Raw genomic sequence first — 42,707 nt, 5'->3', positions numbered from 1 at the left:
AGACCAGTGATTTCACGTACAACTTTGATAACGCCGACTTTCTTGTCGCCTGCAGATGTCAATTCAACGTCGAATGAATCTTTAGCAGCACCAGCGTCAGCAGCACCAGCTGCAGCAACAGCTACAGGAGCAGCTGCAGTTACACCAAATTCTTCTTCGATAGCTTTTACAAGGTCGTTCAATTCAAGGATTGAAGCTTCTTTAATTTCAGCAATAATGTTTTCAATGTTCAATGCCATTGTTATTTCCTCCAAATAAGTTTTAAATTTTATAATATTTTTTTCGTAGCTAGGCTACGCTGCGTAGCTTAAGATTAAGCTGCGTCTTCTTTGTTGTCTGCAACCGCTTTGACTGCAAGAGCAACGTTGCGCACTGGCGCTTGAAGTACAGAAAGGAGCATAGAAAGAAGTCCTTCGCGGTTTGGAAGAGTTGCAAGAGCAAGGATCTCTTCTTTTGATGCGACAGCGCCTTCGATTGCACCACCTTTGATTTCAAGTGCGTCAGCGTTTTTAGCAAAGTCGTTCAAGATTTTCGCTGGTGCGATAACATCTTCGTTAGAAAATGCTACTGCAGATGGTCCAACAAAAACAGATGCAAGATCTTCAAGACCAGCTTTTTCAGCTGCACGACGTAAGATTGAGTTTTTAATAACTTTATACTCAACTTCGCTTCCACGAAGCTCACGACGAAGAACTGTATCTTGTTCTACTGTCAAACCACGAGCGTCAACAACGACGATTGATGCAGCAGCTTTCATTTTCTCAGCTACTACGTCAACTAGTTCCGCTTTCTTAGCAATAATTGCTTCACTCATTAGTGTGTTCACCTCCGTAATTATTTTGCTTGGGGAATTTTTCCAAAAGAAAAACGCGCCCAAACCTAGACACGAAAGTACAATACGCTTCTTTTACATGATACGTTTTGTCCTCGGTAGGATCTTTATGAGTCAAGCTCCCCTACTGTCTTAGGCAGTTTTTTCAAACCGTTATTTAGTGTATCACATAAAAAAAAAGAATGCAAGTATTTTTGCAAACTTTTTTTAAAAATTATTAATCTTTATAGATAGTCTTGGTACGATTGAGCCATGCATAGGCCAAGCCCATGATCATTCCTCCACCTACCCAGTTACCTACAAAAGTGACTGCATAATGACGAAGCACATTGAAGAACTCTAAGTGAGGCAAATCTTTCGAAATAGAGTTAAAAGTAGCTAATGAGAAAGAAGCAAAGTTTGCCGCGATGTGTTCATTCGTAAGGAAAACAAACATATAAATAGCTGACAAAGCCATCAGAACTTTAGCTGTTTCATCTTTAAAGAAGAGGTAGGACAAGATGGCTATATTAACAAAGATGTTGGCAACAACCCCTTCAAAGAAAACCAATTGATTAGAACGTTGCAACTTCATCTCTACAACCGAACCAAGGAAGCCTTTTGGATTCAAATGAGCAAAAGCACTTGTCTGACTGAAGAGAAATGCGAGGAACAAGGCACCAACCAGATTAAAGAACGTACAATATAGCAAAATTTCTAAAGCTTTCTTCCAATTAATTTTCTTTAAATAAACACCAGCTGTCAGGTACATCATATTGGAAGTCGTTAACTCACTATTTAAGAAGAGTAAATAAACCAATCCCCAAGCAAAAATAAAAGGGAACAAGAAACGACCAGAACCTGGCAAGAAAGTATTGAGAAGATCTGCACCCACAATCCCAACTGCTGTACTCATGGTAAGAAATGCACCCGCAAACATAGAGCGAACAGCATAACGAGCCTTAGAATCTGTATATAGTTCTTCCTTCTTTTGACATGCTGCCTCTACTTTAAGAACAAAATTTGATTCTCCCATCTGAATCTCCTTAAAAATTGAATTTGTGAACTTCTTCATTATATCATAGATAGAACCTCCTGAAAAGGTTTTCAGAAAAATAATATAAAAAATACTGTTTTCAATAAAAAATGATATAAAACGATTTAAAACGACTAAAAGAATAAACAGACCTTAATGGCCTGTTTATCATTCAATTTAATTCATATCTTACAAGAAACGATTTGCCCATGCGATATCCAAGTTCAAGATTTCTTGAGTTGTATATTGTTGGCGATACGGGTTGTAGACTGTACCTTCATAGCCACCATACACACTTGGCGAATCATACTGAGTAAGGTTGTAAGTTTCGATAATATGGTTCAATTTTGCATAGTAACTTGTATCAGTAGCATAGACACCCGTTAAAGCAGCTGTCGCATCCTGGTAGCTTGTTGTATTGCTCTTCCAAGCTCCTGCAAAATGACCTTGTTTCAAAACAGCAACATAGTCTTGCAATGATTCATAGTAGCTAGGGTATGAACGGAAAGCATCGTTGATGGTATAGGCATTTCCATTACCGTCATCTTCCCACGTCTGCATCAAAGCTGATTGACCAGAATAACTACCTTTAATACCAAAGAGGTTGTAGTGTGGATAAGATGACAAACCAGATTGACCAGCTCCGCTTTCTAAGATGGCTTGAGCAATCATAACAGAAGCATAAAGATCATTTTCTTGACCAAGCTGACGAGCAGATTCACCGATTTGTGAGATAAAAGTTTCTGTTGGATCTGCGTATTGAGTATAAGCACCATCATTAGCATCAACGTTACTTACATGCTCACTCATAGCTGCCGCTACTGTTCCTGCAGCTACTAGAGCCACTATAGATCCAATCAGTTTCGATTTATTTAGTATTTTTTTCAATGTGATAATCTCCTAATGTTTTAATGAAAACTCTTTAAGATGATTATAGCACAGAAAAGCATTAAATTGTTGAGCTCAATATTACATTTTAATTACAATATCGAGATAAATCAAATAAATAAATAACAGGTTAGAAATAATATGATTTATTCCGAAAAACTATAGTCAAAAATTGCGTCCCAAGCTTCTTCTACTCCCGTTTTATTAACGGATGAGAAAATGATAAAGGTATCTGTTTTATCAAAATCCAGCTTCTTCTTGATCATCGATTCATGCTTGTTCCATTTTCCTCTTGGAATTTTGTCGGCTTTGGTCGCAACCAAGATAACAGGGATCTCGTAATATTTCAAAAACTCGTACATCTGGACATCATCATCTGAGGGTTCATGACGAAGATCAACCAGGCTGACAACAGCTCTTAAATTCTCTCTCGATGTCAGATATTCTTCGATCATTTTGCCCCATTTCTCGCGTTCTTTTTTGGAGACACGAGCATATCCATAGCCAGGTACATCGACAAAACGAAGTTTGTCATCGATATTAAAAAAGTTCAATAATTGTGTTTTTCCTGGTTTTCCTGATGTACGGGCCAAGTTCTTGCGATTTAGCATGGTATTAATAAAAGAAGACTTGCCGACATTTGATCGACCGGCAAGTGCAACTTCTGGGATATCATCTTGAGGATAATGGCTTTTATTGGTAGCGCTCAAGAGAATATCCGCATTATGAGTATTTACTTTCATAGAATTTCTTTCTAGGCAGTTTCTAAAATTGGTTTTTCAGTTCCGTTAACTGCTTCTTTGGTGATCCGAACCAGTTTAACATCTTCTTGACTTGGAACTTCAAACATCACATCCAACATCGTTTCTTCGATGATGGAGCGTAGTCCGCGAGCACCAGTCTTACGTTCGATGGCTTTGCTTGCAATTTCTTCAAGTGCTTCGTCATCAAATTCCAATTCAACGTCGTCAAAGGATAAGAGAGCTTGGTATTGTTTCACCAAGGCATTTCTTGGTTCTTTCAAAATACGAACCAAGTCATCCACTGTCAATTGCTCTAATGCAGCAAGAACTGGAAGGCGACCGATTAACTCAGGGATAATACCGAATTTTTGGATATCTTCTGCAATGATTTCTTGCATATAAGAGCTTGATTCATCGATGGCTTTGTTGTTTTGACCAAATCCGATGATCTTCTCACCTAAACGTTGCTTCACGATTTCTTCGATCCCATCAAAGGCTCCACCGACGATGAAGAGGATGTTCTTGGTATCGACTTGGATCATTTCTTGTTGTGGGTGCTTGCGTCCGCCTTGAGGTGGCACGCTGGCTACAGTTCCTTCGATGATCTTCAAGAGAGCTTGTTGTACCCCTTCACCAGACACATCACGGGTGATAGAGACATTCTCACTCTTCTTAGCAATCTTATCGATTTCATCAACATAGATGATCCCACGCTCTGCACGTTCAATATTGAAGTCAGCAGCTTGCAAGAGCTTCAAAAGGATATTTTCAACGTCTTCTCCGACATAACCCGCTTCTGTCAAAGCTGTCGCATCCGCAATGGCAAATGGCACGTTCAAGCTCTTAGCGAGTGTTTGAGCCAAGAAGGTTTTTCCTGAACCTGTAGGCCCCACCATCAAAATGTTTGATTTTTGAAGATCCACATCATTGTCTTCTTCACGATTTTCGTGGAAGTTAATCCGTTTGTAGTGATTATATACCGCTACTGAGAGGGCTCGTTTAGCACGATCCTGGCCGATAACATAGTGGTTAAGGATATTGAGGAGTTCAATTGGTTTTGGAACCTCTGAGAGGTCTGCCAAGACTTCCTCAGCTAGTTCTTCACGAATGATTTCTTGAGCTAACTCAACACATTCATTACAGATAAAGGCGTTGTTCCCTGCGATAATCTTCTGTACTTCGTCTTGGTTCTTACCACAAAACGAACAATAAACCATCATATCATTTGATTGATTTGTAGGCATTTTCTTCTCCCGATTCTAAAGTCTGTTTGTAATTTATTTAAATAAAGTCATATAAAAGGCGTGAATCGAATTCACAAGATTGGTAAAGGCATTTAATAAGAAAAGGGTGGCTAAGCCATAGCGCTTCTTCCGAAGAGTCTGGGAAGCACATACTAGGCAAATCACGCATAAAACCGCTGTAAAAAAGCCAAAGATACTACGTTCCATGAACTAGTTTTCCTTTCTTTCAAAATGTCTAATGGTAAAGTCATAAGGGTTTTTTTCGTCTTTTTCGATCGTCCGCTCGTCCAGTAACTGGAACTGATCCCAATGGAAGTCTTCTGGGAAATACGTATCTCCTTCTAATTGGGCATCGATGACAGTCTGATAAAGCTCCTCTAGATAAGGCTCGAAAAGGCGAATCACCTTCTCCCCACCGATAATAAAGAGTGACTGATCCTGATCCTTATACCAGTCTAAAACATCTTCTACGGAAGTTTTTAACAAGACCTTTTCATTATCTACATCATACTTGTCATCTCTAGAGAGAATGATATTGGTCCGATTTGGAAGGACACGTTTGTTTAACCCTTCGTAGGTAACTCTCCCCATAAGGATCGCATGGCCCGTTGTCGTTTGTTTAAAGTGTTGCAATTCAGCTGGTAAATGCCAAGGCATGACCTGGTCCTTGCCGATAACTCCATTCTTTGTCTGAGCCCAAATACCAATTACTTTCTTACTCATTCTTACATCCTTTACACTGATACTTCTATTTTATCAAATTTTTTTAGAAAAGACTGTTTCCAACTATTGGTTCATTGACCAAAACTTTACAAGTTTTTCGTCAAAAAAACCGCGATTTATCGCGGTTTTGATCAGACAAATTCTAAGACTTAGTCTTCTTTTTTGCGTTTAGCAAGTCCGAATAATGAGAGACCTGCCAAGGCACTGAGAAGAGCAAGACCCGTTTTTGAACTTTCCTCTGTACCAGTTTCAGGAAGAACTGCTGTTTCATCTGATGGATTGATAAATGTAGCCTCCTTAGTCACTAAAACTGGTTTTTGATCTGGTGTTGGCACTGGAGTAATCTTAGGTGTGTAAGTCGTTTCAGCTGGTGTGCCGATGGCATCATTAACTTGAACTTTAACGGCAACCACATCACCTGTGTATGTCTTATCTGTTGGTGTGAAGATTACAACACCTGTTGTTGAATCAATTGATGAAGTACCAATTGGTGTTTTACCATCTTCTGCATATGCTTGAGTTATACCAATAACTTCATTTCCATCTTTATCCAAAAGCTTATAGCTGTTTTCTTTCAGTGGAATTTGTTTGTCTTGACCATTTACATTAACTGTAGCCCCCTCAAAAGTAGGTGTTCCAGTTTGTACAGTACCCTGAATATCATTAGATGTTGCAGAGGTTGCTGTTGGAGCGGCAGAAAGTACAGTTGGTGTGTATTTGGCATCTGCTGTAATTGTAGCTTTATTACCACGCTCATTTGTAATAGTCGCAGTTACTTGGAAAGGTTTCAAAAACTTCACTTTTACAGAGATAAAACAGGGATTCGCTACACGTCAGTAGGCGTGAGAAACCTTGATTTAACGCGATTCTTGAAATTATAAACTTCAATGTATTGCATTAAAAATCTACCGAATAACTACATTTTTTGAAATAAGAATATTGATTCGGACAATTAAAAGCGAGAGAAGCTTCAACATGTAGCTTTTCTTTTTTTAGGCTTATTCCGGTATCTATTTTTCTTAACCTTATTATTGGACTCTTACTATATATTCAACAAACTTCAGTAAGCAATATTTAATTTTAGTTTTAACACTATCTTGAAAATTGCTGAAGAATCTGACATTTGCAGAAATAAACAGATATCGATACCAAGGATAAAATATTACTTTTCAATAATTAATGAGTATTACAATATAAGTACAAATAAGAAAATATCTAAATCCGTAACCTCCTAAAGGTTGACTGATCTAGATATTTTTCTTTCTAATGTCGATGAAATATTGATCTGAAACCTAGTATCAAGACATTATTTCTGAGCGCTACCACTTTTTATTCTATATTAAAGTATTTGAATTAGAATTTTAGAAAATATTTTAATTCTAGTCTTCTTTTCTTTTGGCTACGTAAAGAGTAAGTAATATTCCACTTCCTAAAAGAACTGAAATAACTTCTGTTTGACTTCCAGTATTTGGCAATGCAGTGTTTCTTTGACTAGTGTGTTCAGAAAAATTAAAATCAGATACCTCTGTATTTGTTTCACTTGGTACGGGAACAGCTACTACGTTAACTGAAGTATCCTTACCTGGTTTGTCGTCTTTCTTCTCTTGTGGTTCGACTTCACGTGGTGGTTTTGGTATATTACCTTTTGGTTCTTGTGGTTCGTCTTTACGTGGTGGTTTTGGTATATTACCTTTTGGTTCTTGCGGTTTGTCTTCAAGCGGTGGTACTGGTTTATTAACACAAGTACAGTTACCATCTTTTCCGTCTTTACCATTCTTCACAACTATTTCTTGTCTTGTTCCATCTGGATTGGTGATAACAATAGTATGAGTTCCATCTTGATTTTCGTTTGTTACAATCGTTGGAGACTTACCATCAATTCCGTCACGTCCATTTGTTCCATTTTGTCCATCACGGCCTTGAAGACCTTGATCACCCTTGTCTCCTTTAGCTCCCTTGATGTTAGCTACTAGTTGCCACTCCCCATTTTTCTTAACAAATACGTCTCCTGTTGTTGTATTAATGAATGTATCGCCATCTTTTCCATCTTGGGCTGTTGGTGTGTTTGTTCCGTTTAGGATATCTTTTCCGTCTCGGCCGTTTTGTCCTGGTAAGCCTTGAGCTCCATCTTGACCACGTTCACCTTGAAGACCTTGATCACCCTTGTCTCCTTTTGGTCCTTTGATGTTAGCTGCTAGTTGCCACTCCCCATTTTTCTTAACAAATACGTCTCCTGTTGTTGTATTAATGAATGTATCGCCATCTTTTCCATCTTGGGCTGTTGGTGTGTTTGTTCCGTTTAGGATATCTTTTCCGTCTCGGCCGTTTTGTCCTGGTAAGCCTTGAGCTCCATCTTGACCACGTTCACCTTGAAGACCTTGATCACCCTTATCTCCTTTTGGTCCAGCTACTCCATCTTGGCCATCTTTGATTACAGATGTTCCTAAAACAGTATCTGTTCCTACATCGAACTGGTTATTCGCATTTTTGTCACTATAGAAGGTTAACGTAGTTTCTTTCTTAGTTTCATCTCGATCTACTTTGACATTTGGAGTTTCTCCATCTTTACCATTCTTGATAATTGTTTCAACAGGGTTAGCACCCGGTTGTGAAATCGTAATGGTATGAGTTCCGTCATTGTTTTCCTTCACTGTAATTGTCGGAGTTGACGGTGTTAAGTCTACAACATCTATCGTAATGTCTTTTGTAATTGACTTAGTTTTACCAGCATTTGTCACTGTTACTGGTATATCAAATGCTCCAGCTACTGTTGGTGTTCCTGAAATAGTCTTAGCGGATTCATCGTATGTTACACCATCTGGAAGTTTGGTCTTATCAACCGTTAATGTAGCACCTGCTGGTACTGCAAACGTAATTGGACGAAGACCATTTTTACCTAGCGCAATCATTTGACGATCATTTTTTATGTCTAATGTTACTGGATCATCTACTACTGTTACAGTGATAATCTCTTCTGCAATACCTTTACCTAATGTTTCAGAATCCAATGTTGCTTTTAAACGAACTTTATAAATACCAGGCTTGGTTGGAGTACCGCTAATTGTATGCGTTGCAGGATTATAATTTAAACCTGCAGTTGATTCAAGATACGAATCTAAGTCTGTTTCCGGTAAGTCTACGCTTAGATAACGAGCTACTAAACTTGAATGTTCACTGTGAGAAACCACCATATTTTTAATAGTTTCACCCAGACGAATCATTTGTTCTTTTTCAGTAACATTAATACTTACCGGAAGTGGGCGAACATTAATTTTAATATGTCCCCCATCAACTGGAGATTCTGCCATTTCTGGGAAAGTAGCTTTATATGGAATTAAGTACTCTCCAACTTTAGATGGTGTTCCAGAAATTGTTCTACTTACTGAATCATAAGTAACTCCTGGTGGTAATTGACTTGTATCTACCTCCAATCTCGCTTTATTGTCAGAAGGAGTCAGTACAACATTGTCTATCGCAGTTAGAACAGTCTTCTCTTGTTCCTTATTATCAACGGTTACAGTTAAATCTCGTGAAGTTACATTAATCGTTAACGTTGCACTTGCGGTTGAATTGCCACTAATTGTTGGATTCGTTGCTGTGAAAGTTGCTGTATAAGTTCCGACTTTTGTAGGAGTTCCTGAAACAGTTTTTGTCGTAGCATCATAGTTCACACCTGGAGGTAGTGAGCCTGAAGTTATTGATAACACCGCTCCATCTGCTTGTAGATTAATCGGTGGCAGTTCATCTAAAGCTTTTACTGTTTTTGTATTATCCGGAATAGAAAAGTTTAATGGCACACTGTTTACTGTGATATTTATATACCCATATGTCGATTGATTTGTGCCACCTGAAGTAGTTCTGTTAACATAGCCAAAGACTTGGAAAGTACCTACTTGAGTCGGAGTACCTGTGATTGTTTTTCTGTCCGAAGACCAGCTTAAACCTCTTGGTAAAGTACCTCCAACTGAACTTACAGTCGCATTTGCAGGAATTTTAAGTGTAATTGTAGGTATTTCATTACCTGCTGTAAACGTATAATTAGCTGTTGGAACAGTAAAGTTTCCTGGCGCTACTGTCAAATCGACTACTTTAGTAATTGAAACCCCATCTTTAGTAGCAGTAACCGGAATCACATAATGTCCTTCATATAGTCCAGTGCCTGATAATGTTTTGCTATTGCTATCATACATAACACCATCTGGCAGTGTTCCTACTGTGACTGTAGCACCTTCAGTTGCTGTTACAACCATATCTGCGAATTTAGTTCCTTCTGAAACTGTTTGCTTATCATTCGTTATAGATAAAGTTAAATCAGAAACTGGTAGCGGTGTAACTGTATAGGTAAAGCTTGTCTTAATCTGACGACTTTGACCTTCATTATTGGTATAAGTAGCAGTTACAATCGCTGTTTGTGGTGCATCTGTATGTTTTAAGGCATAACCTGTTAAACCTGTATTGTCAGCATTAGGACTTAGATAGAAATGTCCTCCATCAGACTCAACTGATATACTCGTAATCTTACTACCATTTGTCATTGAAACAGGAATAGTTGGGATAGCTTGCCCTTCTTGCCAGCTTTGATTAGAAATAGGATTTAGACCATCCATCACCTCGAAAGTAAATTCCCGTAGCGGAGCATCTTCTCCATAGTGTCCATCCTTAGCCTTTGCTGTAATCTTATGTACACCAATAGGTAAAATTACTCCATCTTTTTTGGTAATCACGTATTTAGTTGGATCTTCTGCACTTCTTGTAATGCTAACTCCCTCAGGAGCTTTTATATCTATCAACTCTGCATTTTCTTTATTCAATACCAACTCGCCTAATTTTTGAAGGGCAGTAGATTTAGGAACCGCAACTGGTGTTGGATTTTTTACTTGATAAAGCTTATCCGCATGAAGCAAAACATCTGCATGTGTTAAGTAATCATTTAATCTATTATCAGGCTTATTAGCAACTGAACGTTCCTCCGTTCTGACTGGAACTGTAAATATTTTTTCAGTTCCAAAACTATCCGTCGTTTTAAACTTAATTGTAAAGTTGGCTTGCTGTTTAGGAAGTTTAGTAAAACGTACTCGATAAGGAAGCTTATCGACATCTTGAGAATCAGCTTTCCAAGAATTTTCAGGTTCCAATTTAGAAACATCGACTAGTTCGTATGCTACATCTGCATTGGTATCTATACGTTCAAATTTATCAATCCTTACCTTATCTAGGGGAACAGAAGAATCGCTAAATCTTAATCCAAACTCTGTATAGTAATGAAGCGTATCTTTTTTGGCATCTTTAATTGTTCTTATAGTGTTTTTATTCTCTAAATTATTGTTTCCTCTACTAGAAGAACCATATAGGATATTTGGATTATAAGAACGGACAGTTTCACTATCATAACCTATAGCATAACCAAAAGTTGTTGTAGGAATAACCAAACCATCATCTGAACCGTTTGCAGCACTAGGATTAAAATATTGCAAAAGATATGGGTGTGTATTTATTTCATAGGTACTAGGATTTTTAATAATTAGTGATTGACTACTTCTATAAAAACCATCTTTAGAAACTAAACCAATATCATAAGTCCCCTCTTTAACCGTCTTGTCTAAGGTTATTTTCCCTGAAATCCTCTGATTAGTAGAATCGTAAGTCAAACCTAAATCTTTAGCTCCTTGAGTCAATTCCACTTCCGTTTTAGGATCTATACGGCTAGTTCCTGTTTTATAACTTAATGTTATGTCACTTCCATCTTTAGTAACAGTAGAATAGCCACTCTCATTTTCTACCGTAATATAGGGTAATTCATTAACCGATTTTATGATTAGACTTGTCGTATAATCTTGATTATTATATCTGAAGCCAACATTGTAAGTCCCAGGCTTTACCGTAACTGGAACATTTCCAGATAGGCCGAGAATAGTGTCCGAAGATCCCGATGCATTAGTAAAAGATTTTTCTCTGATACTTAACCCCAATTTTCGGGCATCTTCATTTAAGGTTAACCCATTTCTTACTGCTGAAAATCGAGAATAATCAGTATTACGAGAGGATGAAAGATCGGTAGAAATATCAAACTCGACATTAGGTGCCATAGTTGCTCCGTAGGAGTAGATCGTCGTTGCCCCCTTTGGAATGAGCACAGCTGGTTGACTCGTCGTCTCTGCTTCCAACATATAACTAATTTCACCTGAATGACCCATTTTTTTGAGTTGGTTCCAGACTGCTTCGATAGCTCCTGATAAGTTTGTGTAAGATGGATCAAAGGCTGTATTTGATCCTTCCATTAACTTGACTGAATTTTTGGTTTCTGTTAGAAGTTGATTATAACGACGAAGCGCTTCTCCAATGGCAGTTTTTTGAGTTGAGTCCGTCAGACTACTTAGGAATTTTTCAGCTTCTTTTTTTACTACCTCTGCTTCTAATATGGTCGTTTCCAATTGATCCTTGTCAGGATTTGTAACTTCCTCCTTTTCCTCCAGTTTCACCAGAGAAGCATCTACCAGTGGTTTTCTATCAGATTTTTTTTGAATAGCCTCTGCCACTTCTTTTGGCAGCATTTCTGGCTGAACTTTTGGATCCTTTTCTGTAGAAACTGCTTTTTCTGAATTAAAAATACTTGCTTCAATTGACGGTTGAGTTGCAACTGGTTTTTCTTCCAATTGATCTGACTCAGGTATAGGAACAACCTGGGTCAGATCAGTGTCTACAGTAGCTAGTTCTGACTTTGGTTGAGATTCCACAAAAGCTGGTACATTTTGCTTTTCCGATTGAGAACCAATCACTTCACTGGCGTGTACGATTGGAGCATTAGCTACAGCTCCTATAAAAAACTGCCCAATCAAAACAGAGGCCACACCGACACTGAACTTCCTGATGGCAAACTTTTGACGCTTTTCAAATTTCATGTATATACTCCTACTTTTTTTATAAATCCCCTATAATATTTATGTGGTTTGAAATAGTTTATAGAGTTAAAAAACTACATATATTTGGTATTATAATATTAATAATATCCAGTACTATTTTACTCCTTTTATGCCTTTAAAGCAAGCTGATTGTATAGTTACTGGAGCTTTTTATCAGGTGTTGCAATTGAAGGTCTTAATTTCTCTTGATATATAGAGCTTATGAAGGCTTCTTTGTTTTTTCCATTATGCTAATATGTTGATATTTGTATAAGTTTCTCTAAAAGATTGTGTACACAATTATTCTTAATGGGGTTCCCCCATTCCCCTCTTTCTTTACAAAACTTTTTTTCTTTTCCCTTTCTTCCTTCCTAATCCTCATCTCTATCTTAACAATTATCATTTTACTTCCATTATCAAGTTAATTTGCTGTTACAAATCTACCTTATTCTCCCTCCCCCTTATGAGTGCTATGGTTTTTTTATTTTTTCTAAACTTTATTCACTTTATTGTCCGACAATATAAAAAATCTCCTTGTAAATAAGAACAACAATCCATCTCATGAAACTAAACCGAGCAAGAGCCCATTCACTATTTTTGTCTAAAAGAAAGATAAAGAATTATGACAAAATAACAAAAGTCAAAATAACCTAAAATTAATAAGATCGCTATCCGAATAGAAAATGAAATCAAGGGAGCGATTGAACGTGGCGACTGGAAAAAAGTTGCCCAACTTCTATCAGTAGCACTCGAAAATGCCGAGAGGAAAGAGCGGTATTATGGAAAAATTCAAGGAATTTTATGAGGAGATGGGCGCTAATTTTAAAAAGCATGAATTGCTAAAATACCCGCTAATTTTTGTAACTATATATGGCAACTACATGTTCGATAGAAATGAACTTGCAGCCCTAAAAAACGTTAATCTGCTTTAGGACTACCAAAGACTATGACTTTCATCTGTTTCGTCATACACACGTCTAGGATGTTAAATGCTGGTATGAACTGAAAAAAACTACCAAATAGAATGGAGCACAAGTCTATCACAACAACCATGGATGCTTACGCTCAGTTGCCACCTACAAAGAAGTTCGAGGTAATGGATAATTTCTTATTTAGGATAGAAGAACTAGCAAGCGGATTTTATCACTACCTTTAAACTTCAAAGCGCTACAATCCTTGATAATATAGGGGATATAGGTCAATTATTTAACCCTTGCAGCGACTAAATAACCAGTCATGATTTCCTTTTTTTATAGATTAAACCAACCTGGAGAGCTGTTTCTTCATTGACTTCTGTAGTCGTGTTGGTCCAATTTGCAGAATTTCCGAAAACTATCCAGTTGATCTGTTTCGTGAATTCTTTAGCTGAAAAGGTTGAATAGTCTGACTTCTCAACTTTAGGAGTTGATGTTGGGCCTTCTACATCATTCGCAATCAAGTTAGGATCATTGGCATCACATATAGCTAGACGTTTGCGACGCTTCCCAGTGTTTTCTGCTAATACTGTTGGAACTGTCTCTTCATTTGCTGGTGCTTCTACGCCTGTAGAAACTGGTTCTTTATTATCACTTATTGTTCATTTTGGCCCCTTGTTACTTGAGTTTGTTGATGCTTCTGCCACTGCAGGATTTGCAATTAGAGCATGATCCTCAACAGGTGCTTTTGTAGTTTGAGCCGTTTCTGTAGCAGTTACAGGAGCTTATGCTCGGTATGTTGTAACTGAAGTTTCAGCTTCACTTGTTGACGAAGCGGTTAGCTTCCGTTATAGTCACAGATTGACCTGCTGCTTCTGTTGTTGCAACTACTGCATGGTTCTCTGTGTTTTCATCAGAAACTACGCTTGAAGCTGTACTAACAATCACTAGCGTTCCTAAAAGAACCGATCATACCCCGATATTCAATCTTTGAAGGAAAATCTAATAATACGATCATTGAATAAATTCTTACTCACTTAATTTCATACAAAAATTTCAAAAATTATATGTATATATTGGCTAATGACTAACCTTATTAGTTCTATCGAATTTATTTAATTATCCAAAGTAAAACGTTTAAAAAATTAATCATTTTTTTAATTTGGCGATATTACTAATCCTTAAATATAATAAATAGGAAGAACGAATCATAATTTAAATTATGATTCGTTCTTCCTATTAAAGTAATCTAACAATCATCTCTATATTGCCAAATCAAACTTTAACTGAGGTTTGACAGGATCATAGTCCTCTAGCACAAAATCCTCAGCTTTGATCTCAAAGAAATTGGTGCCATCTGGCACGTTTAAGACCAAACGTGGTTGGCAATCAGATGGCTCGCGCCGAAGTAATTCTTCTGCCTGTTCGAATTGGTTATCATAGATGTGGAGGTTGTTAATAAAGTAAAAGAACTTGCCAACCTTCCAGCCAAAGTGCTTAGCGATCATCATCTGAAGAGCCACATACTGCATGGCGTTGATATGGTGCGCCACTAGCATATCATTTGAACGTTGGGTCAAAGTTGCATCCAGATAGATTTCCCCATCGACACGACGCACATCAAACATGGTTTGAAAAGCACAAGGCAAAAGTCCTTCTGACTCTTCAAAAGCTTGGTAGTCCCAGAGAGAAATAATATTGCGTCGATTCCAGGGATTGGCTTCCAGCTGTTTGAGAATCTTGTTGATGATGTCGTGTTTTTTAACGACAGCACCATAGCGTTCACCAATCGTCCCTGTATCTCCCACTTCCCAATCATTCCAGTAGCGTACCTGATACTTATCATTTAGGAGCTCCAGACTATTGGACTGGTCCTGGTAGATCCAGAGCATCTCCTTGATAGCCGACTTGATGGCAATAGGACGAAGGGTCGTAATCGGAAACTCGCCCTTGGCCAGATCAAACTCCATAAAAGCTCCCGTGATGTACTTGGAATTGGCAGTTGTGCCATCCTTGTACTTGGGCCGAGCTTGCTCAGACCAGACGCCCTCTTCCATAATTCTTCGAATATTTTCTTTAAAAAGGATATCTGCTTTTGTCATTCAATCTCCTTAAATACTGTAATACCTACATTATAACACAGGATAAAAGAAAAGAGGTCCAAATGATTCGATTTGGATCTCTTTCAAATAAATTCTATTGTAGGACAAGTGAGGCAGCTCCAATAACTCCTGCATCATTTCCAAGATTAGCAAGCACCAATTGGGTTGACGTACGTACTTGTGGGAAGGTGTTCTCATCAAAGACCTTTTGAACCCCATCCAAGAGGAATTGACCGGCTGCTGATACACCACCACCAATGACGATGTTGGCTGGGTTCAAGACACTAGCGATGTTGGCACAAGCAATACCCAAGTATTGAGAGAAATGACGGTAGACAATCAAGGCCAATTCGTCCCCTTCTTTAGCCAAATCAAAGACAGTCTTAGCTGTGACATCTTCCCCATCGTCAATCAAGCGTTTCAACTCTGCATCTCCTGCATATTCATCTGCATAACGACGGGTTAAATTGACAATACCGGTTGCTGAGGCTACTGTCTCCAAACAGCCTTTCTTACCACAGGTACAATCAAATGGACGATCGAAGTCTACTGTGATATGGCCAAGCTCACCAGCTACACCACCAGCACCGTGCAAGAGTTTTCCTTCCGCCACGATACCGCCACCAACACCAGTTCCAAGTGTCATGAAGACGACATCTGGTTGATTTTCACCAGCACCTTTCCAGCGTTCCCCAAGGGCAGCTACGTTGGCATCATTATCGATGAAGAAAGGAATTCCCAAGGCAGACTCAATATCTTTCTTGATGGGCTGTACGGTTTTCCAGTTGAGGTTGTAGGCTCCAACGACAGTTCCTTCAAAACGATCCACTGCACCAGGAGATCCCATCCCGATTCCAATAAAATCTTCTGCGGATAAGTTTAACAACTCCAAGTGGTGTTGGATGGAAGCGATGATATCAGGAACGATGTGGCTTCCTTCGTCAAGGATGTTGGTCTTGATAGACCACTTCTCTTGAATCTCTCCTTCTTGCGTCAAAATGGCAAATTTAACAGATGTTCCACCTAAATCAATACCAATAATTTTTTTGGACATTTTATACTCCTTTGTTCCTATTCTCTTGACACTAGTATACCAAAATGTGAAAAGGGTTTCAATTGTTTTTCAAGGATTCTCTCAATTTCATTTGCAAAAAAAGAACCTGTCTGCAAAAACACAGACAGGAGTTCTTTACTCCTCGTTATGAAGTTTTAAAAAGAGCCTCAAAGATTGGACCCCAATCACGAAGAAGAACAAGCCCAAAATATGCAAGAGGAAGATACTAATGGACAAAGGACTGACAATAAGAAATAAACCTATAAACAGCTCAATCAGGCCCCAAAAAGTAAACTTCTTGGACAATTCTTCAGATCGTTTGGATAGGTAATGGGCCTTTTTCAAACTCAAGGCAGACTTATACAAGAGCCAAATACCGAGTGTGATCGGAAAGACAATTGGCAAGGTCTTGTAGCCATATAGCAAGAGATAGACTGCAAAGACCAGCGAGACCGCACTCTGAAATAAATAAGGATCTGACAAGGTCGCTTGAGCTCGTAGACGATAGTAACGCGACAAACGCGAAACTGAAATCAAGAAGAATCCCAGAGAAATCAGCCAACTAAAGGTGGCAATTTTTTCGATTGGATTTACAAAGAGAACAAAGCCAATCCCGCAAAATAAAAATGATGACAGCAAAAGACTGTATTTACTAATATGGTGCATCCTTCCTCCTTTAGTTTTCTGCCAACTCACTCAAGTACTCATAGCGTTCGTACTTGGCTATGAGTCGCTCGTTTTCTTCATCCATCTGGCGCTGGAGACTGGCCAACTTACCGAAGTCAGAACCATTCTCATTCATCTCATCCTCGATGGTCGCAATCTTGTTTTCAATCTCTTCGATCTCATTCTCAATAATCGCCCACTCCTGCTTTTCCTGGTAGCTCATCCGTTTCTTTTCTTCTCGGACTTTGACCACCTTTTCTTTTTCAGGTTTGCTACTTTCGGCAACCATTTCTAGCTCAAACTTTTTCTCATCTAAGTAATCCGTATAATTTCCAAAAAACTCACGAATGCCACCATTTTCAAAAGCTAGAATCTTAGAAGCAACCTTGTCTAGGAAATAACGGTCGTGACTAACCGTGATGACCGGACCGCCGAATCCTTGTAGGAAGTTCTCTAACACTGTCAAGGTCGCGATATCCAAATCATTGGTCGGCTCGTCTAAGAGCAAGACATTTGGTTTTTCGATGAGAAGTTTCAAGAGATAAAGACGCTTCTTCTCCCCACCAGAAAGTTTCTCAATCAAGGTGCCATGGGTCGAACGCGGAAAGAGAAATTGTTCCAGCAGCTCCGCAATCGATGTAGATCCCGCACTAGTCTTGACTTCTTCTGCTACTTCTTGTAGGAAGTTAATCATCCGCTTACTTTCATCTAAACCTTCGATCTGCTGCGAGAAGTAAGCAATTCGCACCGTTTCTCCGATAACGACCTTTCCAGCAGTCGGTTGGAGTTTCCCGGCAATCAGATTAAGCAGGGTTGATTTCCCAACACCGTTATCACCCACAATTCCAATCCGATCCTTGTTTTGAACCAATAGGTTAAACTGCTGCAGAATCGGCCCTTGGTCATAGGCGAAATCGACATCTTGAAATTCAATGACTTTCTTACCGATCCGACTAGTTTCAAAGGACATTTCCAAATCTGTTTCTGTTGTCTGGTCGGATAGGTCCTTCTTGAGGTCGTGGAAGCGATTGATCCGCGCCTGTTGCTTGGTAGCACGCGCCTGCGGTTGCCGACGCATCCAGGTCAATTCTTGCTTATAGAGCTGCTGCTTCTTGTGAAGAAGAGCCGCATCTCGTTCGTCCTGCTCAGCTTTCAAGCGGACATAATCCTGGTAGTTCCCTTGGTATTCAACTAGACCAGCACGATCCAGCTCAAAAATACGAGTTGAAATATTATCCAAGAAATAACGGTCATGGGTGATAAAAAGAACGGTTTTCTTAGAGTTCTTCAAAAAATTGGTCAACCATTCGATGGTATCAATATCCAAATGGTTGGTCGGCTCATCTAACAGCAACAAATCATGGTCTCCCAGGAGAACCTGTGCCAGCTGGACACGGCGACGCAGGCCACCAGACAAACTCCCCACCTTAGCAGACAAATCCTGAATCCCCAATTTGGTCAAGACTGTTTTGACTTGGCTTTCGATCTCCCATGCATTGAGAGAATCCATCTCCGCCATGACTTTTTCCAGTTTCACTTGCTGACTTTCATCGTACTGGCTCGTCAACAGTTCATACTGACGAATCAATTGAAGTTCTTTTACATCTTCTGACAACACTGTATCGAGGACCGTCTTGCTATCATCAAATTGAGGTTCTTGGGTCAGATAACCAATCTTATAATCATTCTTTACAGAAAAAGGAGAACGATCTCCGTCATAGCCTGAACTACCAGACAAAACATCTAAGAGAGTCGTTTTCCCTGTCCCATTGACCCCGATTAGTCCAATCCGGTCCAGCTCATGAATGATAAAAGAAATCTCTTTAAAGACCGTCTTATCCCCGACGGACTTGGTTAGTTTTTCAACGATAAAATCGCTCATGCTTCCCCCTTCTTAGCTTCAAGATAGTGGCTCAAAAAATCCCCAATCGCTTGTTTGTCATTCTCTAATTCTCCGTCTACAATGGCCCATTCAATGGCAGAAAGCATTTGTCCTAGACCTGGACCTGGTTTTAAGCCGTATTCCTTCATCAATATCCCACCATTGACTACAATTTCGTGTTTATCATGGATAGCTAGCGAATCATACAATTCTTCGATGACTTGGAAATCTACGGGCAAGCCATGAGCCTGACGTAGTTCTTCCGCTGACAAGAGGAGATTGCGATCGTAACGATACACATCCCGGCGATTTAAGCTGGCCTTTTCACGCAAGCGGTAGATTTCAACCAGCTGTTCCACCTTCTTAGCAAAGTCACGAGATGTTTTCCATTTCTTGAAAAAAGCAGAAACCTTATTCTCATCTAAAGTCAAGAGTAAGGCAGCCCACGCTTGCTCTGAACTCGTAAAGGTATAGTCCATCTTCAGCTGGAACAGTTTCTCTAGGGACGATTGGCTATTTTGTAAGAGAGGGAGGTACTGATAGCTTTGGCTAGCAATTACACCTTCTAAGCCCTTGCGCCAAAAAGGAGCTAAGAGGAGCTTATCCAACTCAATAAAGACTCGTTCGACAGAGATTTTCTCCAACAAAGGAGCGCAATCTGTCATGGCATTAAAGGTTGCTTCTTCTAGATCAAAACCAAGACTGGCCTGAAACCGAAAACCACGCATAATCCGAAGAGCATCCTCGTTGAAGCGTTCTGTCGCCACACCAACAGCTCTTAGAATCCGATTCTCCAAATCTTCCAGTCCATTGAAGAGATCAATGATTTCCCCTTCTTCACTCAAGGCAAAGGCATTGACGGTAAAATCGCGGCGCTTGAGATCTTCTTCTAAGGAACGGACAAAATTAACCGCACTAGGTCTTCGAAAGTCGACGTAGACATCCTCTGTTCGAAAAGTGGTAATTTCATATTCTTGATGATTCTCAAGAACTAAGACCGTCCCGTGTTCAATCCCGACATCAATGGTCCGCTCGAAAATAGCCTTGGTCTCTTCCGGGTAAGAGGAGGAGGCAATGTCTACATCGTGGATAGGACGACCTAAAATGGCATCCCGTACAGAGCCCCCGACAAAATAAGCTTCATATCCAGCTTTTCGAATCTTTTCTAATATTGGCAAAGCCTCCTGAAATTCAGAAGGCAGTTTTTTTAATCTCATAATAGATGTTCTAAACCATAGACAAGCTCATGACGCTTGACTACTTCTTTTACTCCTAGATTAACCCCTGTCATGAAGGACACCCGATCGTAGGAATCGTGGCGTAAGGTCAATCCTTCTCCTTGACTACCGAAAATCACTTCTTGATGGGCTACCAGACCAGGCAAACGAACCGAATGGATGTGCATGCCTTGGTAGTTAGCACCGCGAGCACCTGGAAGACTCTCTTCTTCATCTGGCGCTCCCTGCTCTTGTGGTTGACGGACCTGACTAATCAGCTCAGCTGTCTTCACAGCAGTCCCACTCGGTGCATCCTTCTTCTTATCATGATGCAACTCGATGATCTCTACATTCGGGAAATACTTAGCTGCCTGCGCTGCAAATTGCATGAGCAAGACTGCACCAATAGCAAAGTTTGGCGCGATGAGGCCTCCAAGATTCTTCTCACGAGACAATTCAATCAAATCAGTGATTTCTTCTGTTGTAAATCCAGTTGTCCCAACCACAGGCGCTAGTCCATGCTCCAAAGCAAAGCGGGTATGTTCATACGCCACTTTAGGGATGGTGAAGTCAATCCACACATCCGCATCCAGCGACAAAACCCCTTCTTTGTCATGAAAGACCGGAACACCCGCCAGCTCGTTTTCAGACGCATGGGGATCAACCAAGCCAACTAGTTCAAGCTCGGGGTCTTCTAACACCATGTGACAAGCCGCTTGGCCCATTCTCCCTTTAAAACCTGCAATCACTACTCTAATTGGCATGTTTTCTCCTTATACTTTCGGTACAAAACTGATAGCAACACTGTGATTTCCTAAGTGCGTACCAATGACACTGCCGAAGGTCGCAAATGGAATCTCACCAGCAAAACCGTTTTGATGAAGAATATCGCGAAGCGTTTCTGCTTTATCCAGTGCATTCCCATGGATGATAATGATCTGATAGTCTTTATCCGCAGTTCCTCCTTTGACAATCTCAGCTAAGCGTTTGATGGCTTTTTTCTCAGTCCGAACTTTCTCGTATACCTCAATCACGCCTTCCTCGTTAAAATAGAGGATGGGCTTGATGCTGAGGAGATTCCCTAGAATCGCCGCTCCATTGGAAAGACGCCCCCCTTTGACCAAGTGATTGAGATCATCAACCATGATGTAGGCAGAAGTCCCATCGATTTGTGTCTGGATGTTGGCTAGAATTTCATCAAAAGAACGGCCTTCATCAGCCCATTTAACAGCTTCTTCAGCCATCCACCCAAGAGGAGCGCTGGTAATCTTAGAATCTGGAAAAGCGATCGTAAAATTTGGGAATTCGTCTTTCATATACTGGATATTCTGATAGAAACCAGAAATACCAGAAGAAAGGAAAATCCCTAAAACATGGGTATAGCCTTTAGCCTCTAATTGCGACAAGAGTTCTTCTAATTCCGCGATACTAGGTTGGCTCGTTTTCGGAAGTTCAGAATAAGCTTCCATCTTTTGATAGAACTCTTCTGCTGTCAGGTTTTTACCTTCTACGTAAGATACTCCATCAATGACAACTGGAATATCTAGGACAAATAAATTATCGTGTCCTCTTGATTCATCTGATAGATAGGCAGAAGAATCTGTGATGACTGCTAATTTCATGCATTAAAACTCCAAATTAATCCCTGGTAAATCAAGGGCGATTTCAGTTACCTCATAGGTCAAACGATTCAGCATATTCAAGCAAGGACGAGCTAATTCTTCCACTTCTTCTTTGCTGAATTCGCTTGGCTCGCTGACCAAACGATTGTGAATGTGGTTGATTTGGGTAATGGTTCCGCTGATGACAAAGCCATCAAAGACAATCATATAGGTCAAAATAACGATTAAAGAGGTTGTCTTTAACTCTGTATCGCGTTGAATCAATTGAAAGTTGACGTCTACTTTGGTCTCGGGAGTTCCATTTTCTTTTTCCCATTCAAAGTTGCGAGCATCATAATGATACTGGCTGACGAATTCTTTTTCACGTTGGATATCCATACTTGTTCTCCTAAAAATAAGCGTTATGAAAATTATACCATAAATTAAAACAAGATTCTATTGCAGAACCATGTCTTTTCACACAGTTTTCTCTCAGAGAGAGAAGAAAAAAGGCTGGAGAAATCCCAACCTTTTAATCATATTTAGTTTTTAGGTTTGCGAAGCAATCCGAACAAGATACCACTTACGACTGCACCAATCAATACGAACAAGATGTAAAGAAGTGGATTTGATGTAAGAGCGATAACGAAGATTCCTCCGTGAGGAGCCATGAGTTTCAAGCCTGCAAGACCAACAAGAGCACCTGTCAAAGCTGAACCTGCGATAAAGCTTGGGATGGCACGAGCTGGGTCAGCTGCACCAAATGGAATGGCACCTTCTGTGATGAAGGAAAGACCCATAACGATGTTTGTCAAACCAGAATCGCGTTCTTCTTGTGTGAATTTATCTTTAAACAAGACTGTTGCTACGAATACTGCCAATGGAGGAACCATACCAGCCGCCATAACGGCTGCCATAACAATAGAACCACCTGAAGCAACAGATTCAGCAAGAGTACCTGTAGCGAAGACATAAGCGGCTTTGTTGACTGGTCCACCCATATCGACAGCCATCATACCGCCGACGAGAAGTCCAAGAAGGACAGCTGAGCTACCTGACAAGCTTGAAAGGAAGTCGTTAAGACCAGTATTGATAGCAGCCATTGGAATATTGATGAGGAACATCAAGAATCCTGTCAAACCAACACCAAGTAATGGCAAGAGAAGGATTGAACGGATACCATCAAGAGAACGTGGAAGACCTGCAAGAGCTTTACGAAGGACAAGAATCACTCCACCTGCAAGGAAACCACCAACTAAGGCACCAAGGAAACCAGATGATACTGCTCCTGGCAACTCACCTTTAGCAGCGCCGTAGGCAATATTACCAAATGCTGACCCTGAGCTAGCAATAGATCCAGCGATAAACCCTGCTACAAAACCAGGTTTTTCAGCGATTGAGAATCCGATGTAACCTGCAAGTACAGGAAGCATAAAGCCAAAGGCTGCACCACCGATTGTTTTGAATTGAGCTGCTAATTCATGGTATGAACCAAGTTGAGACAATTGATCTTGAGGCACTCCAAGAATTTGGTCGATCAAGAAGGCAAGGGCAATCAAGATACCACCACCGATAACGAATGGAAGCATTTGAGAAACCCCACTCATCAAGTGTTTGTAGAAGGCTCCACCCAAGCTTAATTTTTCTTGGCTAGCGCTAGCTTGTGCAGCATTTTCAGCGTGGAAGACATCTGCTTTGCCATCCAAGATGGTTTGAATCAATTCTTCTGTTTGACGGATACCAGCTGCGACTGGTTTAGAGATCAATTTTTTTCCATCGAAACGAGCGGTTTCAACTGCTTTATCCGCTGCAATGATGACCCCTTCAGCTTTTGCGATTTCTTCAGCTGTCAAGCGGTTGCCGACACCGGATGCACCGTTGGTTTCAACACGGACCGTAACACCCATTTCTTCCCCTTTTTTGATGAGGGCTTCTTCTGCCATGTAAGTGTGGGCGATACCTGTTGTACATGCTGTAACAGCAACGATGAGCGGTTTGTCAGATGATGCTGCTTCTTTGACTGCTTCTGCTTTTTTCGCTTCTTCAACTGCAGCTTCTTGCTCTTCTGCATCAAAGGCTGCGATCACTTGATCAGGAGTGCTTGCTTGGCGAAGTTTGTCCGCAAATCCTGGTTTCATCAAGTATTTAGACAATTCAGCAAGTGCTGCCAAGTGAGTGTCGTTTGCTCCTTCTGGAGCGGCGATCATGAAGAACAAGTCTGTTGGTTGTCCATCAAGTGATGCATAGTCAACACCCTTGTTTGATTTTGCAAACAAGACCGTTGCTTCTTTGACTGCTTCATTTTTGCTGTGGGGCATAGCAATTCCATCACCCAAACCAGTTGAAGTTTGTGCTTCGCGGTTCATGATTCCAGCCTTGAAGGTGTCAAAATCTGTCACCACACCATTGTCAACGAGCGATTGGACCATTTCATTGATTACGCCCTCTTTATCTGTTGCCTGAAGGTCAAACAACATCACGTTTTTATTTAAAACGTCTTGAATTTTCATAGTTTTTCTACCTCTACTTTTTCATAAGTTTCTTTTATATAGTCAGCTGTCGCCAAATCATCTGAGAAGGTGGTCGCTGTTCCACAAGCTACGCCCCATTTGAAGGCTTCGATGACATCTCCTGTTCTTGCGAGCTTCCCAGTGAAGCCAGCTACCATGGAATCTCCAGCCCCGACAGAATTCTTCACTTGACCCTTGATTGGTTTTGCGAAGTAAGTTCCGCTTGGACTGACAAGAAGAGCACCATCACCCGCCATGGAAATAATGACATTTTGTGCACCCTTGGCCAAGATCTCTTTGGCATAGCGTTCAATTTCTGGCAATTCAGTCAAGGTAACGCCAAAAATAGCTCCCAACTCATGGTTGTTTGGTTTGACCAATTGGGGATTGAACTCCAAGGAATCAATCAAGGTTTGCCCTTCAAAGTCACAAACCACTTGAGCACCTGTCGCACGTGTTGCTGCGATCAATTGTTTGTAAACGGCATTTCCAAGTGAAGATGGAGCAGATCCTGCAAAGACTACCACATCATCCGCTGTTAAACTTGATAAGATGTTGAGCAATTCTTGCAACTGCGCTTCCGTCACTTCTGGGCCATTCCCATTGATCTCTGTTTCCTCATCGGCTTTGATCTTGACATTGATCCGGGTATCTTGGTCCACTGTCACAAAGCTGGTGGAAATGGCTTCGCTAATTAGTACGTCTTCGATAAAGCGTCCAGTGAAACCACCGATAAATCCAGTCGCTGTGTTCTCGATATCGAGTCGTTTTAAGACACGACTGACATTGATTCCTTTACCACCGGCGAATTTATCTTCCGAAGCCATCCGATTGACCGCCCCTGTCTCTACATGATTGAGACGAACGATGTAATCAATCGCTGGATTTAATGTAACTGTATAAATCAAACCTCAATAACCTCCGTTTTTTCTTTTAATTTAGAAAGGATTTCCGTATCTGAAGCATTGGTAATGATGGTTGCTCTCTTCACCGGAGCTACCTTAACAAAAGATGTCCGCCCAAGTTTTGACGAGTCTAGAAGAATGTAAGTATTCTTTGCATTCTCTAAAATGGCCCGTTTGACGGCCCCTTCTTCAAGATCCGGTGTGCTGTACGACTCCAGATCGACGCTATTCATCCCAATAAAAGCTCGATCGAAACTTAACTGACCGATTTGATTCAAGGCCATCCCTCCGATGCTAGCGTCAGTCGACGTTTTGACCATCCCGCCGATGATAACCGTCGGAATGTCTCTCTCTACTAAACTCGCTGCATGGTGAATGGAATTGGTTACAACTGTAACAGTTGGATTGGCTAATTCATGGACTAACAATTCATTGGTAGTTCCCGCATCGATAAAGACAACTTCAAAATCTTTGATCAATTCTGCTGCTTTTTTTGCAATTGCAGATTTTTCTTGCACGTTTTTGATTGCTTTATCTTTATTGCTTTCTTCTTCCTGCAAGGAATGGAGACTTTCAGCCCCACCGTGAATCCGTCGTAGTTTATTCTCAGCTTCTAGTTCATCTAAATCGCGTCTAACCGTTGATTCTGAAGAGTTTAACTCTTGAACCAAATCCTCAATAGAGACGATTCGCTCTTTGATAACCTTTTCTAAAATGATGTGTTTTCGTTCAGATTTTAACATATAACCTCCTTTCGGAAACGATTACAAGGACTATTATACTCTCTTATCTTTCAAAGTCAAGCACTAAATATCATTTTCTTTCATTTTCTATCAATTTCTTTAAAATCGTCCATTATTCTTTCTTTTCATTTCGCTACTTAAGGCTTGAACTAATCCTTAAAACTCTTATCTACAAATTTCTGACAGAACAAAAAAGAGGCTGGGACAAAAGTCCTAGCCTCTCAATTGTCTTTGGATTATTGAACAAGACGCAGTGGTTGAGTAGGCTCTACTTCACTGATTTCATCAGCTTTTACAGCCCTACTCAACTGTGCGGAGGTGGGACGACGAAATCGAATTCTTACGAATTACCGATTTCTGTCCCACTCTCACTTTAACAACTAGTCATCTTTTTTAAACCCAAGCCCTCGGAACCATTTGGATAATCCCTTTTTACTTTTGTGTTCGTCTTTTCCAGTAGCTTTCTCAAGGTTAGCTTCGTCTTGTAAATGATCTTCTGATTGAGTAGAAGCAAGTAACGAAACCTGGGCCTGATTAGTAACTTCTTCCTCTCCTGCTACTGCAGATTTATTTTCATCCTCATTTGACTGAATTTTCTCAATCCGACTCCTAAACTCACTAGCTTCTTTTTGATAAGCCATAAAACTTGCAAAGGCTGTTTCAAATTCTACTTTTTTCTCTTCGAGTTCCGCTTTTGCGGAAGCCACCAAGGCCTGGGCATCAACTAGCAGTTCAGATGAATTGGTAAACAGTTTTAGGTGACCTTTGGCTTGCGTTAATTGTTTTTGAGCGATTTGAAGTTGGGTATGCGCTCCTTCAAGCTTAGATGCAGTCTCTTTCGCTGCATTCTGTAACGCTTCTAATTGCTTTTTATCTTCTTCTAATGCTAGAGTGACATTTTTCAAGGCTTCTTCTTTCGGGCTAATACTACCTTGTATCCGAGCTCGTGATACTGCCAGTGAGTTCTCCGCTTCCTTGACTTCTATCGTCGCAGCCTGCCATTTCTTAATCGCTGAAGCTAGGTTACGTTGTGCACGCGCCAATAGTTGCTCATGACTTGCAAGAGAATTCTTGACATCGAATAAATGCCCAGAAAGGATATTGATGCGGGATTCTTGATTAATCTTTTCGACCTTTAGGCTCTCCAATGTATTTTTTACAGCCTTCACATCTGCTTTTGTCGTCCTTGCATTGGCAACTTTTCTCATCCACTTGGTCAGTTCTTCACTGGTATAAAGCGGACTACCTTCTTCAAAGAAAGCTGCTTGAGATACTTCTAAATCTGGATCATAGGCTACTGAAATGGCCTTGTATTGATTCCCCATCATGTGGACATAGTGGCCAACCTTAGCAAATAGCTCCGGTCCCACTTTTCTGAAGATCTGACTAGGATTTAGCTGACTTTCAGCCGTCGGTAAATTGAATTGCTTGGCTAATTGACGATAGTGGTCTTTTTCACTATACCAGAAGGCAATCGCTTCTCTAGGTCGATAGCCCCAAGCAACATTCTCATTCTCTTGGTAACTGGACAAGGCTTGTCGATGATTTACATAACACTCTGTTTGAAGTTGACTAGCAGGTAGTTGATAAGGAGCCACCAAGAGCTCCTCTAAACCAGCCTGGCGACGGTACTGATTAATCGTATCTACGATTTCTAACGCTTTTAAGACATTATCTAATCTAGCGACCTTTCCACCTGCCAGCTGCTCCTCTTCACTCCTACGGCGATAAAGAGACAAGGCTTCGACAGCGCCTTGGTCACCCGACTTGATCCACTCTTGAAGCAAACCCTCATAGCTTTCCTGTTGAAGATTGATGGGACTTAGCATTGCCGCTTCACGGACCTGTTCTAACTCCACTTCTTTTAGGGAAATTTGATGGGCTAGTCGCTCAATTTTCTCCTGTGCGCCAGCAATCTCACTGGAAACCTGCTTTAAGACCTGGGGCACATTGGCATGAGTTTCTGTTAGATTAACCACTAATGCTTGAGCTATTTTTAATTCGTTTTGCGCCTGCTCCTCTTTTTGCTGTGCGTTGGCTAATACTGTCTCATCGTTCTGGATGGGTTGTTTGGCTTTTCTCAATTCATTACCTGCAATATCTACAAGTAATTGTTGGGCAGCGATTTTATTCTCTTGATTCTTGATGGCAGAACGGACTTGGCGATCGGCTTCTGTTGCTTGGCGTACCTTGTCTTCTTCTAAAGTAACAACTGCTTTAGCAACTGCAACTTCATTTTCAGTTTTGCCAATGGAGCTTTGATTGGAGTCTTGAATCCTTTTTTCAGTATTCTGTAAGTTCGCTTCAGCAGCTTCAAGACCAGACTTGGCTACATTGTATTCAGATTGAGCCTGATTCAAGAGCAAACGTTGGTCTTCTACTCTTTTTTCAGCTTTTGCTAACTGTTCATTTAAGATATCCATATCCATAAAACTTGAATCCATTCCAGTCATATCCGTCGACTGCTGATCCCCAGCATCCTTCTGAGTGATCTCCTCCGCTTGCGCCTTATGTCCAGCCAAACCTGAAAAGAGGGTTGTCGCAGCGACACCCGTTGTAAAGACTGATTTTCCTATTCTTTTGCCCATTGCAATTCCCACCAAAACTTTATCATTTCTCTTCTCTCTTCATAAGAATACCACATTTTGTTACTAATAACTAGTAGGATGGGAAAGATTTTTTTAAATTTTAGGGCAAAAGAAAAACAGCAAAGGCTGTTAGTCTTCCTGTTTAATTTGCTCCAACATCTTCTCTTCTTCTGCTGTCAATTCATAGTTTTCTAGCAGATCAGGGCGACGCTCCAAGGTCTTTTTCAAACTCTGATAGAGACGCCATTGACGGATCTTTTCATGGTGGCCACTCATGAGGACATCTGGAACCGTCATTCCTCTGTATTCATAAGGCCGTGTGTATTGAGGATATTCCAGAAGACCAGACGAGAAACTATCATCCTGGTGGCTGGACTCTTTTCCAATCACTTCTGGAATCAAGCGGACTGTCGCATCAATCATGGTCATAGCAGCAAGTTCCCCACCTGTCAGGACATAATCCCCCAGCGAAATCTCATCTGTTACCAAGGTCTTGATCCGCTCGTCGTAGCCTTCATAGTGGCCACAGATAAAGATCAATTCTTCTTCCTGAGCTAACTCTTCTGCATAGGCTTGGTCAAAGGTCCGACCAGCAGGGTCCAGTAAGATCACGCGCGGGTTCTTTTTCTCAATGGCATCATAGGCATCAAAAATCGGCTGCGCTCGTAGAAGCATCCCTTGTCCGCCACCATAGGGCTCATCATCCACATGGCGCGCCTTTTCAGCATTTTCACGGAAATTATGGTAGTTAATCTCGAGGAGTCCCTTTTCACGCGCCTTGCCGACGATCGAGTGCTCCAAAGGCGAAAACATCTCTGGAAAGAGGGTTAAAATATCAATCTTCATCGTCTAACCCTTCTAAGATGTCCACATCGACCCGATTACCCGGGATATCGATATTGAGCACCACTGGTGGGATATAAGGCAAGAGAAGGTCACGTTTACCTTTGCGTTTAACGACCCAGACGTCATTGGCACCTGGTTGCAGGATTTCCTTGATTTGACCGATTAGTTGGTCATTTTCGTAAACATCAAGGCCGATGATCTCATGGTAATAGAATTCGCCCTCATCTAAATCCGTCAAGTCTTCTTCCGCAACCTTAAGGCTAAAGCCCTTGAACTTTTCAATAGCATTGATATGGTACATATCCTTAAACTTGATGATATCGAAGTTCTTGTGCTTACGGTGGCTAGCAATGGTCACTGTTTGGACAAACTGATCCTTCTCATCAAAGAGGGCCAATTCAGCTCCTTTTTTAAAGCGTTCTTCTGCAAAGTCTGTCACAGACAAGACCCGCATCTCTCCTTGTAAGCCTTGGGTATTGACAATTTTCCCAACGTTAAAATAATTCATGATTTCACTACATTCCTCTTTTAATTAATTTATCTTTACAGTTCTCTAATAAGAGTTGCAATTTTTTCCGATTCTGACCAGTGTAGATAGTGGTGGTTTCCACCTAGAATGAGTTTCGTATTTGAATTCCAATATTCTGAATCTCTGTACTCTTTTTCTCTGTACGCCTGACAAAATACGAAAACAGGAATATTATCTGCTAAGGTCAAACTATCAAAATCTTCAGCGGTAATATTTACTGATATCTGAAATCCAGGAACTTGCTTTTCCAATTCTAAGCCCTTTTCTTCCATCAATTCCCAAATCAGTCTATCAGTTTCAGGTTCAAATGTTGCATGAGTTAGTCCCTTAAAATAATTTTCCGGACCACATTCTTCAATCATCCTCATTTGCTCTTCCATTTCTGGATAAGGATTTTTTGAAAAATCAGCAAACATTATATTTTTTGTTGTTGGTTCAATTGCTATCAAAGCTTGACACTTAATTGGTTTACTCAGTAACTTTAAAGCCAAAACACCACTTAAACTATGAACACAAAGTATATAATCGGAAATTTCCAACCCTTTCAGGATTTCGAATACTGCTTCAACAAGATTGTCCAAATTAATTCCTGTTTGACTATGAATCGGACTCCTGCCTGTATTCGGAAAATCAATCGTTAAGTAACCTATTGAGGAAGGAAGTTTTTCAAGGATTGGTAGGAAATTTTCATAACTTGGTATCAAACCAGCACCATTTAAACAAACTAGTATTTTATTTCCCTTTTTATAAGTAACAGAGAGACAACCAATCTTTGTAGTTACTTCAAATCGGTTCATATCAAAATAACTCCTTCTAAACAACAATTCACTTAACATTCTTAGGTTTTATTTTATCACGTTCAATAGATTTTCTCAAATGGACTTTCTTGCTAAAAAGCCTTCCAAATCTTGTTCATGCTGATACTTGATGGCTGCCTTCTTGTCTTTTTCAAAAATGGTCTTCGTTAGGTCGATATGGTTGATAGCTGCAATTGCCACTGTGTAATGAATGATATCTGCCAACTCCTTTGCCAATACCTCGTTTGAATCTTGGACACCTTCTTTTCTACCTGAACGTCCATTTAAAACCTCAGCGACTTCTCCAACTTCTTCCACTAGTTTGATAAAAAGTCCTTCTTCTGTTCTAGATTGTTGATAATGATCAAGTAAGTATTCCTCTAGTTGTCTAACTGTTAAATCTCTCATTCCTTCTCCTTGCAACAAAAAAACGGGACAGAGTCCCGCCTTTTATTTTTCGTCAATAACGATTCTTACTTTTTTATCTTCAGTTGGGACAGAGTAGACAATCGTTCTTATCGCAGAAATGGTGCGACCTTTCCGACCGATCACTCGACCAACATCGCTAGGATCAAGGTCAAGGTGGTACTCCAAGAATTCAGGAGTATCTTCGATCTTGATGGTTAAGGCATCCGGTTGTGAAATCAAAGGTTTCACAATTGCAATAATAAGATTTTCAATCGTATCCATACATCAACCTACTTTTTGATTATTTTGAGAATTTAGAATCGTGGAATTTCTTCAAGACACCTTCTTTTGAAAGGATGTTGCGAACTGTATCTGAAGGTTGAGCTCCATCAGCCAACCATGCAAGAACGCGGTCTTCTTTCAAAGTTACTTGGTTTTCTTCAACAAGTGGATTGTAAGTTCCAACTGTTTCGATGAAACGTCCATCACGTGGTGAACGTGAATCTGCTACGTTGATACGGTAGTAAGGTTTTTTCTTAGAACCCATACGAGTCAAACGAATTTTAACTGCCATTTTTATAAGTCTCTTTTCTATATTTTAATTTTCGGTGAAATAGACAAGCTATTTAGCACATGTTCTATTATAACACATTTTATAGACCTGTCAAGAAAAAAACTTGACACTATTAAAAATTTTTTAATCGATTTCAAAGTAATAAGATCCTTCATCTTTGGAATCCGATTCAATAACATAGTTCCCAGGGGGAAGACCGGATACATCCAAGTGTTTCCCTTCAAATTCTTTGGCCAGGGAAGTCACTGTAACGGTAAAGGAAAACCCCTTAATTTGGCGGTAGGTAGCATAATCCAAGGTCAGAATCCCACGAAGATCCGTTGCTCCATCTTTCTCGGTAGCTAGCAAGTCTCTTGCTAACTGATCTTCAAAATCGGGATTTTGAATTGGTAACTGGAGACGAATCTCACTTACCTCGAGGCCCTGTTGATGGAATCGCTCTTTTATCTCTTGCTTTAATTGTTTAAATCCTTGAGATTCCGTAAAGGCTCTTTCGAAGAACGGAGCTACTAACCAACTGTTGTAATGTTGAGCCAGTTCTTCAGCCGTGTCATAATTTCTCCCAATTTCTTCTTTAGATAGGAGGCTTGCATAAAGAAAATCAAACTGAACCGTCTTACCCTCAACTCTTTCTTGATAGCTATAGGCATATTTGGTCGACAGACCATGGAATTCAGCTTCTTTAAAATGTAGGTCTCCTTTAAATCCCGCTTCCTGATAAAAGCCAGAAATTTGCTCTTGAATTTTCTTTTCTTCTTGATCGATTGGAAAGAAAAAAAAACAAGTCAAGAGTGTGACCGCTATGAAGAATGCAAGAAGCAGATAGAGAAACCATTTTTTAATGTTGAATGGTATTGTCTTAAATATATTCATGCATTTATGATACCAAAAAACTAGCCCGAGAGCTAGTTTGTAATGGAATGAAATTTGAACAAAGCTTGTTCAGGTTCTTAAAGAAACGCTTATATTTGATGTTCCTCCACATCACCGCTACATTCAATCCAGGGATATTGCTTCATCAGATAGGTCCAAAAATGATGCCACTCCTCTTTCTGATAGCTGATAGCGAGATAGTATTCCTTGTAGTCAAAATCCCTTAACACAAGAAAATACTTAGGAGGAAGAAGTGATTTGTTTCTACCAGAGTACCTACTATAACTATACTTTTGAAATTTCTGAAGTTGGATTTTCCAAATGTCCTCATCTATTCTCAGATAGTCGAAACAAGAGCGATAGGTTATCAAATAACCCTTATATACTAGTAACTTCAACCTCGGTTCACTAAATGTTGATTCCTTCTCTATCTCCAGCAAAGAGATTGATTCGTTCCATTGCTGCGAAAACTCTCTGCCTTTTCTGCTTGTTTTACAAATCAGACGAACAAATTCGAATACTTGCCGAATGAGAATGAAAGAAACCGTGCAGCCTAGCATTATCCACGCTCGAAACCCTTTTCTTTCCTGAACAGTAGCTTGGTCCCAATCCATCCCATTCAATAAGCATAACAAATAGAAAGCTGCACCAGCTAATAGGAGGATATAAGCTAGTTGAATAAGAAATTGAAAAAATAAATTTCTTCTAATCATTTAACCCCGTTTACATCTCCTTCTTTTCAGGTCAATTCCATTTCACCTCTAACTGAAAACAACTGGTATCAGTACTAGGCTAATCTTTTCGCAAGAGAGCCAATAACGCCTCATAAGAATCCACTTCATAAGTCGGCACTGCTGGACTGGTATTTTCTTTGTGATCCGGATTGTACCAGACGGTATCAATCCCAGCATCATTGCCACCAGCAATGTCCGCCGTCAAAGAATCGCCAATCATGAGAGCTTGTTCCTTGGCAAATCCTGGGATCAGGTTCGCGATTTTTTCGTAAAAGGCCACTTCCGGTTTTTGAGTTCCTAATTGTTCAGAGATGAAGATTTCTTTGAAATAAGGGGTGATGGAAGATTGCTTCAAACGCCCTTGCTGAATAGCAGTAATGCCGTTGGTAGCACCATAGAGCTTGTAACCTCTTTCTACTAGATTGGCTAACAAGTCTTCTGATCCTGGGAAAGTCTGTCCCTGTTGACTAATGTAGTCCTGGTAGCGCAAAGCCATCTCTTCACCATCTACCTCTCTGCTAAAATGAGCAAAGGCAATCGCAAACCGGCTGTTAATCAAGTCTTTCTTGCTAATCTTCTTTTGCTCCAAATCTTTCCAGAGGCCTTGATTCATGGGTTTGTAGTAATCCTTAAAGGCTTGGATATCTTGAACCCCCTGATCTTGCAGGAATTGTGTTAAGGCCACTTCCTCCGCTGTATCAAAGTCCAACAAGGTGTGGTCTAGGTCAAAAAGTAAAAATGTGTAAGTCATTACAAACGATCCTTCAATTTTTCTACAAATAAATAGGCTGCTGGGCAAGTGAGGGTATTCTTGATAGTCAGATGGTTGATCTGGTAGATTTTCTTGCGGTCTGTATGAGGAAATTCTCGGCAAGCCTTAGGACGCACATCGTAGATGGAACAGAGATTATCACCACCCAAGAAAGGGCAAGGCATGGATTTAAAAACCTTATCTCCATCTTCATCGACTTGAAGAAATTCCGCCTCAAAAGCGGGAAGCTTCATCTTGAAATACTTGGCGATGCGCGTGATATCTGCTTCCTTAAAATCGGGTCCTAGGGTCTTACAGCAGTTGGCACAGGCAGTACAATCAATTTCTTGAAAGACTTCATCGTGAATCTCTTGGGCTATTTTATCTAAATTTTTAGGAGGCTTCTTTTTCAGATTTGCCAATACCTTGCGGTGCTGCTTTTGTTTCTGGAGCGCTAACTGATGGTATTTTTCTAAGTCAATTTCTTGAGTCATAAACTACTTTCTAATTGCTAAATGGATAAGAGCATTATACCATAGAGGCCGTAAAAAAAGATAGATTCATCAATCTATCTTCTTTCATTAATCCGTCACGGCACCTGTTCCATCAAGGCTCCAAGTGTTTTCTACATAAGGAGTAAATTGAGTTATTGTTTTCTCAAATCCTTCAACAACAATCAAATAAACCTTATCATCTTTTTGGAATACCCATCCAGCAACCTGCAGGCCTGATTTGAGAAATATATGTATTTTAAGTGATACATTTCCTCCAACGGTCGTCGTAGACCTTGTCTTTTTCTCAACTAGTTTAGAGTCATTCCACCTAGTCTCAAACCTTTGAGCAATCAGATCTGCACTAAATTCCACTCCTTCAGCTACATTTGCTTTTTCTCTAGTAGCAGCATTTAAAACAATAATATTGAAAGCGTTTTTATCTGTATACTGAATATTATCCCCGACTTGGATACTATCATTCTTTACCCAGTCACTCGGGATATTGACATAGCCAAAATCTGCTGAACCGATTCGTTTAGTTTTTACATCCACTTTATCACTATCTGATATTTCTTTCTCTAACTTGCTACTTGATGTTGTAGTCTCTTTCACCACATTCGTGGAACTAGATGATGCCAATGTTTTACTAGACTCTTTCTTTGGACTGGTACAAGCAAAGAGACTAACAACAGACAAAAACGTAACTGATGCCAGTAGGAACTTATTTTTCATCTTTCTCTCCTCTATGATATATTATATACACTAGTCTAACATCTTATACTCTATTCTAAAAGGACCATTTAAATTTCTTACCAAAAAAACAAGAACTAATTCAAACTGATGAACTGTTTGAATTAGTCCCTGCTTTGTTAAGGATATACAACCTGAGAGATTCTTTGCTAACCAGGTTGCAAGAAGTTGATTATTTCAAAATGCAGTACTTCATCACAGCTTCTCAAATTCCATCTATCAACTATCGAAAATTGGTCAAAACGAAAGAAATTTCCTCACGAATCTGTTAGGCTTTTGGACCTTTCTCATCCAAACTCCATGTTTCCTCAATGTAAGGAATGAATTGAGCCAAGGTCTCTGGATCGCCTTCAAAAGACATCAAGTATACCTTATCATCCTTTTGGAAGACCCAAGTAATGAGGTACTGTCCAGATTTAAGGATAATATTGAGCTGCAAGGCTTCATTCCCTGAGACAGTGGTCTTCGCTCCCCACATTTTCTCTACTTCTTTATTGTCATTCCAATAGTATGCAATTCGGTTCGCAATCAACTCTGCGTTAAAGACTTCCCCCTCACCGACATTTGCTTTCTCTTTGGTATACCCGTTCATCGTAACAATATTGTAGGCACTTCCATCTGTAAATTGAATGCTGTCTCCGCCATCTATATCTGTAAATTTAATCCACTTGCTTGGGATATCGATATAACCATAATCTGCAGAACCAACCCGCTTGGTTTCGACAGAACTCTTGATATCATCTGATGATTTTGACTCTACCTTGCTAGAAGTCTTTTTACTAGAGGATTTTTTACTCTTTTTTACCACCTCAGTGGAACTAGATTCAGATGACAATGGTTTTCTAGACTCTTTTTTAGGTGTGCTACAAGCTACAAGGGCAACAGCTGATAAGACCGAGAAAGTCGCTAGTAGGAACTTATTTTTCATCTTTCCTCTCCTTTGTGATGGGTTTTGATACCTCTAGTTTATCACGTTCAATGAAGATTTGAAAGCGTTATTTGTCTAGTCCGATACAAAAACGCCCCTAGCGGGACGTTTGATTTGTTGGAATATTTCAAAGAGAAGCTTACTCCTCATCCATTGACAGAACTGACAAGAAGGCTTCCTGTGGTACTTCTACAGATCCGATAGCTTTCATCCGTTTCTTACCGGCCTTTTGTTTTTCAAGAAGCTTACGTTTCCGTGAGACGTCCCCACCATAACACTTGGCCAGGACGTTCTTACGAAGGGCCTTGATATCTGTACGGGCAACGATCTTATGACCGATGGCTGCTTGGATAGGCACTTCAAACTGTTGACGAGGGATAATCTTTTTGAGCTTCTCAACGATCAATTTCCCACGTTCATAGGCAAAGTCCTTGTGAACGATAAAGCTGAGGGCATCGACGGTATCTCCATTAAGAAGGATATCCATTTTAACCAATTTAGATGGACGGTATTCAGACAACTCATAGTCAAAGCTCGCGTAGCCACGAGTAGAGGATTTCAATTTATCAAAGAAATCAAAGACAATTTCAGCTAGTGGGATTTGATAGATGACATTAACCCGATTTTCATCGATGTAGTCCATGGTTACAAAGTCCCCACGTTTGCGTTGGGCCAATTCCATGACAGCTCCGACAAACTCTTGCGGCACCATGATTTGCGCTTTGACATAAGGTTCTTCGATTGAAACAATCTTGGTTGGATCTGGAAACTCAGATGGGTTGGACACATCTAGCACTTCTCCGTCTGTCAAATTGACCTTATAGATTACAGACGGCGCTGTCATGATCAAGTCAATATTGAACTCGCGCTCCAAGCGTTCCTGGATAACGTCCATATGAAGGAGACCCAAGAAACCACAACGGAAACCAAAACCAAGGGCTTGAGATGTTTCAGGCTCAAATTGGAGACTAGCATCATTCAATTGCAACTTCTCCAAAGCTTCCCGAAGATCATTGTATTTGTTTGATTCGATTGGGTAAAGACCGGCAAAGACCATTGGGTTCATTTGCTTGTAACCATGAAGGGGCTCACTTGCTGGATTGGTCGCTAGGGTCACTGTATCCCCGACACGGGTGTCCGCAACGGTTTTGATAGAGGCCGCAATATAGCCAACGTCCCCAGTCGCAAGGAAATCACGTCCAACAGCTTTAGGAGTAAAGATCCCTACCTCTGTCACATCAAAGGTCTTGCCATTGCTCATCAACTGGATGGTGTCGCTAGGCTTCACCATACCATTGACCACCCGAACTTGAAGGATAACTCCACGATATGGGTCATATACTGAGTCAAAGATCAAGGCTTGCAATGGAGCAGCAACATCCCCAGTCGGAGCTGGAACTTTCTCGACGATTTGTTCCAAAATCTCTTCAATCCCGATACCAGCCTTGGCGGAAGCTAGGACTGCCTCACTGGCATCCAGACCAATGACATCTTCTACTTCTGTGCGCACCCGTTCTGGATCGGCAGCAGGCAAATCGATTTTATTGATCACTGGCAGGATTTCCAAATCGTTATCCAAAGCCAGGTAAACATTGGCTAGGGTCTGAGCTTCAATCCCTTGAGCCGCATCCACTACGAGAATGGCCCCCTCACAGGCAGCCAGCGAACGAGAAACCTCATAAGTAAAGTCCACGTGTCCTGGGGTGTCAATCAAGTGGAAGATGTAAGTTTCCCCATCTTTAGCCGTGTAATTCAACTCAATGGCATTCAACTTGATGGTAATCCCACGTTCCCGTTCCAAATCCATGCTGTCCAAGAGCTGGGCTTGCATTTCCCGACTAGAAACGGTCTCAGTTTTTTCTAAGATTCGGTCCGCCAAAGTTGACTTTCCGTGGTCAATATGGGCGATAATGGAGAAGTTCCGAATCTTCTCTTGTCGTTTCTTTAATTCTTCTAAATTCATTTTTTCATCCTTATAAAACTATTCAGTATATTATAACAAAAAAGATAGGCCTTTGCCTATCTTAATCCATTATTTTCAAAAATCGCTTCTGTGTTTTATTTCCTTCATAGCCTATATGTTCATAAAAAACATGGGCTTCTTTACGATGAGAGGCAGAACTCAAACGAATAAAGGAAAAGTTATGAGTTCGAGCTAGAGCTTCAACTCGCTCCATCAATTGCCGACCAATCCCACATCCTTGGGCAGAAGGAAAAACAGCAAGTCCTAAAATATTTAAACCTGGATCGCTATATATACTCTCATAGGCTTCTGCTTCGACATAGCCTAAAATATTCCCAGTTTGGTCCTCTTCGTAAACAAAGCAAAAGTGACCCGAATCTTGCTGATTAAACTTATCAATCTGAGCCGAAACTTTCTCAACAGTTGAATCATACCCCAATGCCTGGTGGCACAAATCACGAATTTGACCTGCATCTTTAATTTGAACGGTCCGAATCATACTTCAACCTCCATGAAGTCTTTTTCTTTATTTTAGACCTTATACCTAAAATTATCAAGTTTTACAATATATTAATAGAATATTTTGGATTTCTATTTAATTCGAATTAAAATAATTAATGAACAATAAAGGATTTCTATTTACATTTTCGATTTAATTCGCTATAATGAGTTATAATGTAAAAGGAGGTGAAGCTCTTGGCAAGAGGACGTGGAAAAGCAAGCCCACAAGATAAAGAGGCTTTGCGCATTATTTCCGAAAAAATAAGAGAACTATTAAAGGTTCAAAATAAGAAACAGGTCGATTTATCTCGTACTACTGGTATCCCAGCTAGTACTTTGACTGGCTATGTAAAAGGGACTTCTCTCCCAGTCAGTGAGAACTTAGAAAAGATTGCTAGCTTCTTTGAAATACCCATCTCTGACCTAGATCCTCGTTATGGACAACCAGATACCTTGGAGGATTCTAAGATTGAGTTTATCTATAAGCAACTGGATGAGGATTTTCAAGATTCACTCTTAGAGGAAGCCAATCGCTTGTTGGTTTTACAGGCTGAACGGAAACGTATCGAGAAGAAATACACACCATATACGGTCTTCGACAGTTATGCTGCAAGTCAAAGTGCTTCTAAGGGAGATTTGGTTTGGTTTGATCAAAAACTAGCCTATGATCTAGCACTTTGGATTCATACAGACTCGCTGGAACCTAAATATCCAAAGGGATCTGTTGCCCTAATCAAGCAAACTTTCTACGATACTGCTGGTGCTATCTATGCTATTGAGTACGATGGGCAAACCTTGATCAAGCGTGTCTTTCGTGAGGCCCAAGGGATTCGTCTCGTTTCCCTCAATAAAAAGTATAGTGATAAGATTATTCCTTTAGAAGAGGAGCCGAGAGTCATCGGTAAAGTCATTGCTAGCTTTCAACCAGCTAAGGAGGACGAGCTATGATTCGATTAGTTGCTATTGATTTAGATGGGACCCTTTTATCACCAGACAAAACCATTAGTCCTGCTAATAAGCAGGCTCTTTTGGATGCTGAAGCTGCTGGTGTACACGTCGTTATCTGTACAGGTCGCCCTCTCTCTGGTGTACGTCCAATTTTTGAAGAAATTGGCTTCAAAAGTAATCACTCCTACTCTGTGATTAATAATGGTTGTACAACTGTTAAATCATCAGATTGGTCCGTCATCAGTTATAATGCCTTATCTGAAGAAGATTTGGGTTATCTCGATCAGTTGACGCAGGAGATTCATCCTCAATTAAGTTTATTCGATTTAAATCGCTATATCATTCTAAATCAGGAACCTTCTGAAATAGCTATAATGGATGCTAGCATCGTTTATGCAGTCCCCGTGTCACTTGGCCTTGAAGAGGTCCTTAAGGCACAACCGATTTTCCAAGGAATGTTTATCGATCAGAAAGAGCAGATTGATGTCTTTCAAGAAACCTATGAAGAAGTATTAGCCCAGCGCTTCCACACTATTCGCTCCCAACCGATCCTATTTGAGATCCTTCCTAAAGGGGTAAATAAAGCGACCGGCTTAAAGGCACTGGCTGAATACTTGGGAATACCAAGGCAAGAGGTCATGGCTATAGGGGATGAGAACAACGATATTGAAATGATTGAGTACGCGGGTCTTGGAGTTGCTATGGGCAATGCTCCAGCTGCTATCAAAGCCTTGGCTGATGTCACTACCACTTCTAACGAAGAAGACGGTGTCGCTACTGCTATCAAGCGCTATGTTTTACAAGCACAGAACTAGAAAAGGAAAAACAAATGAAATACCCAACATTATTAGATCGTTTTTTAACCTATGTCAAAGTCAACACTCGCTCTGATGAGACTTCTACAACAACTCCTAGTACACCTTCTCAAGTAGAGTTTGCAAAGAATGTACTGCTTCCTGAAATGGAACGAGTTGGACTGCAAAATGTCTACTACCTTCCAAATGGTTTTGCTATCGGAACGCTACCATCGAACGATCCAAGTCTCACCCGAAAAATTGGCTTCATCTCACATATGGATACAGCTGACTTCAATGCTGAGAATATCAGCCCTCAAGTCATCGAAAACTATGATGGTGGCGCTATTCCTCTTGGTGATTCTGCTTATTCACTAGATCCAGCCGACTTTGCTAACCTCCATAACTACAAAGGTCAAACCTTGATCACTACTGACGGTACGACCCTTCTTGGTGCAGATGACAAATCAGGGATTGCTGAGATTATGACAGCCATCGAATACTTGAATGCTCATCCAGAAATCAAACACTGCGAAATCCGAGTTGGCTTTGGACCAGATGAAGAAATCGGAGTCGGAGCAGATAAGTTTGATGCAGAAGATTTCAATGTAGACTTCGCTTATACAGTGGACGGTGGTCCTCTTGGTGAATTGCAATACGAAACCTTCTCTGCTGCAGGAGCTGAAATTACCTTTAAAGGGCGCAATGTGCACCCAGGTACTGCTAAGAACCAAATGGTCAATGCCCTCCAGTTAGCCTTTGACTTCCACAATCAACTCCCTGAAGAAGACCGCCCTGAAAAAACAGATGTCTACCAAGGCTTCTTCCATTTGATGAATATCGAGGGGACTGTTGAGGAAGCGCATGCTAGCTACATTATCCGTGACTTCGAGACTGAGAACTTTGAAGCCCGTAAAGCCATGATGGAAGACATCGCAAGCAAGATGAACCAAGAACTTGGTGCCGAACGTGTTCTCTTGACCCTTAAAGACCAGTACTACAACATGAAACAGGTCATCGAGAAAGATATGACACCAGTCAACCTAGCTAAGGAAGTCATGGAAGATTTGGGCATTACGCCAATCATCGAACCTATCCGCGGTGGTACAGACGGTTCTAAGATTTCCTTTATGGGAATTCCAACTCCAAACCTTTTCGCTGGTGGCGAAAATATGCATGGTCGCTTTGAATACGTCAGCCTTCAAACCATGGAACGTGCAGTGGATACCATCATCGGAATTGTTAGCCATTCCTAATCCAGTGTTTTGTTTTTAAAATTTCTTCTGTTAAAATAACCAAAGAATTTCAGATAAAATATTTAATCTACTTGGAAACTTTCCTTAGGTGAGTACGGACGTCAGCGAACTTCCAAGAAGTTCCATGACTTAGTTTTGAGCCTAAGGTCTCAAAACTCCCGAGTGCCTGAAACAAAATTGTTTCAGGCACTTTTCTCACTGCGGAAAGTTTTAGAACTACTTAACTGAATCAAAAAATGAGCTCATGTTTTTAAATAGTCAGCTAACTATTTTATATAATAAACAGTTTGTTTTTATCCTAAAAGAGCTTCGGATATCTTGACCGAAGCTCTTATTCTATTCATCCAAATATTCTACTTGACCAAACTGGCTGTTAATCTGGTCTTGGTAAGTCTCATAAATTGAGAGAGGGATTCGCAAGCAAGTATCTGCTGCATGTCCTGCAAAAGGACGATGTGTCAGAAGGGCTACTTTTCTTCCCTTTTCATGCTCCTGCTTCAAGTAATCAATCAGTCTAAGAATCTGGCTCGAATCTTCTAGAGCGCCTCGATCAACCAATAAGATCCATTGACTCCAATCTGGCGCCTCATCTTCGCCACAGATCGAAGTATAGTAAGAAACCTTTTCGCCAACTTGACCGAATCCAGCTGTTAAATCCAAAGGACGTAATTTTAGCTCAGGACATAGTTGCTCCTTCTCTTGTCGCTCATACAAGTAAAGATTATATAAAAACTGGAGATAAAACGGATCCATTCGACTCAGGTCACTCACTTCTTCCCTTTCGAATCCTCGATGAAACGCCTCTAAGATAGATGAAAAGCGATATGGCATTCGTTTGGCGATCCGTTGGATGAGTTCATCGTCCGAAACATCCTTCAGAATATGCTTAGGCCATTGATCCGAACCGAAATTTTCAACAGCTTGCTGATAGGCTTCTTCCAAACTAGTACCAAACCCATGAATTGCACCAACTGAATGAATTTGTGTATTGAGAACTTTTGTCACCTTTTCCATCGGAAAGACGGGTAGTTTAAA

At 40.4% G+C, this 42,707-nt stretch carries 38 protein-coding genes, 1 pseudogene and 1 other annotated feature; of the genes and pseudogenes, 3 read left to right on the top strand and 36 right to left on the bottom strand.

What is annotated here, in order from left to right; all coding sequences use genetic code 11:
* The 35 genes from rplL to QZ158_RS02830 all read right to left on the bottom strand — a co-directional run.
* Positions 1 to 239 (bottom strand): 50S ribosomal protein L7/L12 (rplL, locus tag QZ158_RS03005; RefSeq protein ID WP_293874654.1); only part of this gene is annotated, 239 nt, incomplete at its 3' end.
* Positions 240 to 313: 74 nt separating this feature from the next.
* Positions 314 to 814 carry a 50S ribosomal protein L10 gene (rplJ, locus tag QZ158_RS03000; protein ID WP_012000594.1) on the bottom strand — a complete coding sequence of 167 codons (501 nt, stop codon included), beginning with the start codon at positions 812 to 814 and terminating at the stop codon, positions 314 to 316.
* Between the two features lie 38 nt (positions 815 to 852).
* Positions 853 to 987, bottom strand: a sequence feature (ribosomal protein L10 leader region).
* Between the two features lie 62 nt (positions 988 to 1,049).
* A complete protein-coding gene (locus QZ158_RS02995) occupies positions 1,050 to 1,847 on the bottom strand; it encodes a formate/nitrite transporter family protein (RefSeq protein WP_293874648.1) in 798 nt (265 codons plus the stop codon).
* A 189-nt stretch (positions 1,848 to 2,036) separates the two neighbouring features.
* Positions 2,037 to 2,708, bottom strand: a complete 672-nt coding sequence (locus QZ158_RS02990; protein ID WP_293874656.1) for a glucosaminidase domain-containing protein — start codon at positions 2,706 to 2,708, stop codon at positions 2,037 to 2,039.
* A 173-nt stretch (positions 2,709 to 2,881) separates the two neighbouring features.
* Entirely contained in the window at positions 2,882 to 3,478 is a 597-nt protein-coding gene (gene yihA, locus QZ158_RS02985; RefSeq protein WP_293874646.1) for a ribosome biogenesis GTP-binding protein YihA/YsxC, read from the bottom strand.
* Positions 3,479 to 3,489: 11 nt separating this feature from the next.
* Complete coding sequence (gene clpX, locus QZ158_RS02980) at positions 3,490 to 4,722, bottom strand: ATP-dependent Clp protease ATP-binding subunit ClpX (protein ID WP_293874644.1); 1,233 nt, start codon at positions 4,720 to 4,722, stop codon at positions 3,490 to 3,492.
* A gap of 210 nt (positions 4,723 to 4,932) precedes the next feature.
* Entirely contained in the window at positions 4,933 to 5,445 is a 513-nt protein-coding gene (locus tag QZ158_RS02975; RefSeq protein ID WP_293874642.1) for a dihydrofolate reductase, read from the bottom strand.
* A gap of 149 nt (positions 5,446 to 5,594) precedes the next feature.
* Entirely contained in the window at positions 5,595 to 6,236 is a 642-nt protein-coding gene (locus QZ158_RS02970; protein WP_293874640.1) for an LPXTG cell wall anchor domain-containing protein, read from the bottom strand.
* 588 nt (positions 6,237 to 6,824) lie between these two features.
* Positions 6,825 to 12,344 carry a putative Ig domain-containing protein gene (locus tag QZ158_RS02965; protein ID WP_293874638.1) on the bottom strand — a complete coding sequence of 1,840 codons (5,520 nt, stop codon included), beginning with the start codon at positions 12,342 to 12,344 and terminating at the stop codon, positions 6,825 to 6,827.
* A gap of 1,733 nt (positions 12,345 to 14,077) precedes the next feature.
* Positions 14,078 to 14,206: a hypothetical protein gene (locus QZ158_RS02955; RefSeq protein WP_293874636.1), complete on the bottom strand. Its 129-nt coding sequence runs from the start codon at positions 14,204 to 14,206 to the stop codon at positions 14,078 to 14,080.
* Positions 14,207 to 14,520: 314 nt separating this feature from the next.
* Complete coding sequence (locus QZ158_RS02950) at positions 14,521 to 15,360, bottom strand: thymidylate synthase (RefSeq protein ID WP_293874634.1); 840 nt, start codon at positions 15,358 to 15,360, stop codon at positions 14,521 to 14,523.
* Positions 15,361 to 15,454: 94 nt separating this feature from the next.
* Complete coding sequence (locus QZ158_RS02945; protein ID WP_293874632.1) at positions 15,455 to 16,414, bottom strand: ROK family glucokinase; 960 nt, start codon at positions 16,412 to 16,414, stop codon at positions 15,455 to 15,457.
* 135 nt (positions 16,415 to 16,549) lie between these two features.
* On the bottom strand, positions 16,550 to 17,080 hold the full coding sequence (locus tag QZ158_RS02940) for a DUF308 domain-containing protein (protein ID WP_061564008.1): 531 nt from the start codon (positions 17,078 to 17,080) through the stop codon (positions 16,550 to 16,552).
* A gap of 10 nt (positions 17,081 to 17,090) precedes the next feature.
* Positions 17,091 to 18,962: an ABC-F family ATP-binding cassette domain-containing protein gene (locus QZ158_RS02935; RefSeq protein ID WP_293874628.1), complete on the bottom strand. Its 1,872-nt coding sequence runs from the start codon at positions 18,960 to 18,962 to the stop codon at positions 17,091 to 17,093.
* Positions 18,959 to 20,179, bottom strand: coding sequence for a CCA tRNA nucleotidyltransferase (locus QZ158_RS02930; protein WP_293874626.1), 1,221 nt, complete (start codon positions 20,177 to 20,179; stop codon positions 18,959 to 18,961). The genes QZ158_RS02935 and QZ158_RS02930 overlap by 4 nt, the downstream gene beginning before the upstream one ends.
* Positions 20,176 to 20,943 (bottom strand): 4-hydroxy-tetrahydrodipicolinate reductase, encoded by a 768-nt coding sequence (dapB, locus tag QZ158_RS02925; RefSeq protein ID WP_129822029.1) that lies wholly within the window; start codon positions 20,941 to 20,943, stop codon positions 20,176 to 20,178. Before dapB ends, QZ158_RS02930 begins: the two co-directional genes overlap by 4 nt.
* A gap of 9 nt (positions 20,944 to 20,952) precedes the next feature.
* A complete protein-coding gene (locus QZ158_RS02920; RefSeq protein ID WP_293874621.1) occupies positions 20,953 to 21,801 on the bottom strand; it encodes a DegV family protein in 849 nt (282 codons plus the stop codon).
* A 3-nt stretch (positions 21,802 to 21,804) separates the two neighbouring features.
* Positions 21,805 to 22,179 carry a DUF1149 family protein gene (locus QZ158_RS02915; protein WP_006596301.1) on the bottom strand — a complete coding sequence of 125 codons (375 nt, stop codon included), beginning with the start codon at positions 22,177 to 22,179 and terminating at the stop codon, positions 21,805 to 21,807.
* Between the two features lie 143 nt (positions 22,180 to 22,322).
* The gene (locus QZ158_RS02910) at positions 22,323 to 24,290 is read right to left on the bottom strand and encodes a fructose-specific PTS transporter subunit EIIC (protein ID WP_293874618.1); all 1,968 of its coding nucleotides are present in this window, start codon (positions 24,288 to 24,290) and stop codon (positions 22,323 to 22,325) included.
* Positions 24,287 to 25,198 carry a 1-phosphofructokinase gene (gene pfkB / locus QZ158_RS02905; protein ID WP_293874616.1) on the bottom strand — a complete coding sequence of 304 codons (912 nt, stop codon included), beginning with the start codon at positions 25,196 to 25,198 and terminating at the stop codon, positions 24,287 to 24,289. Before pfkB ends, QZ158_RS02910 begins: the two co-directional genes overlap by 4 nt.
* The gene (locus QZ158_RS02900) at positions 25,195 to 25,938 is read right to left on the bottom strand and encodes a DeoR/GlpR family DNA-binding transcription regulator (RefSeq protein WP_154858022.1); all 744 of its coding nucleotides are present in this window, start codon (positions 25,936 to 25,938) and stop codon (positions 25,195 to 25,197) included. Before QZ158_RS02900 ends, pfkB begins: the two co-directional genes overlap by 4 nt.
* Positions 25,939 to 26,318: 380 nt before the next feature.
* Positions 26,319 to 28,526, bottom strand: coding sequence for a secretion protein (locus tag QZ158_RS02895; protein WP_154858020.1), 2,208 nt, complete (start codon positions 28,524 to 28,526; stop codon positions 26,319 to 26,321).
* 129 nt (positions 28,527 to 28,655) lie between these two features.
* A complete protein-coding gene (gene trmD / locus QZ158_RS02890; RefSeq protein WP_154858018.1) occupies positions 28,656 to 29,372 on the bottom strand; it encodes a tRNA (guanosine(37)-N1)-methyltransferase TrmD in 717 nt (238 codons plus the stop codon).
* Entirely contained in the window at positions 29,362 to 29,880 is a 519-nt protein-coding gene (gene rimM, locus QZ158_RS02885) for a ribosome maturation factor RimM (protein ID WP_023023341.1), read from the bottom strand. Before rimM ends, trmD begins: the two co-directional genes overlap by 11 nt.
* Before the next feature lie 35 nt (positions 29,881 to 29,915).
* Positions 29,916 to 30,698, bottom strand: a complete 783-nt coding sequence (locus QZ158_RS02880) for an alpha/beta hydrolase (protein WP_048716108.1) — start codon at positions 30,696 to 30,698, stop codon at positions 29,916 to 29,918.
* 75 nt (positions 30,699 to 30,773) lie between these two features.
* Entirely contained in the window at positions 30,774 to 31,106 is a 333-nt protein-coding gene (locus QZ158_RS02875) for a MazG nucleotide pyrophosphohydrolase domain-containing protein (protein ID WP_107849268.1), read from the bottom strand.
* Between the two features lie 42 nt (positions 31,107 to 31,148).
* Complete coding sequence (gene kphA / locus QZ158_RS02870) at positions 31,149 to 31,388, bottom strand: RNA-binding protein KphA (protein WP_003001620.1); 240 nt, start codon at positions 31,386 to 31,388, stop codon at positions 31,149 to 31,151.
* A gap of 19 nt (positions 31,389 to 31,407) precedes the next feature.
* Positions 31,408 to 31,680 carry a 30S ribosomal protein S16 gene (gene rpsP, locus QZ158_RS02865; protein ID WP_006596292.1) on the bottom strand — a complete coding sequence of 91 codons (273 nt, stop codon included), beginning with the start codon at positions 31,678 to 31,680 and terminating at the stop codon, positions 31,408 to 31,410.
* Positions 31,681 to 31,803: 123 nt separating this feature from the next.
* The gene (locus QZ158_RS02860) at positions 31,804 to 32,469 is read right to left on the bottom strand and encodes a hypothetical protein (RefSeq protein ID WP_293874578.1); all 666 of its coding nucleotides are present in this window, start codon (positions 32,467 to 32,469) and stop codon (positions 31,804 to 31,806) included.
* Positions 32,470 to 33,345: 876 nt separating this feature from the next.
* Positions 33,346 to 34,038 carry a YjjG family noncanonical pyrimidine nucleotidase gene (locus QZ158_RS02855; protein WP_293874576.1) on the bottom strand — a complete coding sequence of 231 codons (693 nt, stop codon included), beginning with the start codon at positions 34,036 to 34,038 and terminating at the stop codon, positions 33,346 to 33,348.
* Positions 34,038 to 34,532, bottom strand: a complete 495-nt coding sequence (locus QZ158_RS02850) for a YkgJ family cysteine cluster protein (RefSeq protein WP_293874574.1) — start codon at positions 34,530 to 34,532, stop codon at positions 34,038 to 34,040. The genes QZ158_RS02855 and QZ158_RS02850 overlap by 1 nt, the downstream gene beginning before the upstream one ends.
* 87 nt (positions 34,533 to 34,619) lie before the next feature.
* On the bottom strand, positions 34,620 to 35,264 hold the full coding sequence (locus QZ158_RS02845; protein ID WP_293874572.1) for a hypothetical protein: 645 nt from the start codon (positions 35,262 to 35,264) through the stop codon (positions 34,620 to 34,622).
* A gap of 286 nt (positions 35,265 to 35,550) precedes the next feature.
* Complete coding sequence (locus QZ158_RS02840; RefSeq protein WP_293874570.1) at positions 35,551 to 36,210, bottom strand: hypothetical protein; 660 nt, start codon at positions 36,208 to 36,210, stop codon at positions 35,551 to 35,553.
* 139 nt (positions 36,211 to 36,349) lie between these two features.
* Positions 36,350 to 38,173 (bottom strand): translation elongation factor 4, encoded by a 1,824-nt coding sequence (gene lepA / locus QZ158_RS02835; protein WP_293874568.1) that lies wholly within the window; start codon positions 38,171 to 38,173, stop codon positions 36,350 to 36,352.
* A 61-nt stretch (positions 38,174 to 38,234) separates the two neighbouring features.
* A complete protein-coding gene (locus tag QZ158_RS02830; protein WP_293874566.1) occupies positions 38,235 to 38,672 on the bottom strand; it encodes a GNAT family N-acetyltransferase in 438 nt (145 codons plus the stop codon).
* A gap of 197 nt (positions 38,673 to 38,869) precedes the next feature.
* Here QZ158_RS02830 and QZ158_RS02825 point away from each other — a divergent pair, with 197 nt between their 5' ends.
* The 3 genes from QZ158_RS02825 to pepT are packed head-to-tail and all read left to right on the top strand — an operon-like array spanning position 38,870 to position 41,672.
* Complete coding sequence (locus tag QZ158_RS02825) at positions 38,870 to 39,622, top strand: XRE family transcriptional regulator (protein WP_293874564.1); 753 nt, start codon at positions 38,870 to 38,872, stop codon at positions 39,620 to 39,622.
* Entirely contained in the window at positions 39,619 to 40,437 is an 819-nt protein-coding gene (locus QZ158_RS02820) for a Cof-type HAD-IIB family hydrolase (RefSeq protein WP_293874562.1), read from the top strand. Before QZ158_RS02825 ends, QZ158_RS02820 begins: the two co-directional genes overlap by 4 nt.
* A gap of 14 nt (positions 40,438 to 40,451) precedes the next feature.
* The gene (pepT, locus tag QZ158_RS02815; protein WP_293874560.1) at positions 40,452 to 41,672 is read left to right on the top strand and encodes a peptidase T; all 1,221 of its coding nucleotides are present in this window, start codon (positions 40,452 to 40,454) and stop codon (positions 41,670 to 41,672) included.
* Between the two features lie 336 nt (positions 41,673 to 42,008).
* Here the strand turns inward: pepT and QZ158_RS02810 are convergent.
* Positions 42,009 to 42,707 (bottom strand): annotated as a pseudogene (locus QZ158_RS02810) (carbamoyl-phosphate synthase large subunit); the annotation flags it as partial.

Origin of the sequence: Streptococcus sp. A12 (assembly GCF_905372335.1) — a bacterium.
In the GTDB taxonomy this organism is placed as follows: Bacteria; Bacillota; Bacilli; order Lactobacillales; family Streptococcaceae; genus Streptococcus.
Note: the sequence above shows the minus strand (reverse complement) of the source record. Positions and strands in the feature narration are given on the sequence as shown.

Coding starts and splice junctions, on each gene's coding strand:
- rplJ (WP_012000594.1), bottom strand. CDS start 814: ATGAGTGAAGCAATTATTGCTAAGAAAGCGGAACTAGTTGACGTAGTA.
- QZ158_RS02995 (WP_293874648.1), bottom strand. CDS start 1,847: ATGGGAGAATCAAATTTTGTTCTTAAAGTAGAGGCAGCATGTCAAAAG.
- yihA (WP_293874646.1), bottom strand. CDS start 3,478: ATGAAAGTAAATACTCATAATGCGGATATTCTCTTGAGCGCTACCAAT.
- clpX (WP_293874644.1), bottom strand. CDS start 4,722: ATGCCTACAAATCAATCAAATGATATGATGGTTTATTGTTCGTTTTGT.
- QZ158_RS02975 (WP_293874642.1), bottom strand. CDS start 5,445: ATGAGTAAGAAAGTAATTGGTATTTGGGCTCAGACAAAGAATGGAGTT.
- QZ158_RS02965 (WP_293874638.1), bottom strand. CDS start 12,344: ATGAAATTTGAAAAGCGTCAAAAGTTTGCCATCAGGAAGTTCAGTGTC.
- QZ158_RS02950 (WP_293874634.1), bottom strand. CDS start 15,360: ATGACAAAAGCAGATATCCTTTTTAAAGAAAATATTCGAAGAATTATG.
- QZ158_RS02945 (WP_293874632.1), bottom strand. CDS start 16,414: ATGTCCAAAAAAATTATTGGTATTGATTTAGGTGGAACATCTGTTAAA.
- QZ158_RS02940 (WP_061564008.1), bottom strand. CDS start 17,080: ATGCACCATATTAGTAAATACAGTCTTTTGCTGTCATCATTTTTATTT.
- QZ158_RS02935 (WP_293874628.1), bottom strand. CDS start 18,962: ATGAGCGATTTTATCGTTGAAAAACTAACCAAGTCCGTCGGGGATAAG.
- QZ158_RS02930 (WP_293874626.1), bottom strand. CDS start 20,179: ATGAGATTAAAAAAACTGCCTTCTGAATTTCAGGAGGCTTTGCCAATA.
- dapB (WP_129822029.1), bottom strand. CDS start 20,943: ATGCCAATTAGAGTAGTGATTGCAGGTTTTAAAGGGAGAATGGGCCAA.
- QZ158_RS02920 (WP_293874621.1), bottom strand. CDS start 21,801: ATGAAATTAGCAGTCATCACAGATTCTTCTGCCTATCTATCAGATGAA.
- QZ158_RS02915 (WP_006596301.1), bottom strand. CDS start 22,179: ATGGATATCCAACGTGAAAAAGAATTCGTCAGCCAGTATCATTATGAT.
- QZ158_RS02910 (WP_293874618.1), bottom strand. CDS start 24,290: ATGAAAATTCAAGACGTTTTAAATAAAAACGTGATGTTGTTTGACCTT.
- QZ158_RS02900 (WP_154858022.1), bottom strand. CDS start 25,938: ATGTTAAAATCTGAACGAAAACACATCATTTTAGAAAAGGTTATCAAA.
- QZ158_RS02895 (WP_154858020.1), bottom strand. CDS start 28,526: ATGGGCAAAAGAATAGGAAAATCAGTCTTTACAACGGGTGTCGCTGCG.
- trmD (WP_154858018.1), bottom strand. CDS start 29,372: ATGAAGATTGATATTTTAACCCTCTTTCCAGAGATGTTTTCGCCTTTG.
- rimM (WP_023023341.1), bottom strand. CDS start 29,880: ATGAATTATTTTAACGTTGGGAAAATTGTCAATACCCAAGGCTTACAA.
- QZ158_RS02880 (WP_048716108.1), bottom strand. CDS start 30,698: ATGAACCGATTTGAAGTAACTACAAAGATTGGTTGTCTCTCTGTTACT.
- QZ158_RS02875 (WP_107849268.1), bottom strand. CDS start 31,106: ATGAGAGATTTAACAGTTAGACAACTAGAGGAATACTTACTTGATCAT.
- kphA (WP_003001620.1), bottom strand. CDS start 31,388: ATGGATACGATTGAAAATCTTATTATTGCAATTGTGAAACCTTTGATT.
- rpsP (WP_006596292.1), bottom strand. CDS start 31,680: ATGGCAGTTAAAATTCGTTTGACTCGTATGGGTTCTAAGAAAAAACCT.
- QZ158_RS02855 (WP_293874576.1), bottom strand. CDS start 34,038: ATGACTTACACATTTTTACTTTTTGACCTAGACCACACCTTGTTGGAC.
- QZ158_RS02850 (WP_293874574.1), bottom strand. CDS start 34,532: ATGACTCAAGAAATTGACTTAGAAAAATACCATCAGTTAGCGCTCCAG.
- QZ158_RS02845 (WP_293874572.1), bottom strand. CDS start 35,264: ATGAAAAATAAGTTCCTACTGGCATCAGTTACGTTTTTGTCTGTTGTT.
- QZ158_RS02840 (WP_293874570.1), bottom strand. CDS start 36,210: ATGAAAAATAAGTTCCTACTAGCGACTTTCTCGGTCTTATCAGCTGTT.
- lepA (WP_293874568.1), bottom strand. CDS start 38,173: ATGAATTTAGAAGAATTAAAGAAACGACAAGAGAAGATTCGGAACTTC.
- QZ158_RS02830 (WP_293874566.1), bottom strand. CDS start 38,672: ATGATTCGGACCGTTCAAATTAAAGATGCAGGTCAAATTCGTGATTTG.
- QZ158_RS02820 (WP_293874562.1), top strand. CDS start 39,619: ATGATTCGATTAGTTGCTATTGATTTAGATGGGACCCTTTTATCACCA.
- pepT (WP_293874560.1), top strand. CDS start 40,452: ATGAAATACCCAACATTATTAGATCGTTTTTTAACCTATGTCAAAGTC.